The sequence below is a fragment of the Mesobacillus stamsii genome (assembly GCF_030814065.1).
Classification (GTDB): Bacteria; Bacillota; Bacilli; order Bacillales; family Cytobacillaceae; genus Mesobacillus; species Mesobacillus stamsii.
Genome location: NZ_JAUSUN010000002.1, coordinates 115,343 through 173,013 on the forward strand (window position 1 = coordinate 115,343; position 57,671 = coordinate 173,013).

The 57,671-nt window shown below is 43.8% G+C and carries 45 protein-coding genes and 2 pseudogenes (2 of these 47 running past the window's edge); 17 read left to right on the plus strand and 30 right to left on the minus strand.

The window, feature by feature from the left end; translation table 11 throughout:
- A protein-coding gene (gene fdhF / locus J2S25_RS20015) for a formate dehydrogenase subunit alpha (protein WP_336623591.1) crosses the window boundary here: on the plus strand, window positions 1-1,604 show its 3' portion. 304 nt of this gene lie to the left of the window's left edge; 1,604 of the gene's 1,908 nt are visible here — the last part of the coding sequence; the start codon falls outside the window, past its left edge; the stop codon is at window positions 1,602-1,604.
- 99 nt (window positions 1,605-1,703) lie between these two features.
- Here the strand turns inward: fdhF and J2S25_RS02080 are convergent.
- The 4 genes and pseudogenes from J2S25_RS02080 to J2S25_RS02095 all read right to left on the minus strand — a co-directional run bounded on the left by J2S25_RS02080 (window position 1,704) and on the right by J2S25_RS02095 (window position 5,930).
- A pseudogene (locus tag J2S25_RS02080) lies at window positions 1,704-3,183 on the minus strand (sodium:solute symporter family protein).
- Window positions 3,180-3,380, minus strand: a complete 201-nt coding sequence (locus J2S25_RS02085; RefSeq protein WP_307191102.1) for a DUF3311 domain-containing protein — start codon at window positions 3,378-3,380, stop codon at window positions 3,180-3,182. Before J2S25_RS02085 ends, J2S25_RS02080 begins: the two are co-directional and overlap by 4 nt.
- A 97-nt stretch (window positions 3,381-3,477) precedes the next feature.
- Window positions 3,478-4,662 (minus strand): M20 family metallopeptidase, encoded by a 1,185-nt coding sequence (locus J2S25_RS02090; protein WP_307191103.1) that lies wholly within the window; start codon window positions 4,660-4,662, stop codon window positions 3,478-3,480.
- Between the two features lie 17 nt (window positions 4,663-4,679).
- On the minus strand, window positions 4,680-5,930 hold the full coding sequence (locus J2S25_RS02095; RefSeq protein WP_307191104.1) for a Zn-dependent hydrolase: 1,251 nt from the start codon (window positions 5,928-5,930) through the stop codon (window positions 4,680-4,682).
- A gap of 189 nt (window positions 5,931-6,119) precedes the next feature.
- Between J2S25_RS02095 and J2S25_RS02100 the strand changes: the two genes are divergently transcribed.
- Together J2S25_RS02100 and J2S25_RS02105 are read left to right on the plus strand one after the other, a co-directional pair.
- On the plus strand, window positions 6,120-7,505 hold the full coding sequence (locus J2S25_RS02100) for a GAF domain-containing protein (RefSeq protein WP_307191105.1): 1,386 nt from the start codon (window positions 6,120-6,122) through the stop codon (window positions 7,503-7,505).
- A gap of 45 nt (window positions 7,506-7,550) precedes the next feature.
- On the plus strand, window positions 7,551-7,964 hold the full coding sequence (locus tag J2S25_RS02105; protein WP_307191106.1) for a PucR family transcriptional regulator: 414 nt from the start codon (window positions 7,551-7,553) through the stop codon (window positions 7,962-7,964).
- A 29-nt stretch (window positions 7,965-7,993) separates the two neighbouring features.
- Here J2S25_RS02105 and J2S25_RS02110 read toward each other — a convergent pair whose 3' ends face one another.
- A complete protein-coding gene (locus J2S25_RS02110) occupies window positions 7,994-9,280 on the minus strand; it encodes a uracil/xanthine transporter (RefSeq protein ID WP_307191107.1) in 1,287 nt (428 codons plus the stop codon).
- 792 nt (window positions 9,281-10,072) lie between these two features.
- Between J2S25_RS02110 and J2S25_RS02115 the strand changes: the two genes are divergently transcribed.
- The 3 genes from J2S25_RS02115 to J2S25_RS02125 all read left to right on the plus strand — a co-directional run bounded on the left by J2S25_RS02115 (window position 10,073) and on the right by J2S25_RS02125 (window position 12,309).
- Complete coding sequence (locus J2S25_RS02115) at window positions 10,073-10,852, plus strand: transporter substrate-binding domain-containing protein (RefSeq protein WP_307191108.1); 780 nt, start codon at window positions 10,073-10,075, stop codon at window positions 10,850-10,852.
- 87 nt (window positions 10,853-10,939) lie between these two features.
- Window positions 10,940-11,584: an amino acid ABC transporter permease gene (locus J2S25_RS02120; RefSeq protein WP_044392722.1), complete on the plus strand. Its 645-nt coding sequence runs from the start codon at window positions 10,940-10,942 to the stop codon at window positions 11,582-11,584.
- Window positions 11,581-12,309 (plus strand): amino acid ABC transporter ATP-binding protein, encoded by a 729-nt coding sequence (locus J2S25_RS02125; RefSeq protein ID WP_044392724.1) that lies wholly within the window; start codon window positions 11,581-11,583, stop codon window positions 12,307-12,309. Before J2S25_RS02120 ends, J2S25_RS02125 begins: the two co-directional genes overlap by 4 nt.
- 48 nt (window positions 12,310-12,357) lie before the next feature.
- On the opposite strand, the gene J2S25_RS02130 is transcribed toward J2S25_RS02125, so the two are convergent.
- The 6 genes and pseudogenes from J2S25_RS02130 to J2S25_RS02155 all read right to left on the minus strand — a co-directional run bounded on the left by J2S25_RS02130 (window position 12,358) and on the right by J2S25_RS02155 (window position 20,821).
- On the minus strand, window positions 12,358-13,071 hold the full coding sequence (locus J2S25_RS02130; RefSeq protein ID WP_044392725.1) for an N-acetylmannosamine-6-phosphate 2-epimerase: 714 nt from the start codon (window positions 13,069-13,071) through the stop codon (window positions 12,358-12,360).
- A gap of 61 nt (window positions 13,072-13,132) precedes the next feature.
- Window positions 13,133-15,019, minus strand: a pseudogene (locus tag J2S25_RS02135) (fructose-specific PTS transporter subunit EIIC).
- 130 nt (window positions 15,020-15,149) lie between these two features.
- Window positions 15,150-17,093: a BglG family transcription antiterminator gene (locus tag J2S25_RS02140; protein ID WP_307191109.1), complete on the minus strand. Its 1,944-nt coding sequence runs from the start codon at window positions 17,091-17,093 to the stop codon at window positions 15,150-15,152.
- Between the two features lie 674 nt (window positions 17,094-17,767).
- On the minus strand, window positions 17,768-18,691 hold the full coding sequence (locus J2S25_RS02145; RefSeq protein ID WP_307191110.1) for a proline iminopeptidase-family hydrolase: 924 nt from the start codon (window positions 18,689-18,691) through the stop codon (window positions 17,768-17,770).
- Between the two features lie 54 nt (window positions 18,692-18,745).
- Window positions 18,746-20,137: an APC family permease gene (locus J2S25_RS02150; protein WP_307191111.1), complete on the minus strand. Its 1,392-nt coding sequence runs from the start codon at window positions 20,135-20,137 to the stop codon at window positions 18,746-18,748.
- 24 nt (window positions 20,138-20,161) lie between these two features.
- Entirely contained in the window at window positions 20,162-20,821 is a 660-nt protein-coding gene (locus J2S25_RS02155; RefSeq protein WP_307191112.1) for a GntR family transcriptional regulator, read from the minus strand.
- Window positions 20,822-20,991: 170 nt separating this feature from the next.
- Between J2S25_RS02155 and J2S25_RS02160 the strand changes: the two genes are divergently transcribed.
- On the plus strand, window positions 20,992-21,897 hold the full coding sequence (locus tag J2S25_RS02160; protein WP_307191113.1) for an acetamidase/formamidase family protein: 906 nt from the start codon (window positions 20,992-20,994) through the stop codon (window positions 21,895-21,897).
- A gap of 297 nt (window positions 21,898-22,194) precedes the next feature.
- Window positions 22,195-22,731, plus strand: a complete 537-nt coding sequence (locus J2S25_RS02165; RefSeq protein ID WP_307191114.1) for a GNAT family N-acetyltransferase — start codon at window positions 22,195-22,197, stop codon at window positions 22,729-22,731.
- 29 nt (window positions 22,732-22,760) lie between these two features.
- Here J2S25_RS02165 and J2S25_RS02170 read toward each other — a convergent pair whose 3' ends face one another.
- The 11 genes from J2S25_RS02170 to J2S25_RS02220 all read right to left on the minus strand — a co-directional run bounded on the left by J2S25_RS02170 (window position 22,761) and on the right by J2S25_RS02220 (window position 34,357).
- Entirely contained in the window at window positions 22,761-23,291 is a 531-nt protein-coding gene (locus J2S25_RS02170; protein WP_307191115.1) for an NUDIX hydrolase, read from the minus strand.
- An 81-nt stretch (window positions 23,292-23,372) separates the two neighbouring features.
- Window positions 23,373-24,317 carry a mannose-6-phosphate isomerase, class I gene (manA, locus tag J2S25_RS02175; RefSeq protein WP_307191116.1) on the minus strand — a complete coding sequence of 315 codons (945 nt, stop codon included), beginning with the start codon at window positions 24,315-24,317 and terminating at the stop codon, window positions 23,373-23,375.
- 76 nt (window positions 24,318-24,393) lie between these two features.
- A complete protein-coding gene (locus J2S25_RS02180) occupies window positions 24,394-25,254 on the minus strand; it encodes an ROK family protein (protein ID WP_307191117.1) in 861 nt (286 codons plus the stop codon).
- 184 nt (window positions 25,255-25,438) lie between these two features.
- Complete coding sequence (locus J2S25_RS02185) at window positions 25,439-26,392, minus strand: transketolase family protein (RefSeq protein WP_307191118.1); 954 nt, start codon at window positions 26,390-26,392, stop codon at window positions 25,439-25,441.
- The gene (locus tag J2S25_RS02190) at window positions 26,389-27,237 is read right to left on the minus strand and encodes a transketolase (RefSeq protein ID WP_307191119.1); all 849 of its coding nucleotides are present in this window, start codon (window positions 27,235-27,237) and stop codon (window positions 26,389-26,391) included. Before J2S25_RS02190 ends, J2S25_RS02185 begins: the two co-directional genes overlap by 4 nt.
- A gap of 11 nt (window positions 27,238-27,248) precedes the next feature.
- Entirely contained in the window at window positions 27,249-28,622 is a 1,374-nt protein-coding gene (gene ulaA / locus J2S25_RS02195) for a PTS ascorbate transporter subunit IIC (protein ID WP_307191120.1), read from the minus strand.
- A gap of 34 nt (window positions 28,623-28,656) precedes the next feature.
- Entirely contained in the window at window positions 28,657-28,938 is a 282-nt protein-coding gene (locus J2S25_RS02200) for a PTS sugar transporter subunit IIB (protein WP_307191121.1), read from the minus strand.
- A gap of 27 nt (window positions 28,939-28,965) precedes the next feature.
- Window positions 28,966-31,017 (minus strand): BglG family transcription antiterminator, encoded by a 2,052-nt coding sequence (locus tag J2S25_RS02205; RefSeq protein ID WP_307191122.1) that lies wholly within the window; start codon window positions 31,015-31,017, stop codon window positions 28,966-28,968.
- A gap of 211 nt (window positions 31,018-31,228) precedes the next feature.
- The gene (locus J2S25_RS02210; RefSeq protein ID WP_307191123.1) at window positions 31,229-32,089 is read right to left on the minus strand and encodes a carbohydrate ABC transporter permease; all 861 of its coding nucleotides are present in this window, start codon (window positions 32,087-32,089) and stop codon (window positions 31,229-31,231) included.
- Between the two features lie 22 nt (window positions 32,090-32,111).
- Window positions 32,112-32,999: a carbohydrate ABC transporter permease gene (locus tag J2S25_RS02215; RefSeq protein WP_307191124.1), complete on the minus strand. Its 888-nt coding sequence runs from the start codon at window positions 32,997-32,999 to the stop codon at window positions 32,112-32,114.
- An 89-nt stretch (window positions 33,000-33,088) separates the two neighbouring features.
- The gene (locus tag J2S25_RS02220; protein WP_241768495.1) at window positions 33,089-34,357 is read right to left on the minus strand and encodes a sugar ABC transporter substrate-binding protein; all 1,269 of its coding nucleotides are present in this window, start codon (window positions 34,355-34,357) and stop codon (window positions 33,089-33,091) included.
- Window positions 34,358-34,802: 445 nt separating this feature from the next.
- On the opposite strand from J2S25_RS02220, the gene J2S25_RS02225 reads away from it, so the two are divergent.
- The 4 genes from J2S25_RS02225 to J2S25_RS02240 all read left to right on the plus strand — a co-directional run bounded on the left by J2S25_RS02225 (window position 34,803) and on the right by J2S25_RS02240 (window position 43,330).
- Window positions 34,803-36,974 (plus strand): glycoside hydrolase family 3 N-terminal domain-containing protein, encoded by a 2,172-nt coding sequence (locus J2S25_RS02225; RefSeq protein WP_307191125.1) that lies wholly within the window; start codon window positions 34,803-34,805, stop codon window positions 36,972-36,974.
- A gap of 207 nt (window positions 36,975-37,181) precedes the next feature.
- Window positions 37,182-40,508, plus strand: coding sequence for a GH36-type glycosyl hydrolase domain-containing protein (locus tag J2S25_RS02230; protein WP_307191126.1), 3,327 nt, complete (start codon window positions 37,182-37,184; stop codon window positions 40,506-40,508).
- A 175-nt stretch (window positions 40,509-40,683) separates the two neighbouring features.
- On the plus strand, window positions 40,684-42,288 hold the full coding sequence (locus tag J2S25_RS02235) for a glycoside hydrolase family 13 protein (RefSeq protein WP_044394122.1): 1,605 nt from the start codon (window positions 40,684-40,686) through the stop codon (window positions 42,286-42,288).
- Between the two features lie 67 nt (window positions 42,289-42,355).
- Window positions 42,356-43,330, plus strand: coding sequence for a LacI family DNA-binding transcriptional regulator (locus J2S25_RS02240; RefSeq protein WP_044394121.1), 975 nt, complete (start codon window positions 42,356-42,358; stop codon window positions 43,328-43,330).
- Between the two features lie 91 nt (window positions 43,331-43,421).
- On the opposite strand, the gene J2S25_RS02245 is transcribed toward J2S25_RS02240, so the two are convergent.
- From J2S25_RS02245 to J2S25_RS02280, 8 genes are all read right to left on the minus strand, one after another.
- Window positions 43,422-44,339, minus strand: coding sequence for an aldo/keto reductase (locus tag J2S25_RS02245; RefSeq protein WP_044394120.1), 918 nt, complete (start codon window positions 44,337-44,339; stop codon window positions 43,422-43,424).
- Between the two features lie 102 nt (window positions 44,340-44,441).
- Window positions 44,442-45,302, minus strand: a complete 861-nt coding sequence (locus J2S25_RS02250; protein ID WP_044394118.1) for an NAD-dependent epimerase/dehydratase family protein — start codon at window positions 45,300-45,302, stop codon at window positions 44,442-44,444.
- Between the two features lie 276 nt (window positions 45,303-45,578).
- The gene (locus J2S25_RS02255) at window positions 45,579-46,034 is read right to left on the minus strand and encodes an ATPase (protein ID WP_241768494.1); all 456 of its coding nucleotides are present in this window, start codon (window positions 46,032-46,034) and stop codon (window positions 45,579-45,581) included.
- A 105-nt stretch (window positions 46,035-46,139) separates the two neighbouring features.
- Window positions 46,140-46,334, minus strand: a complete 195-nt coding sequence (locus tag J2S25_RS02260) for a hypothetical protein (protein WP_044394117.1) — start codon at window positions 46,332-46,334, stop codon at window positions 46,140-46,142.
- A 362-nt stretch (window positions 46,335-46,696) separates the two neighbouring features.
- On the minus strand, window positions 46,697-48,073 hold the full coding sequence (locus J2S25_RS02265) for an L-cystine transporter (RefSeq protein WP_044394115.1): 1,377 nt from the start codon (window positions 48,071-48,073) through the stop codon (window positions 46,697-46,699).
- Between the two features lie 543 nt (window positions 48,074-48,616).
- Window positions 48,617-49,942, minus strand: coding sequence for a (Fe-S)-binding protein (locus tag J2S25_RS02270; protein ID WP_044394113.1), 1,326 nt, complete (start codon window positions 49,940-49,942; stop codon window positions 48,617-48,619).
- The gene (glcD, locus tag J2S25_RS02275; RefSeq protein WP_044394111.1) at window positions 49,939-51,351 is read right to left on the minus strand and encodes a glycolate oxidase subunit GlcD; all 1,413 of its coding nucleotides are present in this window, start codon (window positions 51,349-51,351) and stop codon (window positions 49,939-49,941) included. The genes J2S25_RS02270 and glcD overlap by 4 nt, the downstream gene beginning before the upstream one ends.
- Before the next feature lie 84 nt (window positions 51,352-51,435).
- Entirely contained in the window at window positions 51,436-53,130 is a 1,695-nt protein-coding gene (locus tag J2S25_RS02280; protein WP_044394109.1) for an L-lactate permease, read from the minus strand.
- Between the two features lie 275 nt (window positions 53,131-53,405).
- Here J2S25_RS02280 and J2S25_RS02285 point away from each other — a divergent pair, with 275 nt between their 5' ends.
- The 5 genes from J2S25_RS02285 to J2S25_RS02305 all read left to right on the plus strand — a co-directional run.
- On the plus strand, window positions 53,406-54,137 hold the full coding sequence (locus tag J2S25_RS02285; protein ID WP_307191127.1) for a FadR/GntR family transcriptional regulator: 732 nt from the start codon (window positions 53,406-53,408) through the stop codon (window positions 54,135-54,137).
- Between the two features lie 182 nt (window positions 54,138-54,319).
- Window positions 54,320-55,036 carry a (Fe-S)-binding protein gene (locus J2S25_RS02290; RefSeq protein ID WP_307191128.1) on the plus strand — a complete coding sequence of 239 codons (717 nt, stop codon included), beginning with the start codon at window positions 54,320-54,322 and terminating at the stop codon, window positions 55,034-55,036.
- Window positions 55,037-55,056: 20 nt separating this feature from the next.
- On the plus strand, window positions 55,057-56,487 hold the full coding sequence (locus tag J2S25_RS02295; protein WP_044394104.1) for a LutB/LldF family L-lactate oxidation iron-sulfur protein: 1,431 nt from the start codon (window positions 55,057-55,059) through the stop codon (window positions 56,485-56,487).
- On the plus strand, window positions 56,484-57,203 hold the full coding sequence (locus J2S25_RS02300; protein WP_307191129.1) for a LutC/YkgG family protein: 720 nt from the start codon (window positions 56,484-56,486) through the stop codon (window positions 57,201-57,203). The genes J2S25_RS02295 and J2S25_RS02300 overlap by 4 nt, the downstream gene beginning before the upstream one ends.
- Window positions 57,204-57,448: 245 nt before the next feature.
- Window positions 57,449-57,671, plus strand: the start of a protein-coding gene (locus J2S25_RS02305; RefSeq protein WP_307191130.1) for a MurR/RpiR family transcriptional regulator. 515 nt of this gene lie beyond the right edge of the window; 223 of the gene's 738 nt are visible here — the first part of the coding sequence; it begins with the start codon at window positions 57,449-57,451; the stop codon falls past the right edge of the window.

A 57,671-nucleotide genomic window follows, 5' to 3' on the forward strand; every position in this document is an offset into this window, starting at 1 on the left:
TATTTGGTACGGGTGCTGCCACCGGTTCTTATGACGAACTGGAGGACACTGATGTGATTCTTGTCTGGGGAAGCAATACGCAAGAATGCCACCCAATTATTTTTAACCATATGCGCCGAGGGATAAAGAATGGCACAAAAATGATCGTCATTGACCCTCGCCAAATTGACCAGACGAAACTTGCCTACAAATGGCTGCCAGTTCGTGTTGGAACGGATATTGCTCTCGCGAATGCAATGGGTCATGTCATTATCGAAGAGGACTTGGTCGATAAGGGATTTATTAAACATGCAACCGAACAGTTTGCGAACTATAAGGAAGAAGTTAAAAACTACACCCCGGAATTTGCCGAGCAAGTTACCGGCATTCCTGCGGAAGATATCCGCGAGATCGCCCGACTTTATGCAACTGCGGATAAAGCAACCATCTGCTGGACGCTCGGGATTACCGAACATCATAATGGTACTGAAAATGTCTTTGCGTTAATAAATTTAGCGTTGTTGACCGGGCAGATCGGCAAATATGGCTCAGGACTGAATCCGCTGAGGGGCCAAAACAACGTCCAAGGCGGCGGTGACATGGGCGCCCTGCCGAACAGGCTCGTTGGCGGCTGGAATTTTGATGACCCTGAAGGAAGAAAACTTCATGAGCAAGTGTGGGGCACCCCGGTTCCTGAAAAACATGGCAAGCATCAAACCTTGATGCTCGAGGCGATGGAGAAAAATGAAATAAAAGCTGTCTATGTGATAGGGGAAAATCCGGTCCAATCGGACGCCAATGGCCACCAGATAGAAAAGATTTTCAAAAACCTCGATTTCCTCGTTGTTCAGGACATTTTATTGACGAGAACAGCGATGCTTGCCGATGTCGTCCTCCCAGCAACAGGCTGGGCGGAAAATGATGGGACAATCGTGAACTCCGAACGCCGGATTCAGCGCGTCCGCCCGGTGTTAAAAGGGCCAGGACTCGCCCGGCATGATCATGACATCATCCAGGACCTCGCCAATAAAATGGGAGCGAACTGGAACTACCAGTCGGCAGAGGAAATTTGGGAGGAAGTCCGCAAGCTCGCCCCTAATTTTGCCGGTGTAACGTACGAACGGATCGACAAAGAAGGCGGCCTGCAATGGCCATGTCCTGATGAAACTCATCCAGGGACCCCGTTTCTCCATAGCCGTCTCTGGTCAGATGAAGTAGGAATGAAGGCGAAGTTCATGCCAACCCACTACCAGCCCCCAGCCGAGGAGCCCGATGAGGACTTTCCATTGACGCTGACGACCGGGCGCAGACTGCAATTTTATAACACAGGCGTGCAAACAAGAGATTATAAAAAAGGGAAAAATGCCGAAGAAACCTTGGAGATCCACGCCGAGGACGCCGCCAAATACGGACTGCAAGACGGCGACCAAGTAAGGATAAGCTCAAGAAGAGGAAGCATCGTGACCAAAATCAGCATCAGCAAAAAACAACCAAAAGGACTCGTTTTTATGTCCTTTCACTTCCCTGACCAGGTAAGCACAAATCTGTTAACCAATTCCGCAACCGACCCCCTCGCAGGAACGGCGGAGTTTAAGGCTTGTGCGGTGAGGATTGAGCGGGTTTAAAAGGGACAGGAAGCATTCAGTTTAATTATGTAGTAGTTGCTTAATGGCTTTCTGCACAATGAAAAACCCGTACAGGAATGGTCTGTACGGGTTTTTCATTTAAGCAATTTCTTCGGATCTATTTTTTCCCGTTACGAGCGCAGTTCTGGTTGCTGCACTTACAATTACAGTAACGATAATATTGAGCACTAGCGCGATAATACCGACATTTAGGTCTTTAATAGCCTGCGGCAAGGATGGGAACATAGTTCCGACCGTTTGGGCTGAAATGGTGATATAGGCTACTGTTAGTACCCCTACAAGAATTCCAGCGAAAGCGCCCTGCTTGGTTACATAATTATTTTTGAACAAGCTGCTGACAAGAGACGGAAAAAGCTGGGTCACAAGGCTATAGCCCATTAAAAGCAAGGTGACGAGTGTATTGCCACCATTGAAGGTGAAAACCAATGCAATTAGGGCAACAACCGGCACCAAATTCTTGGCCAACTTGGAAATCGCTTCATCCGAAGTATTCGGGGCGAAAACTTTATACACGTTTTTAGCAAGCAATGTCGATGCCGCCATTAAAATCATGGAACCTGGGACAATGGCCGTCAGTAAGCCCGCTGCGCCGATGAACCCAACAATCCACGGGTCAAAAGCCTGAATGGACAATTTCAGGAGTGCGAGGTCCCCTTCTGCCCCCTCCAGTCCAGGAACTTGCAAAATTGCGGCGAATCCTACAAAAAATACAAATAGGAGGACAAGCTGGTACAAAGGCATGACGATTGCATTTTTACGGAAAACATTCGAATTCTGTGCTGAATATATGGAACCGAATGTGTGCGGCCACATGTAAAATCCTAGAGCAGTCAGCATGACCGTCGAGATGAACCTGGAAATACTCATCCCAGAATCTTGCAGTATAAGAAATCCTGGATTTGCTTCCTCGATTGATTCAAACATCGGTTGGAAGCCACCGTAGTAGTGAATAGGAAGATAGATCCCCAGGAACAAGACGATGCCAAGAATCATGACATCTTTCACGACGGCTGTCCAGGCAGAACCATGGATACCGGAAATCATGACATAAACTGTTACGGAAATAACACCGATCCAAATTGCGACTGTAGGCGAAATGGAACCGTAGGATGCTTCAGAAACGATGATGCCAAGGCCCTTCAATTGGAGGACAAGATAAGGAATTAGTGCAATAACCCCGACAATCGAAACAAGTACCCCGAGATACGGGCTGTTATACTTGCTGACAAAAAAGTCGGACTGCGACATAAGATTTTTTTTTTTTCGAATACTTCCAGATTGCAGGGAGAAGCCAGTAGCTCATAATATATGCGAGACATCCATAAGCGAGGATGTAAAACGTCGGGCCGCCTTTTCCATAAGCCCATCCGCTTCCACCAAGAAAAGTGAACGTGGTATAGATTTCGCCAGCCATTAAAAGGAAAACGAAAACAGTACCGAAGCCTCTGCCGCCAACTGTCCATTGTTCGAGGTTCATATCCTTTCCTCTCTTAGCTCGAACACCGAGGTAAATGGACAATAGCAGGAATGCAAAAATAATGAATAATGCAGAATTCATTCAGTCTCCTCCTTCCCGGCAGCCGGGTCAAGCTTGTACACTATTGCCATGATTCCTGAGGTAAGAACAACCCATAATACGATCCAAAATAAAATGAATGGCATCCCTAAAACGTAAGGAGTCACTTTGTTGGCGAACGATAAGCCACCGAACAGCCCGATAAACGGAATGAAGGCCAATAAGTGCTGAATTTTCATTGTCTAGTACCTCCTATGATTTTGCGCGGAATTTTCTCGGGTTTTTTTCGAAAAACGTTTCCGTAAGCTGGGCCGGCAAAAAAAGCCGGCCTTCCAGTTATTTTTGAAATTTAAAGGCAGCATGCAAAAATGTTTTTACCCCAATTTCCAATGAATCTTCGTCAATGGTGAAACGCTCATGGTGATGCGGGTATACAATCCCTTTATCTTCATTTCCAGCTCCTACATAGAAGAAGCAACCAGGCGCCTTTTGTTGGAACGCTGAAAAGTCTTCTCCACCCATATTCGGCTTCATCAGGTCAAGAGTTTCGTCACCAAAAACCTCGCGGACTGTTTCTTCAATCACCTTGGTTACTTCCTCATCATTAATGACTGGACGGTAGCCAAATTCGTATTTGAAATCGTAGCTTGCTTCATGGGCATCCGTAATTCCTTTAATGATACGCTCCATTTTTGCTGGCATTGACTCACGAAGTGCCGGATCGAAGCTGCGGACCGTTCCGCACAACTGGACAGAACCCGGGATGACATTGTGAGTGGTCCCGCCTAGGAACTGGGTTACAGAAAGGACGAGATTATCCAGCGGGTCCGTGTTTCTTGAAACAATATGCTGTAGGTTTGTGACAATCTGCGCCGCGACTGCAATGGAGTCAATGGTTTGGTGAGGGAGTGCGGCATGTCCGCCCTTGCCTTTGACAGTGATCCAGAATGTATCAGGAGCAGCCATCATCGGTCCGTAAACAACGCCCACCTTGCCGACAGGAGTTGGGGCCCAGAGGTGTGTGCCAATAATAAGGTCGACTCCGTCCATGACACCTGCAGAAATCATTTCTTCCGCGCCGCCAGGGTACAATTCCTCCGCATGCTGGAATAGGAAACGAACCTCTCCTTTCATTTGGTCTTTTAAGCTGGACAGCACCTTCGCCGTACCCAAAAGCATTGCAGTATGTCCATCATGGCCGCAAGCGTGCATGACACCAGGGTTTTGCGATTTAAATTCAAAATCATTTTCTTCGGTAATCGGCAGGGCGTCCATATCTGCCCGCATCGCCAGTACTTTTCCTGGCTGGGTACCAATCAGCCTTGCCATGACACTCGTTTCTGTTGGACGGGACAATACCAGTCCGTCGAAGCCGGAGAGCGTGTCGAATACGAACTGAGCCGTTTCTTGTTCATGGAAGGATGGCTCTGGATGGCTGTGTAGGTATCTCCTCCATTCGATCACCTGATCTGAAATTTCTTCTGCAAGTCGGTTAAGATTCAATGTTGCACTTGTTTCCATGACGACAACTCCTTTTTTTAATTGGATTTCACTTCAGATGTTGCAACTGCTAGTTTCTTTAGTGTTCCGCAGAGTACTTTCGCCCCATCGGCACAATCTTCCTTCGAACTCCATTCTGCCGGATCATGGCTGATTCCTCCCTTTGAGCGGACAAAAAGCATTCCTATTGGGCAAAAATTCGTAAATTGCATTCCATCGTGTCCTGCCCCGCTTGGAAGGGTTACTGCCCGCATTCCATTTTCTTCAAGTACCTCTGTTGCTGCCTGTTGGATTTCCTTGGAACAAGGAGCCGGTGGAATCCGCTGCAAATCCTCAACTGATAATCTTACTCCATGCTCCTCGGCAATCGCTTTGGATCTTTGCAGAATTGCCTGTTCAGCCTTGTCCCTTGTTTCTTCATTGATATCTCGTAGGTCTAGTGAGAATTCGACCTTGCCTGGGATGATATTAATTCCTCCTGGAAAAATTTGAAGCTGGCCCACCGTTCCGACAGTCGAGCCAATCCTTTTCACTTCCTCTTCGATAGCCACAATCATTTTCGAAGCAGCGACCATAGCATCATGTCTGCCTACCATCGGCGTATTGCCAGCATGCCCAGCCTCGCCGTCCACCGTAAACTTCAGCCAAAGCGGGCCAGCCAAACCGGAAACAACACCAACGGAGAGGCCTTCGCGTTCTAGTACTTTCCCTTGTTCGATGTGAACTTCTATGTACGCTTTGACGTCCCCTCCTTTTTTCCGGGCAGCATCTTTGTATTTTTCAGGATCCATTCCATTTTCAGCCATTGCCTCAGCAATGCTTATCCCTTGCCTATCCCGATTCTCCAGTTCTTCCCGGGTCAAGATACCTGCCAGCCCCCTGCTCCCAATCATTCCAAAACTGAAACGAGCTCCTTCTTCATCCGTAAATACAATCACTTCAATTGGATGCTCAGTTGCAATCCCTTCCTCCTCGAAAGTCTGGACAGCCTCAATTGCGGCAATCACTCCGAGTGGCCCGTCAAAATTCCCGCCGTCATAAACAGAATCAATATGCGACCCCGTTAGAACCGCTGGTGCTCCTGCAGAAATGCCTTCCCTTCTGCCAATCAGATTCCCCACCTCATCTTCCCTGACAGAGAGGCCAGCCTCTTTCATAAATGAAGCAACTAATTTTTTTGCCTCTCGTTCTTCTTTTGTAAAAGAAAGGCGGGTAACTCCTCCATTTTCAGTCGCTCCAATTGCACTAAGCTTCTGCAGCCTTTCCCAAAGCCGGTTTGGATTTACCATGCGAACATCTCCTAAAACAATTTTTGAATTTTTTAATAATTATAAATGTTTGAGTATTCTTTTCTATGTGTTTTTCCACAAAATTTCTTTCAAACAATTAGTGTTTTTCACAAAATCGGGAGAATTTTTTGATATTATAAACAAGAAGATCATATTTTTTGTGTTTTCTAACAAAAGCGGGGTGTATTTATGAAAGAAACGCTGAGCCACAGGCAGCTGCAATTACTCATCCAGGTATCCAATGTGTTGAATTCTTCCCTGCAGATCGATACAATCATTGATTCCATTATGGTTCAGACGGTTTCAGTTATCGATGCTGCAGGCGGAGGCGTTTTGTTTTTATATGACAAAGAAAACGATGTATTGACAGCCAAATCTGATAGCAAATTTAAATCCAATATCCTCGAGGAAGTACGTCTTAAGCCTGGAGAATCGATGACTGGGCTTGCATTCACAGCTAAGCAATGCCTCATTTTCTCCAATCGAACCGAGGTTGAAAGAGCAACAGCAACCCTTTCAGCTAAAAATATGAGGCTTATGATGGAGTCTATTCCAACCCTTCCCTATTCAACCATCTGCGCCCCGATTTTTTTGAAGGGGGAATGCATAGGAGTTATTACCCTCGATTCTTTTGACCCATCGCAACGATTCATTGCTGAAGACATTAATCTCCTTCAGGCCATCACCCATCAGGCTGCTGTGGCGCTCGAAAAAGCAAGCTTATACAGGGAACAGGAAAATGCAGTCAAACAGCTTGAACATCTGAACAACATGATAACCGAGCAGAACCTCGCACTTTCCAGGTCGGTGGAAATACACAACAGTTTGGCCGATCTCGTTCTGAATGGCGAGGGGCTTCCGTCCATTCTTGGTTTTCTTCACAAAAAAATCGGACTGCAATTGCTTCTTTTTGATGAAATTGGAGAGCTGATTGCAGCCTCCCATGACAGTGACTTCCCTGAGGAAGATATTGAAAGGGCAAGATCTACAGCTATATCCCAACTAAAAGGCTCGGGATTCAGCAACTTTCCAACCTATGAGCAAATTCACGACGACAGAACCAGGCTCGCCATTTTACCAGTCGGCACAAAGCCGAGGCTTCTTGGGGCGCTGGCGATTGCAGCCAGAGATGAAATCAGTACGGTTGATATTTCAGCTCTCGAACATGCGTGTACTGTCCTATCTCTGGAACTTGTGAAGAACCAGGCGGTTTTTGACGCTGAAGAGCGAATGCACGGGGAATTGATTGATGGGCTATCAAAGGGGCACCTGGATGAGTCCATTCTACAGAAGGCAAGGCTTTTTGACTTTGATCAAAATGGGTATTTCATGGCAATTATCGTCCATTTGGACAATGTCGATGATTTCCAGAAGAGGACAAGCATTTTAAGACATCTGGCTTCAATGGCAAACAGAGCTTTTCAGCAAAATCATCTTAAAGGCATTGTAGCCAAAAGACAGGACCAAATCGTCGTCATACTCGCTTTTCAGCAGAAAGTATCGACAACCTTCGCTTCACAAAATGTAAAAGAGCTGGTATCTCTGCTTCAAAAAGAAATTGCTCTAAAAAGCTAGGGCACAACCGTTTCGATTGGGATCGGCCGGATCCACTCTGGTCTAATGATGGCTTCCAAATCTCTTCAGGAGGCGGCAAAGTGTATCCAGTTTATCAAGAGCAATGGAGCAAAAAACCAAATCATCAGTTACAGGGATTTAGGAGTACAGCGACTTCTCCTCCAAAATTCAGAAGGAGAACTTACAGATTTTATGGAGGAAGTGCTTGGTCCGCTGATAACATATGATAAATCAAAAAAAGGCGAGCTAATGCCAACCTTGTTTGCCTGGCTTGAACATAACCAAAAAGCAAAGGAAGCGGCAGAATCCCTGCATATCCATACGAATACATTGATGTATCGACTAAAAAGGATTGAAGAAATCCTCGGGGTAAGCCTTTCAGACAGCAGCCAGTTCTTGAACATCCATCTTGCCATAAGCCTTTATCCTGCCTTGAAGAGGAAAGGAAAATCAAATTAAAAAGCAGGACTGTTCTGTACGTTATTCTTTTACCGGTTAAATTTATCCCATCGGACAGTATTTTCCAAGAGAATTGCCAAAAGAATTCCCATCAGCATTCCATTAAACACGAGCGGTCTAATCATCATTGGAATTGTACTGAATGCAGATGCCGGTATATTCATCAAGGCTATTCCGAATAGGACCGGTGCGGCAATACGGTATATTGTTTTATGGCTCAGTTCGATCCCTTCAAGATTCCTGACTGCTCCATTAAATAACTGCAGATAAGCAACAAAGAGGACTGCATTCCCCACACTTGCAGGAAGAGTAGAAAAAAACGAACCGAGCGGAGGCACCAGGCCAAGGATCGCAAACAATCCGCCTCCAATCAAAAGCGGCGCCCTGTTCATGATCCTCGTCGACTGAAGGAATCCAATCGATGAGATGTATGGCGCATAAGGAACTAGGCCAAAGAGTCCTGCAAAAACCGAATTTGCTCCGGTAAGCAGGAACGCCCTGCGGTATGTTCCCTCATCTGGGTTTTTTTTCAAAAGGGACGCGACCCCTTTCACAGAAGCCATCGTATTTGTCGTATTCACCAAACCGGCAAGAACAGCGAATAAGACAATTCCCGAGTTGAAATGCAGTTCCCCCCATGGAAAAAGCATGAACAAATTCCCTGATCCTGCTTCCGCTTGCGGCTCTGTATCGAAAAAGAATGCAAAAAGGATCCATCCAATAACAATCCCGATCAAAATAGAGAAGTTACTGATTAAGCCTGGTCCTTTTATAGTAAGAAATGCGACCAGGATGACAAGAAAAACCGAAAGAGCAGCAACAGGCATATTTATCCCGCCATTTTCGGTAATACCAAACATTCCTTTCACAAAAATAAGGATCAGTTGGCTTGCAAGCAAAAACATCACCTCACTCATCACAACAGGAGTGAACATCCTGTCGAGGATTTTGCCAATTCCTAAAAGTCCAAGGGTGGCAACAAGGATTCCTGAAAGGATGATACCGAGTGATAGAGAACCTCCTACTTCCGTCAGGGTATAGCCGGCTGCCGAAGCTGAGGCAGCAATGCTGAGGATTGCCCCCCACCATAGGCCCGCCTGACCTTCCATAATCGGATACTTATGACCGATCAATACTTGAAGAATGCAGGCTACACCTGTAAAAATAAACGAAAGCTGCAATGCCGAAGCTGTCTCTGCCGCGGAGAGATCAAAAGCATGCCCGATCGTGATCGGAATGACAACCGTATTAGCAAACATAAAAAATAACCATTGGACCCCGGCGAGCCACATGGCTGTTGACTTAAGTGAATTCATTCTCGAAGCCCCCTTATATGAGACTTTTTTTATCATATCATGACTCTATCTTGCAAAGAAACTTATTTCGTGACACTACATAATTTAGGCGGGATATTAGTATCCCTAAGCGGATAATCTTCGAGATGAGCTGGCCGTATAGAAGTGGGAAAATCTAAAATACACCCCTTTTCGGGCTGTATCCATGCATTTTTCCTCTCTTGCCGGAGAAACTCAATCAAACATTACTAAAATTATTATTCTCAGTGCCAATTTGGAAGAAACTCGGACAGCTTTTGTGGGAAAAACCGGAAAGCTGTCCGAACGGGGGTCTACTTCGGACAAATTTTGAGCTCTATTAGAGAACAAAGAAAAAGAAGGGCGTTAACTTTAACTTGCACCTTCTTTCATATGGCTTGCGTACTTTTTGTATTAATTTGTGAAGATCCAAAAGCGTGTGATTTCCCTGATAACTGCACTTTTCTGTAACAAGTGCGATTCCATAAGATTTTGAACAGGTATTTGCTGCTTTCCATGTTAACATCCGCCCTTTCAAATTAATTTCCATAGGAAAAAGAACATCCGTAAACTGCCTTTAAATTAATAGTAGTCTGTCTTAAAGGTGATCTCAATGCTTATCTCAAAAAGGACTGCCTAATCCACTGTGTTTACTCTTTTCGTTACATAAATATACAACAAACCTTCCTTTCCTCCCGCCGCCAAAAGTCCCGAAAGTTTTTTCCATTGCATTAAACTGAATATCTTTGATATCATGACTTATGAACTGAATTAGCAAGAGAGTGGAGGGGTTGGATGATAAGAGTAAAGTTAGTGAGCTTTTTAATGGCAATGATGCTTGTTTTAGCTGCATGCGGATCGAACGATGGAACAACTAGCGGGGGAAGTGGCGACGCTGGCAAAACGTATACTGTTGGGGTCGATACGACTTATCCTCCGTTTGAATTTGAAGAGGGCGGCGAGTATAAGGGAATCGATATTGATGTCATCAATGCGATTGCCGAGGAAGAAGGCTTTAAAATTGAATTGAAGCCGATGGACTTTGGCGGAATTATTCCTGCGATTCTTGCTGATCAATTGGATGTAGCCATCGCTGGTATGAGCATCACCGATGAGCGCAAAGCAAAAGTCGACTTTTCCGATCCATACTTTGATGCCGGGTTAACACTTGTTGTGTCAGAAAATAATAGTGACATTACTAGCATGGATGACTTGAAAGGCAAGGTCGTCGCCGTTAAAAATGGTACAACAGGTGCTCAATATGCCGAGAAGATCAAAGAAGAAGCTGGCATTAAGGAAGTTCGACAGTTCAATGACAGCCCATCGATGTTCCAGGAAGTTGCCAATGGGAATGCAGATGTTTTGATTGAAGACTACCCTGTTATCGCGTATGCGATTAAAACAAGCAAGCTTGACCTGAAGACCGTCGGAGATCGCTTGAACGGCGACCAGTATGGTATCGCTGTAAAAAAAGGCACGAACCAGGACCTGCTTAGCAAAATAAACAGCGGCCTTCAAAAAATTCGTGATAATGGCAAGTATGACGAGATCTTAAAAACGTATCTTGGAGAGTAAAAAATTTTCAGCACAAAGAGTAACAACATTTTCAGCGCGCTCTTGTAAAGCGCGCTGTCTTTTTCGAGAAATGAAAGGAGCTTGAATATGGAGATTTTCCAGGAGGCCCTTCCCGTTTTATGGGCCGGGTTAAAACTGACAGCGTATATCACCGTAATTGGGTTGCTGTTCGGATTCATCATCGGGTTAATTACAGCACTTTTCCGCCTTTCACCGATTTCACCTTTAAGGTGGGTCGCGATTTGGTTCATAAACTTTGTCCGCGGAACACCTTTCCTCGTTCAATTATTCTTTATTTATTTCGGCTTGAATACCCTGCCGTTCATATCGCTTCAGCCAGTCACTGCCGGGATTGTTGGTATCGCCATCAATGCGGGTGCCTATATCGCCGAAATCGTCCGAGCCGGCATCCAGTCTATCGACAAAGGCCAGACGGAAGCAGCACGAACACTCGGTCTGACCGGTGCGCAGACGATGCGTTATGTCATTTTGCCGCAGGCATTAAGAAGGATGCTGCCGACCTTTGTAAACCAGGCGATCATTAGCCTGAAGGACACGTCTCTCTTATCCGTCATCGGCATTGCGGAACTGACACAAAGAGGACAAGTCGTTGTATCAGCAACCTATGAACCTTTTAAAATTTGGGGAATGGTAGCATTAATGTATTTCATTCTAATATACTTACTTACCAAACTCGGCGACTATTTAGAGAGGAGGTATGAACAGCGATGAGCGTGATTCAAGTCGATAATTTAAAAAAATCCTTCGGGCAACTCGAAGTGTTAAAAGATATTAGTACAGAGGTGAAGGAGCAGGAAGTGGTTTGTGTCATCGGTCCTTCCGGTTCTGGAAAAAGTACCTTCCTGCGATGCTTGAATAGGCTTGAAGATATCACAGATGGCCATGTCATTGTCAATGGACATGATATCACCGACCCGAAAATCAACATCAATAAAATTCGCCAGGAAGTAGGAATGGTGTTCCAACACTTCAATCTCTTTCCGCATATGACCGTGATGGAAAACATTACGCTGGCCCCAATCAAAGCGAGGGGTGCGGACAAAGAGGCAGCGAAACAGACAGCCCTTCAACTTCTGAAAAAAGTAGGGCTCGAGGAAAAAGCGAATAGCTATCCGGGAGAGTTATCCGGCGGCCAAAAGCAGCGTGTCGCTATTGCCAGAGCTCTTGCAATGGAACCAAAGGTTATGTTGTTCGATGAACCTACCTCCGCGCTTGATCCCGAAATGATCGGAGAAGTTCTCGAGGTAATGAAAGATCTTGCCCGCGAAGGAATGACAATGGTCGTCGTCACGCATGAAATGGGCTTTGCCCGTGAAGTCGGCGATCGCGTTATCTTCATGGACGGCGGTTTTATCGTGGAAGAAAATGTACCTAGTGAATTATTTGGTAACCCACAACACGAACGTACTAAAGCATTTCTAGGAAAAGTATTGTAATGGATCAATGAAGAAGCATCGGGAACGCAGTCGTTCCCGATGCTTCTTTCATTTACAGATCCATGTCATACTCTGTGGATCCGGCCCCTTCATCGTTTCCGCAAATCTTCTCGTAATAGTCTGCGGCCGCGTGATCGCTCCCCCAACAACAACCGCATGGGCACCTAATTCCAAGCATCTTTTGGCCATCTCTGGCGTAAGAATATTTCCTTCAGCAACTACCGGAATGTTTACGTTAGCAATCATTTCTTTTAAAAGCTGAAAGTCATGATCATATACTTTCTGTCCAGCTGTTTCAACGGTATAGCCGACTAAAGTAGTGGAAACACAATCAAATCCTAATTCCTGCGCAAAAAATGCCTCTCCCACCGTCGCTATGTCTGCCATCAGCAGTTGTTGCGGAAATTTCTGTTTTACTTCTGTAAAAAAGGTTTGCAGATCGTTTTCACCAGGACGTTTTCGCTTTGTTGCGTCGGTGGCAATCATCTCAGCTCCAGCAAAGACTAGCTCCTCCACTTCTTTGATCGTAGGCGTGATGTAGACTTTGGAGTCCGAATAGTCCTGCTTTACAATTCCAATTACCGGGAGTTTTACATTCCTCTTGATTTCATATAAATCCGCCGCTGTATTTGCCCGGATTCCTACAGCTCCTCCGTGCTCTGCCGCAAGCGCCATTCTGCCCATAATAAACGGGCTGTGCAAAGGCTCGTTCTCCAAAGCCTGACACGATACAACCAAGCCTTTATGAATTTTCTCAAGCATGATTACTGTCTCCTTCCATAAAAAAGAGAAGAGATTGATTCATCTCTCCTCTGCATTTTTCCTATTCGATTTCTTCAAGCAGCTTATATGCGTCGTCTGTTGTCTGGACATGGATCAGCGACTCTCTGAACTCTTCATTCATTAATTTACGGGAAAGCATTTGCAGGATTTTCAAGTGCTCGTTCCCAGCGCTTTCTTCGGGAACTGCAATCATGAAGATGAGCTTGGCCAATGAGCCATCGGCACTTTTCCAATCCACTCCTTCCCTTTTAATGCCAAAAGCAACCTGAGGAGATGTTACAGCTTTTGACTTGCCGTGAGGGATGGCAATACCGAAACCGATTCCTGTGCTGCCTTCTTCTTCCCGTTTTTCAATCGCCTTCCTGAATTTACGCTTTGATTTAAGCACACCTACTCCATCAAGCTTTTCGATCATTTCATCGATAATCTCTTTTTGTGTGGAGCCTTTAAGCTCTGTGCTAATTAGCTCGCGGTTCGTCAAATCGGTTAATTTCATCGATAACACTCCTATCAGTTGCTTCGCAAAGTTGATTTAGACGTTCTTTTTTAATAAGTTTACCATAAAGGCTGCGACAAAGACTCCTGCAAGAATGCCAATGAAGTACATAACTGGGTTTGTTATCGCTCCAAGAACAGCTACGACCGGTCCTCCGTGTGGGACGTTATTGCCCACATTGCCAAGCATGGCGATAACGGATGCGAGCATGGATCCAACCATAATACTAGGAATAACGCGCAGCGGATCTTTTGCAGCAAAGGGGATAGCACCTTCCGTGATCCCTACGAGACCCATTGCCAGTGCCGCTTTTCCTGCTTCTTGTTCGGCTTCTTCGTATTTCTTCTTGTTCAATAAAGTTGCGACGCCCATAGCGAGCGGCGGGACACAGATTGCTGCTGCAATTGCCCCCATCACCTCGGTGTTTCCTGCGCCAATCATACTTGCACCAAACAGGAAGGCAACCTTGTTGACAGGACCACCCATATCAAATGAAATCATCGCGCCGAGGAGTAAAGCAAGCACAATGCTGCTTGCGCCCTGCATTCCATTAAGGAAGGCAGTCAATCCATCCATCAAACTTGCAATCGGAGCACCGACTATGAAGATAAACAAAGATGCAACCGCTAATGATGCTAAAAGCGGAATAACCAGAATCGGCATAATTGGCTGAAGCATTTTCGGAATCGGCCAAGTTTTAATCCACTTCGCAACGTAACCAGCTACAAAACCAGCAAGGATTCCTCCAAGGAAACCAGCACCTGCTTCACTGTCGTAAAAACTTCCATTTGCTGCAATATAGCCGCCGATCATACCAGGAGCAAGACCCGGACGGTCCGCAATGCTCATTGCGATAAATCCAGCAAGAATTGGCACCATGAATGTGAAACCTGCTGCACCTACACTAAGAACCTTGTTCCACATCGACCCTTCCGGAATTGCCAGGCCAGTATCTGTCGGTTCCCCTCCTAATGCTAAAGCAAGAGCGATCAATAGTCCGCCAACAACAACGAATGGGATCATATAAGAAACTCCATTCATCAAGTGGCGGTAAACAGGGTTTTGCTTGCTCTTTCTTTCTTCCTTCAATTTATTAATTGTCGATTGGTGATCGCCTTTATACACTGGTACATTCCCAGTTTCAAAGCGCTTAATTAAATCCTCTGCTTTATGAATCCCATCTTGAACCCCAGTTTCAAACAACCTTTTTCCAACAAACCGGCTTTTATCTACCGTTTTATCTGCTGCAATAATAATGCCGTCGGCTGCTTCGATCTCGTCAGCGGTAAATTCATTTTCCACACCGATCGAGCCTTGCGTTTCAACCTTAATGGAAACACCCAGCTTTTCAGCCGTTTTCTGAAGATTTTCTGCTGCCATATACGTATGAGCAATACCATTTGGACAGGATGTAATCGCCAATAACTTCATTTTGTATACCTCCTCGAAGAATAGAGTAACAATAATTACATCCTTATCATACCCGAAACGAACCAATCCAAAAGTACTACTTTTACCGTAAGTTCCGGCAATATGAAATTAAGGAAAAACGCTTTCACTTTTACTGAAAAAACTTCCCCACTTTTTCAGCTGATGATAATTCCCTTAATTTCTGCACGTCTGCTTGATCATCCATCAACCGTGAGATTTCTTTGAACAACTCTTTTAACATGCCTTTATTTTTATGATCAATTGCCAGCAGGAACACTACTGAAACCTTTTCACTCCCCCACGGAATCGGGTTTTGGAACAGAGCGACGGCTAGTTTGGCTTCATTGACAAAATCAGGGTTTCCGTGCGGAATCGCAATGCCGCTACCGATAACGGTAGAGGACTGTTCTTCCCGCAAGTAAACAGATTGCTTATATTCAGGTTTTGCAGCTCCTTTTTCTATCAGAAGGTCTGCGAGTCTGCCAATAATTCCCGGCCTGGTAGTCCGTTCTGAATTTATCACGATCAAGTCTTTCTCCATCAGCCAGCCGATGGTCGGATAGTTTTTTGCTAGTTGTTCAGGAACAGGATTCTCTAAAAAGTCTTTTATCTTCCTTTCTTCTTCTAGCATTAGAAAAGGAGAAACCGTGATTAGTGGTACCGAGCTACTTTCAAATGGTACGGTACTGATGATCAGATCTGGTTTTTTCTCGTTGATTTCTTTTTTGCTATCCTTGACGGAGGAAGTTCCGACTATCTCAAGATGATGGAATTTCCTTTCGAGCTTCGTCTGCATCAGCTGCGACATGCCTACACCCATCGAACATACGAGCAGCACCTTCCTGTTGGTAGAAGTTTGCTTGCCAAGCCTCTCAAATGAAGCCTGAAAATGCAGGGTAATATAGGCGATTTCATCCTCAGGAACAGTGAGCTTTTCCTCTTGCAAAACAGCTGGCATCACATAAAAAATCGTTTCAAATAGCGTAAAATACATTCTTTTTATGTCGTGCAGCAACGGGTTCTTCACTGGAAAAGAGTACTTTAGCCGGTAAAAAGTCGTTTGCATATGCAATGCTAGCCCGATCAACAAATGGTGGTCATTAAAATATGGGTCTCCCGTCACATCAGAAACGGCTGATATCAACTTTTTGGTAAAAGAAACAGCATCCTGATCCAGTTTTGCCAACTCATTTCCCATTTTCGCCACATCAATCGTGGAAGGATAATAAATCCTCGAACCAAGGATTCGAACAGTGATATACATTATTTCTTCCTTAGGAAGGTTGATTGCCATAGCTTTTTCAAGATCCTTGGCAAACTGACGGATTATCCCATATTCAGCCTTTCTTTCTATCTGGGCTATCTCCTCATTCGAAAGCTCAATCCTGCTGCCTTGCTTCACCCTTTTAATCGATATTAAAATATGGGTCACTAGATTTTCAAGCGCCTCATCTGTAAAAGAAAACCCAAGTTCGCCTTCCAATTTCCTTAACCTGCTTCTCGTAAAATCAATTTCCCCTTGTTCAAATATACTACCAACCGATCTCCGTTCCTCCGCAGCCGCTTGAATGATCAAATGGGTAACCTGGGAAAGTGCACTTCGCCAACTCTTTTCTACGCCAATCACTTCAATCCCATGCCCCTGCTTCTTTAATAATCGCAACTCAAACCTTGCGAGCCACTCTTCTATTTCTTCAAGGTCACTCCGAATCACAGTCTTGCTGACATAAAAATGCTCAGCAAAGTCTTGTAATGTGGAGGGCCCATCTTTTAACAACAGCATTTTGATAATGTTCAGCTTCCTTAAAGTATCCGAAACCTCATCGCCGTTCATTTTCTTCACTCTTTGGAAAATCGTTGCTTTTTCTTGCTGGTTCCCGTCGATAAAAATCCCCAGACCTGGCTTCCTAACCATTCGCAAGTTCGTCTCCGCATCGAGCCAATCGTCTATTATTTTAAAATCATTCCTGATCGTTTTCTCCGAGCACCCCGCGATATCAGCCAACTCTTTTACAGAAAAGGTTTGGTCCCTTTCGAGCAAGACCTTCAATACCTCATAGTGTCGATTATTCATATAATCCCTCTTACTCTCGTTTTGATAATTTTACCCACAAATCAGACTTTTGTCAGCGAAAAAAATTGCATTGCCAACTCTCGTCGACATTTTTTCCTCCTAATCACCCGGTTTGCTGGTGGCGGTTCAACCATAACATAAGAAGGGAAACTTTTGTATGGTAGGCGCTTTTTTAGACGGTTCCTATTGGCCCTTCTTCTTCGAACTACTTTTCGCTTTTTCTGCCGAAATCTGTCCGAACTTGGCTCTTATTCGGACTACTTTTCACCTTTTCCTGCAAAACCTGTCCGAACTTGGCTCCAGTTCGGACTACTTTCCGTCTTTTCCTGCCAAACCTGTCCGAACTCGGCTCTTGTTCGGACTACTTTCCGCCTTTTCCCACAAAACCTGTCCGAAGTTGACTCTAGTTCGGACTACTTTTCGCTTTTTCCGCCGAAACCTGTCCGAAGTTGGCCCCTGTTCGGACTACTTTTCCTCTTTTCCTGCGAAACCTGTCCGAAGTTACCCTTGTTCGACCGTATTAGCAGGACGATTAAGAAATTTGAGGAAGACTATCTGAAAAAAGAGTAAAATGTGTTCCTGCCGCTCGGAAAAACGCTTATTCTTTGAGATTTTTCCCTGCTCTCCGCCATTAAATAAAAAAGGGACGAGAGCTGTTGCCCTCGTCGCTGTTTTTATGCTTTTGCTGAATGATTTGCTGGTCCAATTTGCTTCCCAGCTTCCACATCCTTAATGAAGTTTTTAATGAAAGCAAAGTAGGTTTCGGAATCATCCCACATCGATAGATGGCTGCCATTTTCGCAAATGCCTACGCGTGAGTTGGGGATACGTCTGCCCATTTCTTTTTTGTCTTCCGGATCCATCGAGTCATATTTTCCGCCCAGAATCAGTGTCGGCACTTTGATTTCATGGATATCGTCCCAGCGATCCCAATCCTTGAACGTTCCGTTAACCAAAAATTCATTAGGTCCTTGCATCGTGTTATACACTTGAGGATTCATTCGCGAAAATCCTCTGACCACGGACTCTGGCCATGGAACAAGGCGGCATATATGTTTTTCATTCAAATGGATCTGAATCAGCTCCTGGTATTCAGGATTTTCATAGTCTTCTGCTGCTTCATATGCTTTCATCGTCGTGACGATGTCGGCAGGAAGCTGGTCACGCAGGTGGTTGATATGCTCCACATAGGATGCAATACTGGCTGTCATATTGGATATGATCAATCCCTTTAGATTCTCTTGGTATTTCAATGCGTATTCCATACCGAGCAATCCGCCCCAGGAAGAACCGAACAGATAAAACTGATCCAAGCCCAAGTATTTACGAACCTCTTCTACTTCTTCTCTAAATCGTTCTACATTCCAAAGCGAAGGATCATTCGGCTGATCTGAATGATACGATCCTAGCTGGTCATAAAAATATATTTCTATTCCTTCGGGCGGCAATTCATTTTCAAAACAAGACAGGTATTCATGAGTACTTCCCGGTCCCCCATGTAGCAGCAAAACCTTGATTGGGCTTTCCCCTACTCTTCTTGTCCATACATGGAAGCCTCCGCTAATGGGTACAATTTTTGTTTGTGCACTGGTCATCATTTTTTCCTCCCATTCAAATGATTGAATCCTTCCCTATAGAAATATTCGCAGGCATTATAGGTCCTTCAAAGCAGCAGGTACTTCTTTGTATCCCTTAGATTTAATCGCACCGATTACGACTCCAATTGCCAGCCAGCTAAAGCCGACAATGAAGGTCATTTTGTCAAAACCAGACCAAACATAAGCGATCACACCAAATCCGATTAGTGGAAACACTACATACTGAAAAAATCCTCTCGTACCGCGTTCTTTCTTTTTAAGATAGAAGTACACGAACACGGTCAAGTTCAACAACATAAACGATGTTAAAGCACCGAAATTGACAAACTTGATAATCGTTTCAATCGATAGCACATTTGCAGCTATTACAGACAAAGCTCCTACAAAAACGGTCGCATTAAATGGTGTTTTGTAATTAGGGTGAATCTTTCCTAAAAAGCTTGATCCTGGTAAAAGTTTGTCCCGGCTCATCGAGTACAAGATTCTTGAAATAGCCGATTGAGCCGCAAGTGCATTGGCAACACCAACAGCAAGTACATTCACAATGATTAAAGTATAGTAAAGGAAACTACCGCCTGCTTCTTTTGCAATATCGAAAAAGCCCATGTCCGGATCAAGATTGGTGTACTGTGGGTGAACCAATGCAGCCAAATAAGTTTGTGCCATAAAGATCAAACCAAGGATCACAAGTGCAGCAATTGTTGCACGCCCAACTGTTTTCTGAGGATCTTGCGTCTCTTCTGACAATGTACTGATTCCATCGAATCCTAGGAAGCTTAACACAGCAATCGAGGTTGCCGTAGCGATAAAACCCAAGTTGACATGTTCAGCCTGGAAAAGAGGAGCCATCGAGAATCCACCTGCGCCCAATCCATCCATGAAGACAAATTTGACAGCGAACCCGATGAATATGAATAACGCCAGAACCTCAATTCCCAGTAAAATGAAGTTCGTTTTAGCAGCCAGCTGAACGCCACGTCCGTTGATAATGGTGTTGAGGATAATAAATAATAATACCCAGACAAAAGCAGGCACCGACGGGACAAGACTATTCAGCCATAATCCAGAAAATGCATATAACAACGAAGGTGCCAAGATGTAATCCACAAGGATCATCCAGCCTGCCAAAAATCCAATATGCGGATTGAGACCTCGCTGTACATAGGAATAAACAGATCCTGCAATTGGAAACTCTCGACTCATCCTGCTGTAGCTAAAAGCCGTAAAGACCATGGCGATGATTCCAACCAGATAAACGAGAGGGACCATTCCAAAGCTTTGCTGCGAAACAATTCCATACACCCCCATTGGGGCGATTGGAACCATAAAAACCATTCCATAAATTAATAGATCCTTAAAGGTAAGAACCCTTCGGAGTTCTTGATTATAATTGGCAGCAGCAGCCGTTGCGGCTCCTACTCCCGTACTTGCCTTAACTTGTGTCATCGTGTAGACCTCCCTAAATGTAATTTAATCGATTCTGCTATCCCAGGCTGATAGCAGCTTCTCCTTCCCCTTTGCATAATGGTCCTTCAGTTCAGCAATAAAGTGATCCTTTTTTCCCAACTTAAGAGCATCTGCTAACATTCGGTGAGTATGAGGAATATCCTCTACCTTCTCACTGCTGAGACGAAATACTTCCGCAAAAATCAGATCAATTAACGCAGTATACGAGTCCCAGCTATCTTTTAATCTTTTATAGCCAGATAATGCAATGATTTGCTTGTGGAATTCATAGTCTAGTTCAACCAGCAAATCCTTTCGATTGTTCTTTGAAGCTTCCTCCATTCTTGAGATTATTTCCTCTAATTTTTTTACCATTTTAGAAGAAACATTATGAAAGCCTAATTCGACCGCATTCTTCTCGAGGTAAAAGCGGATATCATAGATCTCTTGGATATCACTTTTTTCTAATGGAGTGACAAACATCCCTTTTCTGGGGACATACGTTACCAATCCTTCCTGGCTTAAAATCCTTAAGCTCTCTCGAATTGGCCCTCTGCTTACATTCAACAAATTAGCAACTTCTACCTCATTCACTCTCTCACCCAACTTTAAGTCGCCATCAATAATCAGTTTTCTTATAGTATGAATCGCTTCTTGCTGCAGGGTGTTTACAATAATCGTCATGTTGGTTGCATCCCTCCCTTGGAAAAACTGTTAACTGTACATTGTTAACAGTTTATTGTTTATTTTTCAAATAGTCAATTATAATTCTAGTTTTCTTTTTCAATTCTAAATAATTTGACACTTTATCAAACTGACGTATAATAAAACCAAAAACTTTAGGAGGATCACAAATGGGAGAGGCACTTGCATGCAAGGATGCTATTTACGCTTTTAGCAAGGAAAATAAACCCGTGAAATCAGTCGCTTCTGGTTCTACAATTAAAATCGAAACCTATGATTGCTTTCAAAATCAGATTCGTTCGAATGATACAGAGATCAACTCGATTAATTGGGATAAAATCAATCCAGCTACAGGGCCAATCTATGTAGAGACTGCTCAGCCAGGGGATATTCTTTCGGTTAAAATTGAGAAAATGGAACTGAAGAATGAAGGAGTCATGGCAACTGGGCCCGATTTAGGAGTTATGGGACACCGCCTCGAGAAATTCGAAGCAAAGATGATTCCCATTCGAGACGGAAAAGCTATTTTTAACGAAAGACTCCAAATTCCTCTAAATCCAATGATTGGAGTAATTGGCGTTGCTCCAGCTGGAGAACCCGTCTCCTGTGGAACTCCAGGTGAGCATGGAGGAAATATGGATACAAAGCTTATTACCGAAGGCGCTACTCTCTACTTCCCTGTTTTTGCCGAAGGAGCGTTATTCGCATTAGGCGACCTGCATGCAGCGATGGGAGATGGCGAAGTCGGTGTCTCTGGAATTGAAATCGCGGGTGAGGTAACAGTGACTCTGACAGTGATCAAGGGACAGTCTTTAAAGCATCCAGTGCTGATATCAGAAGAAGGAGTCGCAACTATTGTATCGGCAGCAACGTTAGACGAGGCTGCCAAAACTTCTGTCGAAGAAATGATCGACCTGCTCCTCCCCAAAACCGATTTGCCATTGAGCCAACTAACAATGCTGATGAGTGCAGTTGGACAGACCCAAATATCGCAAATTGTCGATCCGCTTGTAACCGCCCGATTTTTCGTACCAAAATATGTATTAGACGCTTATGATATAAAATTGTTCGACTAAGACTTTTTTTCTGATTTTGATTAAAATCATTTTTGGAGTCTTCCTTGGTTACTAAATTAGGGGTCATTTCTTTGGATTTGACACCCTGCGCCATACCAAGGAGCTCCTTTTTTTCATGTACTTTTAACTTTAAAAATAGGAATGTACGAGAAAGGAATGACATGTGAAAGCAAGAGATATCTACTAAAAATCAAATGAAATTGTGTTGATAGTATCCAAATAGATCAAAGGTCAGTGTTACACAGGGTAAAGCTCAGGACCTTGAGATATTAGAAAACTTTTTTTGGAGGATTTCCTATGCAAAGACTGCCGCTCATCATGGTACACTCCCTATCCAATATTCCCACCTATCCTGTTCCAGAAGCTTATCATATTAGAAGTTTTGAAAATGATGAAAAAGATTGGGCTGCCATTTTAACAAATGCCGGAGAGTTTGATTCGGTGAATGCAGGGCTGGATCGCTTCAAGCAAGAATTCGCTCCTTATCCAGCCGAAGTCAGAAAAAGGATGTTTTTTCTCGAAAATGAAGCTGGACAAGCGATAGGTACCGCAAGCGCCTGGTATGGGGAGCTGAACGGCGAGGAAATGGGGCGGATCCACTGGGTGGGAATTGTGCCGGAATACCAGGGGAAAAAACTAGCAAAACCATTGCTCGCCTTCTTGCTCCATCAATTGGCCAGCACACACCAAAAAGCCTATCTGAAAACCCAGACAACCAACCTTAAAGCCATTAACGCTTACTTGAAGTTAGGATTTACACCGTATATACAAGACGACACAGCAGGAGCGATTTGGGAGCAAGTATATACAGAATTAAATACAATGAGACAATAAAGATATAAATTTGTTAACTGGATATCACCCTAATTATCCGTCTTGAAGTGATATCTAAGAATAGCCGCCAGTCCGGCGCCATGCTTAAAGGTCCCTTCGGCCACCAGATTCTTTAACTCTTCCATCGACATCGTATGCAGTTCAATTTGCTCGCTGTTTTCAAGCTTTTGTTCTGTCTTCGTCAAGCCAGCGGCGGCAAACAGGAAGATTTCCTCTGTTGTTGATCCTGGAGAAGGATAAAAGCTGCCGAGATCAAGCCAATGCTCAGCAACGAAGCCTGTTTCTTCCTCCAGCTCTTTTTTGGCGATCTCAAGCGGAGAGCTTCCCTCAGGTTCTATCATTCCTGCTGGCAGTTCCCATTGCCAGCCTTTCATCGCATGGCGATATTGCTTAAGACAAACGACCTCATTGTTTTCCGTTACCGGAAGGATGCAGACTCCTTTTGCAAACTCCAAATACGAAAAGGTCTTCTCTTCCTCATTTGGGAGAATAACCCGATCAACGGTAACCATGAACCTGTCCACTTTTTTCGTGGTTGATTGCGTAATTTTCCAAACCATTTTCTTCGCCTCGCTTTCTGGGTTACTTTTAAGAAAAAAGCAGCAAATATCTATTTTTACTAGACATTCGCTGCTGACATTTTACAAGTGCGAAACAATCATTTTCGCTACTCCATCCAGTTCAAATTCTCCCATCCCAGATGGGAGCATGAAATGGTCCCCCTTCTTGAACTGATACTTCTCGCCGCTAAAAATGAGTGATCCTGTACCCTCAATGACACTGACCAGTTGGAAGGAAAGGTCCTGATTCCATTTAGCTAAGCCTGCTAATTCCCATTTATGAACAGTGAAATAGTCACTTTTCACAAAGGTAGTGATTTTCATATCGCCTGATGTGTTGACAACGGGCTTGATTTCCGGCTTTGCCGCAGGAACAGTCGTTACCGCAATCGATTGCTCGATATGCAGCTCGCGCAGATTGCCTTCCTTATCCTTGCGGTCATAATCATAAACCCTGTAAGTTGTATCCGAATTTTGCTGGGTTTCCAGAATGACAATTCCTGCTCCGATTGCATGAATTGTCCCACTTGGAACAAAGTAAAAGTCTCCTGGCTTTACAGGCACCCTTGTCAGGAGTTCTTCCCATTTGCCGTCATGAATCATCGCCGCAAGCTCTTCCCTTGATTTTGCGGTATGGCCGTAAATGATTTCCGCACCTTCCACGCAATCGATGATATACCAGCATTCCGTCTTACCCAAGTCCCCTTCATGCTTAAGACCATACTCATCATCCGGATGCACCTGAACCGATAAATCTTGAGCAGCATCAAGAATTTTCGTCAACAACGGAAAACGGTCCCCCTCAATATTTCCGAACAACTGACGCTGATTTTCCCACAACTCGCCTAATGTTACCCCCTTATGCTCCCCGTTCTTCACAATACTCTGGCCATTGCTGTGAGCAGCAAACGCCCAGCACTCGCCAGTCTGGTTAGAAGGAAGCTCATAACCAAAAGATTCAAGCTCCAACCCTCCCCAAATCCGCTCCTTAAAAACCGGTTCAAAAAATAGTGGTTGTTTTGACATGTTCATAAACCTCCATAGTAACGATTCCATAACTACCATATTAAAAGACATTTTCGCGAAGGGCAATGTTTCCTTCCTATTCTTGTATTGCGTTTCTGGCAAGTAAGAGAGAACCTATAATTCCTGCGTTATCACCAAGACCTGGGCTTACGATATAATCGGACAACCTCGGCAAGGCAACATAGTCATTCAGTAACTCTTGTAAGTATTTTTGGATATACGAGAATACTTGCTTCTGATTCATCACTCCCCCGCCAAGGATGATTTTTTTCGGTGATAAAATCAAAATATATTGCATAAGAGCTTGGGCGATATAATATCCTTCCAAATCCCAGACTTCTTCTCGACTAACCAGTTCAATCCCTTTCGCTCCCCAACGCTCCTCAATAGCAGGACCTGCGGCAAGACCTTCGAGGCAATCCGAGTGGTAAGGACACTTTCCTTTATAGTGATCCTCCGGATGCCGTCTTACAAGGATATGCCCCATTTCCGGATGGGAAAGTCCCTGAAGCAGTTTTCCTTGAACAACTGCGCCAGCCCCAATGCCAGTTCCAACGGTTATGTATAAGCAACTATCCAATCCTTTCGCTGCACCAAATGTGGCTTCACCCAATGCCGCTGCATTCACATCTGTATTAAAGCCAACAGGAACCCCTAACGCCTTTCTTATTTCCTGGACAAAAGGATATCCACGCCAACCGGGCTTCGGAGTCGAAGTAATCGAACCATAGGTTTCACTATCCAAGTTTACGTCAATAGGCCCGAACGAACCAATCCCAATCGCTTCGACCCCATGCTTAGAAAAAAAGCCTATCACTCTAGGTATTGTTTCCTCTGGAATAGTAGTTGGAATCTGAATTCGTTCCCCTATTCCCCCTGATTCATCTCCCACCGCACAAACAAACTTCGTACCCCCTGCTTCAATAGCTCCAAGCATTTTGCTAACCTCCTCATTTTCGAAGAACCCTCTTAACATTAATATTAAAGCCAATCAAAATAAAAGAAAAGCGCTACCCTCAAACTATCGATTATAGTCAATTCCGTCAACGTCTCTGACAATGTCATCCTGTTGTTTAAAAAAACAGGCAGATCCTATAATCATAAGATCTGCCCAAATTCTCCTATAAAAATGCTCTTACTTCCTTCACTATATGTTCAGAGGTTAATTGATAGTAGTCTTTAAGGTAATCAGTCAATCCCACTTGGCCGAACTGTTCGCGGATACCCATCCTCTTGATTGGGACAGGATAATTTTCACCCAGTGTTTCAGCTACTGCACTGCCGAGGCCGCCGATTACATTATGGTTTTCTATTGTGATCACTTTACCTGTCTGTTTGGCTGCTTCGACAAGTAATTCCGAATCTATTGGTTTAATAGAGTACATATCAATAACCATTGCCTCTATGCCTTGTTTCTTTAGCTCGACCGCGGCCTTCAGTGCCTCAGCTGTCATTATTCCAGATGCTATAAGGGCGACATCGGAACCCTCTCGGAGGACTTTGCCTTTTCCTTTCGGGAAGGTTTCACCTTCTGAATAGAGTTTTACCGCTTTCTTTCTGATCGTCCGGATGTAATGGACGCCATATTCTTCATATGACTGTTTTAAGAGGGCTTTCAACATTGTACTGTCGCTTGCTTCATAAACAGTTGCATTAGGAATGAGCCGCATGAGACCAATGTCCTCGAATGCCATATGAGTACCGCCATTATGCTCTGCGGTGACCCCTGCATCAGATCCAAGGATTTTCACATTCAATTTGGCATAGCCAAGGGAGACAAACAACTGATCAAATGCCCGTCTGGTAGCGAACTGGGCGAATGTATGCACAAAAGGAATCCTGCCTGTTAGCGAAAGTCCTGCAGCAACGCCCATCATGTTTGCTTCCATGATGCCCACATTGATGAGTTGGTCAGGTATTTTTGATTTCATTTTATTAGTGGAAATCGCACTCATTAAATCAGCTTCTAGGGCAATTACTTGAGAATCCTTTGTTGCCAGCTCTAAAAGGGTCTCTGCGTATACTTGCCGCATTTCCTTCAGTTCATTTTCCTGAATTAATTCCTGTTGGATCATTTGACCGCCTCCTTTGTAGCGCGTTTTTCCAGCAGGGCGATCGCCTCTTCAATTGCGGCTTGATCCTGTTTGCTTGGGCGAAGATGGTGATTATCCGCCTTCTCCTCCAGATACGGTACTCCCTGTCCTTTTAAGGTATCGAGAATAATCGCAACCGGTTTTTCCGTTTGTTTTTTACCGGTTAAAATTGCCTGGCGAATCTCTCTCATATTTGACCCATCAACCCGAACAGCTTCAAATCCGAACGCGCGGAACTTTTCAACAAAGTCAAAAGGATTACAGATGTCCACTGTCAGCCCATCCAGTTGCTTTTTATTGTCGTCGACAAGGACGAACAAGTGTGAAAGTTTGTGATGTGCAGCAAACTGGATCGCTTCCCAGCACTGTCCCTCATTTAGCTCCCCATCACCTACAATGGTGTACGTATAGCTACCCCGGCCTGCTAGTTTGTGAGACAATGCAACTCCTGCAGCAACCGATATCCCTTGACCGAGGGAACCTGTTGTCATTTCTACACCAGGAGTTAGATTCCGGTCCGGATGTGACGGCAGCTTTGTTCCATTCTGATTCAGGGTGTAGAGCCACTCATAATCGATAAACCCTTTTACTGCCAGAGTAGCGTATAGTGCAGGACCACCATGGCCTTTCGAGAGGATGAAAAAATCGCGGTCAGGGTCCTCTTTTTGATCAGGTCTGACATTCATCACATCACCATAAAGGACAGCAAGAGCCTCCACAATCGAAAGGCTGCCGCCGTAGTGCCCAAATCCCAAATGGTCTAGTTCTTTTAGAGTCCATAGCCTAATTTCGTCTCTTATTTGTTCTAGTTCTTCTAAAAGATCCATTTCCCCGCTCCTTATGCAGATATTTTGGTGCGATCCACAGGTTTATTTTTGCGGATGACGTTCCATGCTACTGCTACAATTAGAGAAACAAGGACCGTTATGATCACTCCTGTTGAACCAAAGGAATTCGCTACATTTCCTAACAGAATACCCGTAGCACCAAAGTCAGCGTCAGAGAAGGTCGTGTTTGCGAAGCCTAAGTCACCTAGAACTGGCATCAAAAACACAGGCAGGAAGGTAATTAATAGGCCATTAAAAAACGAGCCAATTGTTGCTCCCTTGATTCCACCAGTCGAATTTCCAAAGACACCTGCAGTTGCTCCTGTGAAGAAATGCGGCACAACTCCCGGCAAAATAATAATACCGCCTACCATACCGAGGAATGCCATCCCAACAATACCGCCAAGGAAACTGCTGAAGAATCCAATCAATACTGCGTTCGGTGCGTATGGGAATACAATCGGGCAGTCAAGCGCAGGTTTTGCGTTTGGAACGAGCTTATTGGAAATCCCTTTAAATGCCGGAACAATTTCAGCCAATACAAGACGGACACCAGCAAGGATAACAAATACACCTGCCGCAAAAGTCACTGCCTGAATGACAGAGTATACTAGATAATGTGTTCCTCCACTCAATTCAGCCTCGATAAAAGTAGGACCAGTAAACAAAGCAACAATCACATATAAGATTGTCATTGTAAGCGCTATGCTTACGGAACTATCACGAAGGAAAGCCAATCCTTTTGGGAAATTGATTTCTTCTGTCGATTTTGACTTCTTTCCAACTAGCTTTCCGATATATCCGGATAGAATGTAACCTAAAGTGCTGAAGTGGCCAAAACCTACCTGGTCAGTGCCAGTGATTTTCTTCATGAATGGCTGGGCAAGGGCTGGAAAGAACGCCATGATCAAGCCTAAGGCAATGGATCCAATAATTACAAGCATTGCCCCTTCCATTCCTGCCACTGCCAGAATGACGGCAATCATACATGCCATATACAATGTATGGTGACCGGTTAGGAAGATGTATTTTAAGCTAGTAAAGCGAGCGATCAATATGTTAGCCAGCATTCCAAAAAACATGATAAGTGCTGTATTCGAACCAAATTTAGATAATGCCATTGCGACAATTGCTTCGTTATTAGGAACTACGCCGTTAACGTTAAAAGCTTCTTCAAACATCTTGCCAAACGGCTCCAGGGAACCAACAAGGATTCCCGCACCTGCGGAAATAACGATAAAACCTAAGAATGATTTCGTTGTGCCTTTAACCACTTCGCTCACCGGTTTCTTTTGAATCATAAGACCAATAAGTGAAATGAGCGCAACTAATACTGCAGGCTGGCTTAAAATATCCATTAACAGTCTTAATGTTTCTTTTAACATATACCTGTACCCCCCTATAAGTGGTTTTTCCGTCTTACAGCTTTCCCATTTCCGACAGCTTCTGCTGCAGCTTGTCTTTAAGCTCATTTTTATCAATAATGCTATTAAGGACAATCATATCTTTTAATCCAAATGATCCTTCTGCTATATCCCTTGCCATTACAAATAAATCGGCCGCATCGGGTGTAGCGGAGCTCAAGTCCGAATGTTCGACTGTAATTCCACTGACGCCCATTTCTCCTAGTACATCCTGGATATTCATTTCCAACATGAAACTACTGCCTAATCCTGAACCGCACACTGCAAGAATTTTCATCTTCATACCCTCCATCTCATCTCGTATTTATCGAACAGAATACTCGGAAACTAAATCAATGATTTCCTGCTTTGTTTGTGCAGCCTTTAGTTCGCCAAGCTTTGCAGGATCACTTAACAGTTTTGTTAACTGTGCCAAAGCCTTAAGATGGGTCTGATTGTCGATTGCCGCTAAACAAATGAAGATTTTTACGCTGTTTTTTTCTTCATTTAACAAGTACGTTGGCTCAGCTAATTTTAAAAGGCTCATCCCTACCTTATTAACACCATTTTCAGGACGCGAGTGCGGGATGGCTACTTCTTGACCAACAATTACGTACGGCCCAAGATTTTCGATGTTTTGAATCATCGAGTCAATATAATTACTGGTAATTGAACCCTTCAATAAAAGCGGTTCGGCAACTTTAGCAATTGCTTCCTTCCAGTTATCGTATTTTTCTTCAAATTGGATGGTATCAATTGTTAATAAGTCGTTTAACACAGGCTGCTTCCTCCCAGTGATAGTCTCATTGCTTTGATATAAGGTGTTTTGCAGTGCCTCCCTTAACAATTCTGGATGCTTGATAGTCGCATACTGGCGAATCACTTTCATTAACTCATCTGTTGTTGGGAATCTAACTGACTGCTGATCGATTATTTGTTTCACAGTTTGAACCAGCTCTGTTTTTTCCGTTTCATTCATGACTGGTTTCATGATAAAAATTGGCTTTTCAGTTTTCAAAAATACTGTAGAAAAAACAAGGTCATAGGCTTCAGCATCCATTCTATTAAAATCATAGGTTGACAGAGAGGAAATCCAATGGAGCTGAGGGAAAAGGGACTTCAATTGAGTTTCGAGCATGAGACTAGAACTTATCCCATTCGGACAAACAATTATGGCCCTTTTCACAACCTGCCTTTTTTCACTGCTCTGCTCAAGTAGCCCTCCGAAATGCAAGGTCAAAAAGCCAAGCTCATCTTCGGGTATTTTCAGATTTAGCACTTCCTCAATTGGCTTCATTACTTCTTTTACAACAGTAAAGAGATGATCATGCTCTTTTTTGATTTCCGAAAGCAGGGGATTTGTAATTGGAATCTTAAACAGCATTCGGTAATACGCTGGCTTCAAATGATGGTACAATGTTTCAATAGCCTTCTCCCTGTTTGCAAGTTTAATAGAGGCATACCGTTCAAATCCATTTAGGATTTGCTCTGTTATGTTCAGCAGTGCATCATCTGAGGAGGGGGAAATTTGACCCTGGCAAATTCCAAGTAGCTGGATTGCTAAAAATGCCAGTTCCTCTTTTTCAGGCAATTGGCCTAATTCCTGTTGAACACGTTCAGCAACCTTAAAGATTTCCTGATTCTCCAAGAAACTTATCGTATCTGTAAAGATCCGAACCCATTTGTTCTGCCTCTGACGAATATGAATCATTTGAAGCAAATAAATAAAATCAAACAATCTCTCTTCAATGAAACTTAGCGAGAATTGCTTTTCCAAATTTCTTAACACGCGTTGATATGCTTCAAATTGATCAGGAAGTTGATGTTCTTGAAAAATGGACCTGAACTTTCCTCGGGCATTAGGACTAATGGATAAAAGCGAAATAGCTTTCAACATTAAATGTCGTTTATCCTCTTCCACCCCCTTTAAATGATAGCCATTCTCCCTCGTATAAGTGATTTTGACCCGGAAATCCTGGCAAAATTCATTCGCCTTCTTCATGTCCGCACTGACAGTATTCTTGCTAATTCCTAGGAAGTCCTGATAATGAAAGCTTGAAAGAGCTTCCTGTCTAATAAATGTGGATAAAAGAATCATAATGACACGCTCTAAAGGATCAGTAGCCGGCAAATCGATTTCCATGACACTCGTCCCATGCTTTTGCCAAAATGAAATCGTTTCTTTAGGTATAATGATTTTGTCATGCACAACTTCAATCGCTGGAAGTCCCTTTTGCATTAAAAAATAATTGATTTTCTTTAAATCATAATGAAACTGCCTTCTTGTAAAGTGGATATTTTCCAGGAATAAAGTCAAATGTACTGGCTGCAATGACACCAATCGATAAAAAGTATTGAGACTCCTGCTCTCTAACATGCACCCTTTCCCCCTTAATCAAAGTATATAAGAAAACGCTTACAACTAGCACAATATTCTGTCACAACTCTTGTTCATAAAATTTGATGTGATTGGGATGGTTTATTTTTTAACAAAGCACATAGGGGATGAATGGATAAGATTTTTCACACAAAAAAACCCCAGTCACCTGAGGTTCTTTCCTTGATCAAACGTTTGATTAAAAATCACTTTACTTCATTCCTGAAATGGTATATCCATCTATTATATATTTCTGGAAGAGGATGAAGATGATGACGATTGGAACGACCATGAAGGTTGACCCGGCCATTTGCAAAGCGAAGTTCCCTCCATATTGACCTTTTAGCAGCTGCAGCCCTACTGATAATGTGTAAAGACTTTCATCGTTGGCAATGATCAGCGGCCACAAGAAGCTGTTCCAACCTGCAATGAACGTCAAAATTCCTTGTACTGCAAGAATTGGCTTTGTCATCGGCAGGACAATCTGCCAGAAAACTCGTAATTCGCCGGCGCCATCGAGTCTTGCTGCTTCGAGCAGTTCGTCTGGGATGGTGGTCATGAACTGGCGGAACAGGAAGATACCGAATGCCCCCACTAAACCCGGAAGCACAATCCCTGCCATTGTATTTATTAAGTGCATTTGGTTCAAAATCAAATATACGGGAATCATCGTTACCTGTCCTGGAATCATCATTGTCGCCAGAACCATGAAAAACAATTGTTTACTGCCTTTAAATTCAAATTTAGCAAAAGCATAACCGGCCATCGCATTTAAGAACAAGCCAACAAAAGACCAAAGAACCACGACGACTGTATTTTTCAAATAGAGGCCGAAATTCATATTCACAAAAAGGTTTTTAAAATTCTCGATTGTCCATTTTTCAGGGAACAGCGTCGGTGTTAATGCCATAACTTCACTTTCTGGCTTGAAGGCAGAAAGGATCATCCACACAAATGGAAGGGACACCAAAATACCGCCAAGCGCCAGGATGATACCCACAACCCATTGCTGTCTTCTTTCCTGCTTTATACTCTTGCTTAATGACTGATTGGAAACTGCACTGAATTTCATTTGTCTCCCACCTCTGCTTTCCTCAATAGTCCTGCTGTTTATTTTGGATCTTGAATTGAATCATCGTAATGATAATGATCGCAATGAATAATAGGAAAGATCCTGCTGCTGCATAGCCAAAGTTTGAGAACTGAAAGCCGTTTCGGTAGATGAACAGTGCAACAGAAGTCGTACTATCAAGCGGCCCTCCATTGGTCATGACAAATGGTTCTTCGAAGAACTGCAGCCAGCCTATCATTGTTGTAATCGATACAAAGAAAATGGCATATCGAAGCAACGGAATTGTGATCTTTGTAAGCTGTTTCCAATTGTTTGCACCGTCAAGCTGCGCAGCTTCATAATAAGTTTTTGGAATCCCTTGCAAAGCTGCCAGGAAAATGATCATATTAAGACCGATTGCTCTCCATAGCGCCAGCAAGATCAATGAAATTTTTGCTATGGTCGGGTCCTGAAGCCATGGTACATCCGGCAGGTGAAACAGGTTTAATATATAGTTGAATAAACCTAGATGAGGGTTGTACAGATAGCTCCAGACAACGGCAACCGCTACAACGTTTGTAATCGAAGGCATGTAGAAGACAACCCGGAAGGCCTTGAAAATACGCGCTTTGCCAAAATTGATCATTAAGGCTATAGCAAGAGAAAGAACAATAACGAGCGGTACACCAATCACAACATAAAACAAGGTATTCAAAATAGATGTGACGAATATCGGGTCACTTACCACTTCTTTATAATTTTCCAGGCCAACAAAGCTAACCAATGACCAATCGGCAATCCCGACTAAATCAAGATCCGTAAAGCTGATAAACAGCGCTACAAAGATAGGTAGTATCGAAAATAATGATAGAAGGATAATGGCAGGAGCTATAAAAAAGTAAGGAGTCTTGTTTGCCAAAAAGCTTTTCATTGTTAGTCCCTTCTTTCCAATTCCAGATTATACTGGACTAAAGTAGGTAACCGGCAGGCAAATACCTGCCAGTCCACTTGTTCTTAACATTATTTGGCGAGGAGTTCCTCGGCTTCTTTATCGAATGCATCCATTTCTTCCTGAATGTCAGCACCGCCGCGATAGATCTTTTCGAATCTCGTCAAGAAATCTTGGGCGATTTTCTCGAAAGGCTTAATTACAGGCATTGGCTGTGCATTTTCCAATTGATCCCCAAACACTTTGTAATATTGGTTTTCTTGAAGCTGCTTGTCATTCCATGCTTCTTTGTTAGCTGGCAATGTATTAGTCAATTCAAGCCATTTGATCTGAGTTTCAGGCTTGCTCATATAAGCAAGGAATTTAAGAGCTTCTTCTTTGTTTTTAGTGTATTGAAATACAGAAAGGTCAGATCCGCCTAAAATAGATGTGTTCGTATCCTTAGCTGGAAGGACCGCAGTCGCCCACTTGCCTTCTATCTCAGGTGCCTGGTCGTTAATCAGCTTCACCATCCAAGGGCCGGAGATGAACATTGGCAAAATCCCCTCACCTTTAAACGCCTGGATAATATCAAGTCCGAGGTCAACTGGAGCTGAACCATCCTTGAAAAAGCTATTCATGTATTCCACTGCTTCGACAAATTCTGGTTCGTTGAAATAAGCCTTATTTCCTTCGATTAGCTTAGATCCATTCTGCCGCGCAAGCATGAAGGATAGGCTCTGCTCATTTGTATCGATGCTAATGCCATATTTGTCATCGCCGCGGTCATTTAGCTTTTTGGCTGCGTCACGAAGCTCGTCCCAAGTCTTTGGAGCTTCTTTATAACCAACTTCCTCCAATAAATCTGTACGGTAGTATAGTACGCGAGTATCCACATACCAAGGGACACCTACTACTTTATCATCATATTTCGTTGTTTCAACAGAACCTTCGAAAAAATTATCTGCGGCTAATTCTGGATATTGATTTGTATACTCTGTCAAATCCATTAAAGCATTGGCAGATGCAAATTCAGGAATCCAAGAAGTACCCATTTGAACAACATCTGGTCCTTGCTTGGATGCAACTGCTGTTAAAAGTTTGTCATGTGCCTGATCCCATGGTATTGCCTGTACTTTTACATCGATATCAGGATTCTCTTTTTCGAATTCCTCTGCCATTTTTGGCAGCGTCTTAGCTTCTTCCCCCATGCCCCATACGTTGACTACTTTTTTTCCATCTTTTTCAGAACCTGTATCGGAAGAGGAACATCCTGCTAGTGCTCCAGATACTACCAATGTACCGACCATCGCTGCTGCAGCAAATTTCTTGCTGAATACATTTAGCATTTTTCTATTCATTCGTAAAACCCCCAAATAATATTTTATACGTTCTTGCAATTAAATTTCCCGCTACTACCAATAATACTTACAAAACTATGCGTACGTTTACGAAAACCTCCTTAGTGAAACGTTTCGAAAACAAATAAAAAAATATACAGATGAATCTAGCGAAACGATTCAAGCATTTCACCTTTTTATTCGAAAGTTAAGGTCAAACACAGTAGAAACGTTTCGATAGAGCTATTATATTTCATGATGAAATCGTTTTCAAGAGAAATTTTTATTAAATCACTACTTTTTTTCAAAAAATATTTGAAGTTCGAGATCATTCTAATAAAATTTGCGAAACGTTTCGATTTTCCGTTGACTCAAAAAAAGAAAGCGCTTATAATGCAGTTGTAACTTTATTCGAAACGTTTCTATACAAAGAAATAATTCAATAGATAATCGGAGGTTCACCCCTATGGCTAGCAAAAAACTTACATCATTATTAACGAAAATGACACTTGAAGAAAAAATTGGACAACTAATTCAATTAGCCACACCCTTTTTCGAGGGATCTAAGAATGAAGGACAAATAACCGGTCCGCTTGCCTCTATGAATATATCTGATGAAGATGTGCGCAACACTGGCTCCGTGCTTGGAGCTTCCGGAGGAGCAGCGGAATCTATTAAGATTCAGAAGGCTCATTTGAAAAAAAACAGACTCGGCATTCCTCTCTTATTCATGGCGGATGTCATTCATGGATATAAGACGATTTTCCCCATACCACTTGCAATCGGCTGTTCTTGGGATTTGGATAAAGCACAAAAGAGTGCGGAAATTGCCGCAACAGAGGCAGCGGTTGCAGGTGTCCATGTTACCTTTTCGCCAATGGTTGATTTGGTCCGTGACCCTCGCTGGGGACGCGTCATGGAATCCACTGGGGAGGACCCGTTCTTAAATGGAGAATTTGCTAAGGCGTTTGTCCGTGGCTTCCAAGGTTTAGACTTGAAAAACAATCCTAAGTCGGTTGCTGCATGCGTGAAACACTTCGCAGCATATGGTGCTGCTGAAGGAGGCCGTGATTACAATACCGTCAATATGTCAGAACGCCAACTCAGGGAGTCCTATCTGCCTGCCTACAAGGCAGCACTTGATGAAGGATGTGAAATGGTGATGACTGCCTTTAACACAGTCGACGGCATCCCGGCTTCTGGAAATACACAACTGATGCGCAATATTCTTCGCGAAGAATGGGGCTTCGAAGGCGTCCTCATTTCTGACTGGGGCGCAGTGAAGGAGATGATTCCTCACGGCGTCGCAGAAGATGAAGCAGAAGCCGCCTACAAAGCTATTCAGGCTGGCATTGATATTGAAATGATGACTTCCTGTTATGTCGACCATTTGAAAAAACTGATTGAAAGCGGAAAAGTGGATGAGAAGCTTATAGACGAATCTGTTTTGCGCATTCTTACATTGAAAGAGAAACTAGGACTTTTTGAAAATCCTTACCGCGGGGCGGACGAAGAACTAGAGAAGGAATTGGTCATGAGTAACGAGCATCGCCAGGCAGCGAAAGAGCTGGCAATTTCGTCTTCCGTTCTATTGAAAAATGATGGAGTTCTTCCTATTAAAACAAACAAGAAGATTGCCTTGATTGGTCCTTTTGCAAAAAGCAGCGATATTCTTGGGCCTTGGTCCTTCCTTGGTTCAAAAGAAAAAGCCGTCCAGCTATACGATGGTTTACAGGAGAAGCTTGATTCCTCCCTTCTAGTAACTGCAAAAGGCTGTAGCATTGAAACAGGTTCTGACGAACAATTCGCTGAAGCAGTGAAAGTGGCGAAAGAAGCAGACGTGATTGTCCTTGCTTTAGGCGAGGCATCAGAAATGAGCGGTGAAGCTGGTTCCCGTGCGGATATCCTTCTGCCGAAAGTGCAGCTCGAACTTGTCGCTAAGCTGGAAAAACTTGGCAAGCCAATTGTTGCCGTATTATTCAATGGACGTCCGCTTGATCTCCACGGAATATGGGACGAAGCCGACGCCATCCTGGAAGCATGGTATCCTGGAACAGAAGGAGGTAACGCAGTCGCTGACATCCTATTCGGCGATGCAAATCCATCCGCGAAACTGACCATGTCTTTCCCATACTCCGTTGGACAGGTGCCGGTTTACTACAACCATTTCAACACAGGTCGGCCACAGGGAGCACCTGACGCACAGGAACGATATGTATCACAGTATTTAGATATTCCGAACGAGCCATTGCTACCTTTTGGTTATGGCTTAAGTTATACACGCTTTGAATATAGCGAGGTAAAGTTGAGCGCTACCACGTTATCAACTACCAAACCTGTGACAGTTTCGGTGACGGTCGAGAATACCGGTGAATGTGCCGGAGAGGAAATTGTCCAGCTTTATGTACGAGACGTGGCTGGTGAAGTCGTTAGACCGATGAAGGAACTAAAAGGCTTCAAGAAAATCGCATTAGAGCCTGGTGAAAAAGTAACAGTTGAATTTGAAATTCACGAAGAACAACTGCGCTACCATCATCCAGATCTCACTTTCAAGAGCGACCCAGGAAAATTCATTGCTTTTGTAGGACCGAACAGCAGGGAAACGGTGGAAATGGCGTTTGAACTTGTAAAAGAGTAATTTAAACTTAAATAGCCCAATTACTAACAATAAAAAGTCAGCTAAAAAGAAAAAATAACAATTTATCGACGGTTACAGGAAATTTATCGACGGTTGCAGGCAATATATCGACGGTTGAGCACAATTTATCAACGGTTGGAGCCATTTTATAAACGGTTAGTAACAAGTACTACGAATGACAAACCTAGAAAGAAAGAAGGGACACCGATGACACAGTCAAAGTTCACCATACAGGCAAATGATCTAAGCTTTACGTTTTTGAATAGCGGCGATGTCTATGAGATCGCACATAAATCAACGATGATCAACCAGTGGCTATCGAACCCGATCGATGGCTCGATGAACAACTTATATTTGCGAATTCATGAAGAAAATGTAATCCAGTTCTATCCCCTGCTTGGCTCGAAATCAGAAAGTAAAATCAGCCACTCCGATAATCAAGTTTTCTATCAGGGCGAAGCAGGCAATCTTCTATACCAGGTGACTTTTACCCTGTCTGATAATGGAGTCTGGTTCTGGGATGTGAAAGTGAAGGGAAGCAATGCAGTAATCGATATTATCTACGCTCAGGACATGGGCCTTGCTGACAAGGGCGCTGTTCGTTCGAACGAAGCGTATATGTCTCAGTATATTGACCACAATACTTTCAATGACTCTGAAAAAGGCTATGTCGTCTGCTCCCGCCAGAACCAGCCGATGAACGGCGGTAGATTTCCGTATCTCCAGCAAGGTTCGCTGAAGAATGCAACAGGATTCTCGACTGACGGATTCCAGTTTTTCGGATTATCATATAAAGAAACAGACATTCCTGAAATTTTAATGAAAGAAAATCTCGCAAATGAAATCTATCAATATGAATTTGCTTACACGGCCTTACAGTCTGAAAAAGTAACGCTTGATGGCAATGCGCAATTCGTATTCTATGCAATTTTTAAAGAGGACCATCCAGGAGCAATAACCGAGTTGGAATTTATCGACGAAGTGGGTGTAGCCTGGGAAAGTGTAAAATCACTTAAAGCTGATAAGACTGCTGAATTGGCAGAAGTACAGCTCTCTCCTTCTATCGGAAAGCCTTTAGCAACACTATCCATGACAAAAGAAGAAATCGATGAGCTGTTCCCTAACCGCCATCAGGAAGAAACATTCGGCGAAGAATTGCTCTCTTTCTTCACGGAAAAGCATGAGCATGTCGTTTTAAAGGAAAAAGAATTGCTTGTTGAGCGTCCACACGGGCATATCCTGATGACAGGCGGAAATGTTGATAACATCAAAAATGTCCTGACAACTACTTTATATATGTACGGGATTTTCAACTCGCATATCGTTGTTGGAAACACATCTTTCAACAAGATGCTGACAAATGCACGCAACTCGCTGAATGTCATGAAGACTTCTGGTCAGAGAGTTTATATTGAAATCGAAGACGAATTCCGCCTGCTAACCATGCCTTCGATGTTTGAGATGGGTTTTAATTATGGTCGATGGTACTACAAGATACACGATGACATGATTATCATTACGACGTATACTGCTGTGAATTCACCGCAATTGCAGCTCCATGTCCAATCGGCAAACGGCAAAGGATACCGCTATCTTGTGACAAACCAGGTTTCAATGAACAACATTGAATATGCACAGCCCTTTCACCTGAAGCAGGACGGAAATGTGTTAACTTATACCGCGGCTGAAGGGTCTGATAGTTCAAAAGTGTTCCCTTCCCTAAGCTATCGTATGAAAATCGATGGCAAATTTGAAGTGAAGGATTCAAGCGCATTTGGCGAAAGGATCGAAGCCGAAGCAGCATCTTTGACGATCGTTGAGCTGGAACAAACAAACGAGTGGAAGATCACTGTCCAAGGCTTACTTGACGGGACAGAAATTCCGTTTCCGGATGCAGATGCGCAAACAGAAATTGAAAATTACCGCAAATTTTTTGCCGAAACAATGAATGGCTTCAAACTGACACAAAATGGAGCGGCAACGGAAGAGCTCAAGAAAATGAACGCACTTGCATGGTGGTACACCCATAATATGCTCGTTCACTACTCTGTGCCGCATGGCCTAGAGCAGTACGGCGGCGCAGCTTGGGGAACGCGTGATGTATGCCAAGGACCGACTGAGTACTTCCTTGCAACGCAAAAATACGAAAATCTCAAAACCGTCATCCGTACCGTCTACTCCCATCAGTATCGTGATGACGGAAACTGGCCGCAATGGTTCATGTTCGACAAATACTACCGCTTTCAGCAGGATGATAGCCACGGCGACATCATCGTCTGGCCTTTGAAAGTCATCGTTGAATACTTGCGTGCAACAAATGATTACACGATTTTAAATGAAATGCTTCCCTATACGGAAACACGCAGTTTTGAATTTACAGCGGAAAAAGCAACCCTGCTGCATCATGTGAAAAAGCAGCTTCAGTATATTAAGGATCATTTTTTACATGATACGTATTTGTCTTCCTACGGGGATGGAGATTGGGATGACACACTTCAGCCAGCGAATGCACAGCTGAAGCAGTATATGGCAAGCAGCTGGACAGTTGCGCTAACCTACCAGGTAGTAAGCCAGCTCGCATCCCTTTTACAAAAGGAAGATACAAATCTCGCAGAAGAACTTGGACACATGGCAACAGGAATCAAAGAAGATTTCAATAAATATATGCTGTCTACGAAAACAATCCCGGGCTTCGTGTTCATGGAGCAGGCGAATAAGCCTGAACTGATGGTCCATCCTACAGATACCAAAACAGGCATTCAGTATCGCCTGCTGCCAATGACACGGAGCATGATCGGGGAGCTTTTGACACCCGAACAGGCGGAATCTCACTACCAAATCATCAAAGAATTCCTATACCATCCGGATGGCGTGCGCTTGATGGATCGCCCTGCAATCTATAAAGGTGGAGTAAGCACGAACTTCAAGCGGGCCGAACAAGCAGCAAACTTTGGACGGGAAATCGGGCTTCAATATGTTCATGCCCACATTCGTTTCGTTGAAGCAATGGCGAAACTAGGCAAGGTCGATGAGGTATGGCATGGACTGCAGAAAATTAATCCAATTGGGATACAGAAGGTTGTTCCAAACGCTGAACTGCGCCAGAGCAATGCCTACTTTAGCAGCTCTGACGGAAAATTCAAAACCCGTTATGAGGCAGCGGAGAATTTCGATCAGCTCCGCGATGGCTCAGCACCAGTAAAAGGCGGATGGAGAATTTACTCAAGCGGACCTGGAATCTATATGAACCAGTTGATTTCTAATGCGCTAGGCATCCGCCGCGAAGCACAGGATCTCGTGATTGATCCTGTTCTGCCAAAGGAAAAAGACGGGCTTGAATTCACATTCAACATTGATGGCAAGCCAGTTACATTCGCCTACCATTTCGGTAAAAATGAAGGTGTCCTTATCAACGGTCAGAAAATTGCAACAGACCAGATATCCAACCGATATCGAAACGGCGGCTACCGCATAAACCTTGCTGAACTTAAAAAGCTTAATGCTGAGGACAATATAATTGATATTTACATGTAAGAAAAGCGCAAGCGCCTTGTTCAGCCCCGACAAGCGCTGGAGGGCCGACCGAAGTGACTCGAGGGGCTAGGCGCTGAAGCTGGACAATTTTCAAAGAAATTTATTTTTTCTTAAATTTTTAAAAAAAGAGCGGCTCACAAGGCCGCTTCCTTTTTCATAGTATGGGGGTTGGAAAATGGAGGAAAAATGGTGGCATAATAGTGTGGTTTACCAAGTGTACCCTCGCAGTTTCAAGGATTCAAACGGGGACGGAATTGGCGATATACCGGGAATCATCTCAAAGTTGGATTATATTAAGGAACTTGGAGTTGACATCATTTGGCTATGTCCAGTCTATGCGTCGCCAAATGATGATAATGGATATGATATCTCCAATTATTTTCAGATTCATCCCGAGTTTGGCACATTAGAAGATATGGACCAGCTCATAGCAGAAGCAGCAAAACGCAAAATCGCCATTATGATGGATATCGTCGCAAATCATACGTCTGATGAGCATCCATGGTTTCTTGAATCAAAAAGCAGCAAGGATAATCCGTATAGGGAGTATTATGTCTGGCGGAATGGGATCAACGATGGCCCTCCGAGTGATCTCAAGTCAATCTTTAGTGGCAGTGCATGGGAGTTTGACAAGGAAACGAACCAGTATTATCTGCATATGTTCAGCAAAAAGCAGCCCGATCTTAACTGGCACCACCCTCCTGTCCGCGAGACAATGTATGAGGTAATGCGCTTCTGGATCAACAAGGGGATCAAAGGCTTCCGCTTTGACGTCATCGATTTGATTGCGAAAGAACTGGAGGAGGGAATTATTGTAAATGGCCCCCTTCTTCACACGTATTTGCAGGAGATGCACCATGAAGTCCTTGAGGAAGCTGATATCGTAACGGTCGGTGAAACTGGCGGTGCTGATCTGGAACAAGCTCTTCTTTTTACAAGCCCTGAACGGAAGGAACTCGATATGGTGTTCTCATTCGAGCATATTGCTCTTGATGAACAAGCAGGCAAACAAAAATGGGATTGGAAGACGCTTGATTTAGCCGATTTGAAGAGAGTCCTTTCTGACTGGCAGACAGGTCTGGCTGGGAGGGGTTGGAATAGTTTATTCTGGAGCAACCACGATCAGCCACGCATCGTGTCACGCTGGGGGAATGACCAGGAATATCGTTATGAAAGCGCGACAATGCTCGGAACCATACTCCATTTAATGCGTGGTACTCCATACATTTATCAGGGAGAGGAAATCGGTATGACGAATGTACAGTTCCATGAGCTTGAGTCTTATCGTGATATAGAAACTATCAATATGTATAGAGAACGCAAGGAGCAAGGTTTTACCCATGAAGACATCATGAAATCGATTTACGTAAAAGGCCGCGATAATGCGCGAACGCCTATGCAGTGGAATGCTGAAGAAAACGCCGGTTTTACAGAAGCAACTCCTTGGATTGGGATTAACACTAATTATTCAGCCATCAACGTGGAGAATGATATAAATGGTGAGAAGTCCATCTATCAATTTTACAAGAAACTGATCATGCTACGTAAAAACAATAAGCTGGTTGTTTATGGAGACTACCATCTTCTAGACAGCGAACCGGAAGTATTTGCCTATACACGATCCTACCAAAATGAAGAATGGCGCATCGTGTGCAATTTTACTGGAAGAAAAGTGGAAAGTTCTTTATTGTGTGACAATACAATCATTGTTCATAACTATGCTACCTCTGCTGATGTATTGCGTCCATACGAGGCTATTGTTTATAAAATTGAAAAATAACTATAGATGAAAACGATCACACGTTATAATAAAAAGAGTGTTAGCAGAACAGACAGGAGAGAGTATCGTGGCAAGTATTAAAGATATTGCGAAACAAGCAGGCGTATCCATATCGACAGTTTCCTATGCTCTGAACGGGAGCACTAAGGTGACGGAAGAAACGGCGGCGAAGATCGTTGCCATAGCGAAGGAACTGAATTACGTTCCGAACGCTGCGGCACGCTCCTTGAAAAAGCGGGAAACAAACATCATCGGTGTCTTTCTTACCAATTATGGGGGCGCATTTTATGGGCAGCTGCTTCAGGGCATTCAGGATACCCTCAGCAGCAAGGGGTACGAGATGATTGTATGCAGCGGAAAGGAGTCCCATCGGTTTATTCCTGAACGGATGATTGATGGCGCAATTGTCTTAGATTATTATTTCTCCAGCGCAGAGTTAATCAGGCATGCAGACGCCGGACATAAAATCGTCGTTATGGATAGAGAGCTTACCCATCCTAATATAAATCAAGTACTACTGCACAATACTTCTGGAGCAACATTAGCGATTGACTATTTAATTGAGAAGGGTCATCGTAAGATTTATGCGATTACTGGCCCCGAAGGATCGTACGACGCTACACAGCGAATCGAAGCAGTACGTCAATCGGTTGCACGTTATAGTGACATTGAGTATCAAGAACTTCCGGGTGATTTTAATAAACCTGCTGGAGAGAAGGCTGCCGAACAAATCACTAAAAATTTTACTACACCTGTTGCTGTGTTCTGTCTGAACGATGAAATGGCCATCGGAATGTATAATTACCTTGCCAAAACAAAGTACGAAGTCGGAAAAGATATTCACATCATCGGATTTGACAACATCGAACTCACTCATTATACTCAGCCAAGACTAGCGACCATCGACTATTCCGAACGAAAGTGGGGAGCTGTCTCAGCTGAACACCTCTTGAAGTTGATCGCCAACGAAAAGGCAGAAAACGAACGAATTTATGTAACGCTAATTCCTGGGGAATCAGTCGGCAATATATCAAGCAACTAAAAGCAAGTTGCTTCCGTCGATGGAAATTATGCAGATATAATAGAAAAACCAGCTGCCGGATAAAAGGCAGCTGGTTTTTCATCTTTTCAATTTAAGGAAGGATATTTCCTGCGGCGCGGTAGATGCTGTACCATTCTTCGCGTGTCAGGTTGATGTCACTTGCTTTGATGCAGTCTTTTAGCCTGCCGATGTTCATTGTGCCAATCACCGGCTGCATGTTTGCTGGATGGCGGAGTAGCCATGCTGTGGCAATTGTTGTGTTGCTAACGCCATAGTTTTCTGCTACTTCATTGATTTGCTTGTTCAATTCTGGGAATTTGTCGTTATCTAGGAATACGCCTTCAAAGAAACCGTACTGAAAAGGCGACCAAGGTTGAATGGTGATGTCGTTCAGTCTGCAGAAATCCAGCACGCTTCCATCTCGATCGATGGCTGACTCATTCTCCATGTTTACATTCATTCCATTGGAAATCATGTTTGCATTGGTGATGCTAAGCTGCAGTTGGTTGGCGACGATGGGCTGCTTGACATATTTTTGCAGAAGCTGGATTTGCATTGGTTTTTGGTTGGACACACCGAAATGGCGCACCTTTCCGGACTCCTCTAATTTTGTAAAGGCCTCGGCAACTTCTTCAGGCTCGACTAGCGTGTCTGGTCTATGTAAAAGAAGGACATCCAGGTAGTCTGTATTCAGTCTTTTTAAAATCCCATCCACTGACTCAAGGATATGTTCTTTTGAAAAATCAAACATTCCTTTACGAATTCCGACCTTTGATTGAAGAATCATCTTCTCACGGATGTCATCATTCATTTGAACCGCATCTGCAAAAATCTCCTCGCATTCGCCGCTTCCATAAATATCCGCATGGTCAAAGAAGTTTGCCCCTTCTTCCATCGCAGTCCGGACAAACTTCTCTGCTCCTGGCTTGTCTAGAGAATTAATCCGCATGCAACCCACAGCAACAACAGGCACTTCAAGTGAGCTTGTTCCTAATTTTATCGTCCTCATAGGTTGATCGTCCTCCCGTTCTTGATTTATTTTGTATGCACTTTCACTGTATATGCTTGTTGGTTGCAAAGTCAACTAAACGACCCTGTCGCCCTAAGTTTTTCAGAGAATGGAGGGAGCGTTTACATATTTTCGCCATGAATGAATCGGCTGCCAGTTTAATAGTTTTTTAGCCTTTTCATTGCTTAACAATGTTTCATAACCATTTAGTGGTTGTTTGAATTCCTTTACTCCTGGATAACACTGCTCCATTAATTCGCGACTTTTCAAATCCATACTTGTATCATCAGCAGCTATATTTAAGGCAACTACACCGAGCCCATCCGTTTCAATTGCTAGACGGTAAACACAGGCTGCATCTCTTGTGTCAATATAACTCCAAAGGATCGATTTCCGTTGGTCCGCATCATGGATGAATTGTGGAAATCGTTCATACATATCAGGGGCAATCACGTTTCCTAATCTTAATGATACAATCTGCATTCCGGTTTTATGATGAAACATTTGAGCAGTCTGCTCGTTGACTACCTTAGATAGGCCGTAACTATCTTGCGGCAGCTGAGGATGTTCTTCGTCGATCGGAACATATTTAGGATCTAACTGATTGACTGCAAAAACTAGACCATAAGAAGACTCGCTGGAAGTAATAACCACTTTTTTTATTCCTAGATTGGCAGATGCTTCTAAAATATTGTAAGTAGACATCACATTGTTATGAAAAGTAACCTCGTTAGGGTGTGAATAAGCGACTGGAATTGCTGCTGTGTGTACCACGGCATCCGCACCTGCTAAGACGCCATACACCTCACCCAAATTGGTTAAATCAGCAATAACCGTTTTGCAGAGATTCTCTTTTGGTTGTTTCGTGTCTACGTTCACTACATTATACCCATGTTCCAGGAACTCCTTAATTACCCAAGGTCCAAGAAGCCCGCTACCACCAGTTACAACGATTTTTTTCATCATAAGCCTCCAATAACTTAATTTTTGAATATTTAGTTGTTTGTATGCACTTTCACTGTATATGCTTGGTTGTTGCAAAGTCAACTGAACAAACTTGGAGGTTTCCTTTTTCCCATAGTCAAGGTGAATATAATAGAGTAAGAGACTGTTTTCTTCGAAGTAGTCTTCCTAGCATCCCTTTTGACTTTTTTCATTGTATATTAGTTAAACTGTTCCAACTATTTGAGTTGATTACTTCCATAGAAAGCATCGTTGCTTTCAATTAATACACTGTAGCTATAATTTCTTGAAATGTTCCACAACAGGTAGCGCCCATTTTGGAAGGTTACATATTTCAAAGGTGATAATGCCATTATTTATCTCTAAAACAATTTCTCCATTCTCTTCACTATTATCAATCAAAATTAGGTTATCAATCATATAAGCATATTCGTAAAGATGTTTGAAAGAAGTAGTATTTCTTCTGATAATATCTTCAGTCGGAATGCCATGACCACCATTTTTGACTCTCATTGCAACTCTTTCAATGTTTTGTTTTACATTACTGAGAGCAACGTAAAACATAGTCACATCATATCCCAAATTCTTTGCTTTTTGCATTTGTCTAATTGCATTTTTTCCAGCAAGGGTTGTCTCAATAGAGAAATCCTTACCTTCTTCAATGTATCTCTTAACTGATTTTACTTTCTGGGATTTCCGAATCCATTCTTCGAGCGATTGCATCTGGATCAATATTTATCTCAACACCTATTTTATCTATTATTAAGTTACGGAAGGTGCTTTTTCCACTTCCGTTATTACCTGCAAACACAAAAAATATTGGTTGGTGTGTATGCATTAAGATTCACCGTCTTTATTAAATGGAACGATTTCTCCGTTTGGAAATTCCTTTACCAATTTTCCGCTTTTTTCATATATGATATATGTGTTGTTAACCTTTGCATCAATTCTAGCTCGATCACCAGTCATCTTTGCCCATTTGCCGACCCAAGCATATTTCCTTTTGGGTTCACTGTTTTGTTCTTCCGGCATATTGAACACCGCCTTTACTAAAAGGATTTTATACATGTTTTGTTGATTAAATTCCACATTGCCATGTCTAAATTATATAATATTTTTCCCGAAAATCCCTAATTACTTGAAAAAGACTATAAGACTTCCTACATGGAAAGGTAAAGAGATGTTTAGCACTTAAATGCTAATTGAAAGAAGAACTTGTTCTATTTCTTTAAACTGAGAGAGAAAAGAGACTTGAGGTAGTTTACTCAATATTCCTCATCTTAACATTCTAGTATCACAAAAAACCCCAGTCACCTGAGGTTCTTCATTCATCAAACGTTTGATGAACTTTTTATTCTATCCGGTTCAAAATATTCCAACTGCCGCGACTTATCTTATTTGTCTTCGCTCGTGTTGTAGGTGTCGATGTCTAGTTGGTTCATGATTTTGCCGGTTATTAGTCCTGTTGTCATGCTTCCACTTACATTCAGAGCTGTTCTTGCCATGTCAATCAGTGGTTCGATGGAAATCAGCAGCCCAACAATGGCAACTGGCAAATTCAGTGTGGATAATACAATCAGGCCTGCGAATATGCCTCCGCCTCCAACGCCCGCAACTCCGAAGGACCCGATGATAACTGCTGCAAGTAATGTGAAAATAAAGGATGGTGTGAATGGATCAATTCCAACTGTTGGGGCAACAATTACCGCAAGCATGGCTGGATAGATTCCAGCACAGCCATTCTGTCCGATAGTCAGCCCAAAAGCGCCTGATAAATCAGCTATCCCTTCTGATACTCCAAGCTTTTCTTTCTGTGTGCTCACATTAAGCGGCAAGGTTCCGGCGCTTGATCTCGATGAAAAGGCGAACGTAAGAACAGGCAGAACCTTTTTCATATAAGTGATAGGATTTAAGCCTACTATTCTAATTAAAAGCATATGGACTAAGAACATGACGAAAATCGCTACATAGGAAGCAACGATAAATTTACCTAAGTTCCAGAAGGCGATTAAATCACTGGTTGCAGCTTTGTTTGCCATTAAGGCAAGGATTCCATATGGTGTTAAGCGCAAAATTAAGGTGACAACCCTCATCACTACGGTAAATACAGCATCAACAATGGAGGCAAATAGTTTCGCTTGTTCCGGTTGTTTTCGACGCACTCCCATGTATGCGATTCCTAATATAGACGAAAAAACAACAATCGAAATAACAGATGTAGGACGCGCACCGGTAAGATCAAAAAATACATTACTCGGTATCATCGACACGATTTTGTCCTGTGTTGACATGCCCTCCAGTGTGCTGATTCTCTCTTCATTTGTTGCTAACGCAGACGATTCTGCCTCCCCTTGCGTAAACTCCATTCCTTCCAGTTGAAATACGCCAGCAGATAAGATCCCTACCAATCCTGAAATCGCTACGGTGAATGCCAGCATACCAATAACTATTCCACCAATTTTCCCGAAGTTTTCGGTAAGCTTAGATTTAGTGAAGGCGGATAAGATCGCAAAGAACACTAATGGCATAACAAGCATTTGCAGGAGGGAAACGAACCCTCGGCCAACCACATTAATCCAATTTGCAGATTCTTTGACAATAGTAGAGGTAGGGCCGTAAGCAAATTGCAGGATCAGTCCAAATACAATACCAACAATTAAAGCAAGAAAAACCCGTTTGTTAAAGGACACATGCTTTTTTTGCATGTAAAATAAGGCGGAAATAATCAACAGAAAGATGGCGATAATAAAAATAATGTGAAACGTCTCCATTTTGATTGCTCCTTCCTTGCTCTAATTATGAATTTTCTTAACGCTGTTCACCCAATTTTCTCAGCCCTTTTATTGTTATAAAAATAGGTATTCTCGAGTTGGATTTGGTTGATCTGTTTCTAAAAAGGAGTGAAAGTATCGTGTATAGGGGCTGAGAGGTGAGCATCAAACAGACTCTGGAGTGCGTTCATTTCGAATTTGAGGATATTCCCCTTTACTGCAAATTGGCTACAAATCCCCTCCAAATCATTTGATTCCCATTGTGAAAAACGTAAAAATATGAATCCAAAATTTGTTTATAGTTAATAATATTTCCTTTTTTCAGAATTGTCAATAATACCAACTCGCGGAAACGTTTCCCATAAACAACCAAAAACCAGGTCAAAATCTTTCTGACCTGGTTTTTGGTATATATAAGCGCCCTTATCCCCTGCATAAGGGTATCTTTCAACCGGAATGGTGCCCTTATGTGAATCGTTTCCCCTGCATAAGGGTATCTTTCAACCGGAATGGTGCCATGCTGCTTCTCTTTCTTTCATCCTTCTATTCCTTAACAGCTTCCAGCAGTATGTCTACGATATGCACGCCTTTCATTTTGCTGGATAAGCCTTCGCGTTCGATTCCGAGCTTCATTTGGAGCAGGCAGCCTGGGTTTGCTGTGACGATTGTTGTTGCTTGAGTGGCTTTGGCGTTTACCATTTTGGAATCAAGCAGCTGCATGGACATTTCGCTTTCCACAATATTGTAGATTCCGGCGGAGCCACAGCAGCGGTCGGCGTTTTGCATTTCTTGGTATTGAGTTCCTTTTATTGCCTGCAGCAGCGTTCGTGGAGCAGATGCCGTTTTCATTACGTTGCGCAGATGGCAGGAGTCCTGATACGTTAAAATCTGGTTAGGCAGCTCTAGCTTGACCTTTTCATGGAAGCCGACCTCCACGAGGATTTGCGAGATATCCTTAATTTTGTCAGCAAAAGCTTGAGCGCGGTCTTTCCATTCCGGATCGTCCTTGAGTAGGTGGTCATAATCGATCAGGAACGCGCCGCAGCCGCCTGCATTTGTGATAATAAAATCGACCCCTGTATCCTCAAATGCTTTAATATTGCGGCGGGCCAATTCCTTGGCACCGTCTTTCTCCCCGCTGTGGCCGTGAAGTGCACCGCAGCACGCCTGTTCCTTCGGGATGACAATTTCACAGCCGGCAAGCTGCAAAAGCTTCATTGTTGCATTGTTTGTTTCAAGAAACATCGTGTCCATCAGGCAGCCGCTGAAGAAGCCGACTTTTTGTTTTTTCACACCAATCGCTTCGAGGTGCTCTGGTCGATTTTTCATTTCCTTCATTGTTGGCATATTTGGCAGAACTTTTTCCATCGTCGCCAGCGAGTCCGGGAAGAGCTTCATGATGCCGGTACCGCGGGCAAGCTTTTGCAGTCCTGACCGCTGATAAAAGCCAAGCAGCCCGGTCAGGCCGCGCATTCTATTCTGATGAGGGAACAGCTCTTTGAATACTGCTTTTCGGACAACCCTGACAGGCATCGAGAATTGCTTGTTCTGGTTCACGATATCCCTTGCTTCTTCCAGTAAATGCCCGTAATTTACTCCGGATGGGCAGACCGGTTCACATGCCCGGCAGCCGAGGCAAAGATCGAGTGACCTTTCAAAATCCTCATCCGGCTCAATCAAGCCATCAACCACTGCCTTCATTAAAGCAATACGACCGCGCGGCGAATGGGATTCCTGATAGCCAGACTCGATATAGGTTGGGCAGGTTGGCAGGCAAAACCCGCAGCGCATGCAGTTCAACAGCTCATCCTGATTCATCTTTTCCTGGAATTTTGTCTGTATTCTCTGCTGTTCTTCAACTGTTGTCATTTTGACACCACCACTCGTTTCCTGCTGTCCTTCGCAAAAATCTTTCCAGGATTCATTATATTGTTCGGGTCAAGCGCATCCTTGACTGCTTTCATGGCAGCGACCCCTTCCTTGCCGAGCTTTAATTCGAGGTATGGGGCTTTCATGACTCCGACCCCGTGTTCCCCTGTAATCGTCCCGCCAAATTCAATGGCTTTTTCAAAAATTTCCTCGAACGCTTTTTCGACTCTTGCCATTTCATCAAGGTTACGGGAGTCGGTCGGGCAGGTAGGATGCAAGTTCCCGTCGCCCGCATGGCCAAATGTACAAATGTTCAAATCGTATTTGGCGGCGATTTCATTAATGGCAGCGACCATTCTCGCAATCTCGGATCTTGGGACCGTCGCATCTTCAAGAATCGTCGTCGGCTTCAATCGAGCCAGTGCAGACAAGGCGCTTCGACGTGCTGTCATCAAGGCTTCCGCCTCTGCGTCCGACTGGGCAATCTGAACGGAAACAGCTTTTTGATCCTTACAAACCTCGGCAATCCGGGCCATATCCCTTTGGACAACTTCCAATGGTCCATCTTGCTCAATCAGCAGGACCGCTTTTACGTCGGTTGGAAGACCGATTTTTGCAAAATCCTCCACTACTCTTAATGTTGGCTGGTCAAGGAATTCCAGCGTTGCCGGGATGATTTTGCTGGCAATGATTTTTGAAACAGATTTTGCAGCGGCCTCCAGATCCTGATAGAGTGCAAGCATTGTCTGCTTCGTTTCAGGAATCGGGATCAGCTTAAGAATGGCCTCGGTAACGATGCACAGCGTCCCTTCTGACCCAACAAACAATCTGGTAAAATCGTACCCTGCCACATCCTTGGCTAGCTTGCCTCCAGTACGGATTATCGCTCCATTAGGCAGAACCGCTTCCAGCCCGATGACATAATCCCTTGTCACTCCGTATTTCAGGCCGCGCAGCCCGCCAGAGTTTTCATTAATATTGCCGCCAATCGTGGAAATTTTCATCGAACCTGGGTCTGGCGGAAAAAACAGCCCCTTCGCTTCCACCGCATTGATCAAATCAAGTGTCACAACACCTGGCTGGACGGTTGCTGTCAGATTTTCTTCATCAATCTCCAGAATCTTATTCAGATGTTTAAAAAGAAGGACAATTCCTCCCTCCGTCGGGCAGGTGCCTGCGGACAAATTGGTGCCTGAACCTCGGGGAACGATCGGAATTTTATGTTCATTGCATAGTTTCACAATCTCCGATATTTCTTGTTTATTCCTCGGACTTACTACGGCATCAGGCATGGACTGAAAGTTTGGTGTTGCATCATAGGAATAAACGAGTCGCCCCGTTTTCGTGTCATCAAAATTTGATGCAGACACAATCGAAATGATTTGAGCTTTTACCGTACTTGAAAGCATGATTTTTCCCCCTTTAATTGTCTCTGGTGAAAGAAATCCAGGCTTCCTATCAATATGACAGAAGCCTGGAAGTATGGATCTATTTTATGGAATCATCCATGATAGAACGCTATTTTGCAAGAATGTGAGAATTCCGACCAGGGTGACCAGGAATAAGCTGTGCTTAATCGTAAAGCGGAACAGCTCCGATTCTTTCCCGGCCAATCCTACTGCAGCACAGGCTACTGCAATCGACTGCGGTGAAATCATTTTGCCCGCCACACCGCCTGACGAGTTAGCCGCAACGGCCAGGACTGGATCCATGCCAATCGAGGTGGCAGTGATTTTTTGCAGATTGCCAAATAGCAGGTTGGCAGATGTATCTGACCCCGTGATGAAAACCCCAAGCCAGCCAAGGAAGGGCGAGAAGAACGGGAAGAAAACGGCTCCTGTTTTTGCCAAGGTCATACCGAGCGTCGTGCTCATTCCGGATGCGTTCGTTACGTATGCGAATCCGACGACAGAAGCGATCGTCAAGACAGGAAATTTCAACTCACTAAGCGTTTCGCCAAACGTCTCTATCCAGTCTCTCCAAGAAATGCCGACGATGAATTTCGAAATGAATGCAGCAATCAGGATTGCCGTACCAGCTGCGCCTAAAATCTCGAGTTTATAGACGGCTGCAATCGGGTCACCAGCTACATTAAAGATTTTGTTATTCAAAAAAGGTACTTCAGGAACAAATGTAAGCGCATGACCAATTGAGTTAATTGCTTTTAAAAGCGCATTACTGCCTTCATAATGTCCTGTTAATGCCAGCTTGATTGCCGGGATACCCCAAACAGAAATAACTGCTGTCAATACTAGGAAGGGAGACCATGCCTTAAAAACCTGTGCTCCCGTGTTCTGTTCCTGCTTTTTCGGACGCATATTTACTGCGGCTGTTGCTGCCAGCTCCTCTTCAGCAGCAAATTTGAAGATGGTTTTTGGCTTCCAGAACTTTAGGAAAACGGCAAGAGCAAATAAGGAAACTAGAGCGGATAAAATATCCGGAAGCTCCGGACCAACGAAGTTTGAAGTCAGATATTGAGTAAGTGCAAAGGAAACGCCGGATACAAGAATCGCTGGCAAGACTTCCAATGCCCGCTTAAATCCAGCCATAATGACAATTAAATAAAACGGAATGAATACGGATAAAAACGGCAGCTGGCGTCCAACCATTTTTGAGATTTCCATTGCTGGAATCCCAGTAGGACCTTCAAGAGCAATGATCGGAATCCCAATCGCACCGAAAGCAACCGGAGCGGTATTCGCAATCAAGCAAAGACCTGCTGCATACAGTGGATTAAATCCCAATCCTACCAACAATGCAGCCGAAATGGCTACTGGAGCGCCAAAGCCGGCAGCACCTTCAAGGAAGGCACCAAATGAGAACGCTACCAAAAGTGCCTGCAAGCGGCGGTCTTCTGTGATCGAAAGGACAGAATTTCTGATAATGTCAAATTGGCCTGTTTTTACTGTCAGCTTATACAAGAACACGGAAGTAATAATGATCCAACCTATTGGCAAAATCCCATAAACCGCTCCCTGTGATGCTGACATCAATGCCATTCCGGCAGGCATTTTATAGGCAACCACTGCCACGACTAAAGCGACGGCAAGAGTTGACAGTCCTGCAACATGCCCCTTCATGCGTTTGACTGCGAGCGCCCAGAAAAAATACAAAATAGGAATCAGTGCGACGATAGCGGATAATGCAAGATTATCTCCTACCGCTGTGAAGTTTTGTGTGAAAGACATACTTTCCCCCCTAACTAATGTTTGTGTTCCCTCAACTGCTTGTCATCCCTTATCGAGTAATCGCTTACATTATGTGATAAGGTCATCTGATGACTAGGTCATTCTGTCATCTAAATTATAAAGTGGAAGTTACAAAGTTTTCAATATCTTTTTTGTAAATTTCGAAAAATATATTTTGCCCCTTGGTGATTTTCGTTTTGCAAGTCGAACAACCTTCCCCTCTCCGCGAAAAATTGTATAATGAGTGGTAAGAGAACAGACATGGGGGCTTTATTTTGCAATATAAAAAAATTAAACCGAAAAAAATATACGAAGAAGTGGCTGAAACGATCCATAACATGATTCGCTTAGGTCAATTGCAGCCAGGCGACAAACTGGATTCCGTACAGCAGCTGGCAGCAAACTTCCAGGTCGGCCGTTCTGCCATTAGGGAAGCACTTACAGCCTTGAGGGCGATGGGGCTGATTGAAATCAGGCAGGGCGAAGGCACCTATGTTAAGGCATTTGAATCGGAGCAAATCAGCTTCCCTTTATCGACTGCGATTCTGATGAATCCAGAGGACACCGCTCATTTGTTGGAAGTTCGCAAAATTCTTGAAGCAGGAACCGTCTTTTCCGCTGCAAAAAAGCGAACCGACATCCAGCTGCAAGCGATGGAAGCTGCGCTGGAAGAAATGAGAATGGCAAACGGAGATGAAGAGCTTGGCGAAAAAGCGGATTTGGAGTTCCACCTCGCAATTGCGGAAAGCTCGCAAAATCCCTTATTGATCAGCCTGATGAATCATGTTTCCGGCTTGATGGGCGAAACGATGAAGGAAACCCGCCGGCTGTGGCTTTATTCCAAACAAACAACTACGGACCGTTTACATGATGAGCACTACGCAATCTACGAGGCCATAAAAGCACAGGACCCAGAAGCTGCCAGACATTTAATGCTCGCCCATATTGAAAATGTCGAGGACATACTTTATAAATACATCAGGCAATCGAAAACAAATTCCCTTTAACATTAGTGCCCCACCGTTCTGGTGAGGCATTTTTTTATTTTTTGAAAAAAATTACTGAAACCCCTTTCATAAAAATATAGATTTATAGTAGTATTAAATTTAATAAGGGGACGTAGATTTTAGGTCATCAGATGACCTGCTGATCAATGCGTCTATCACTCGTCTAGGAAAGAGGTTGAACAATGAAGGTAACTCTTTTTGCAACTTGTTTAGTTGATCTGTTCCAAAGCAGCGCGGGAAAAGCGACAGTGGAGCTGCTCGAACGGCTCGGATGCGAGGTTGATTTTCCAGAATCGCAGGTTTGCTGCGGACAACCGGCGTACAACAGTGGTTACGTGAAGGAAGCCAAAGTGGCGATGAAATCGATGATTGATACTTTTCTAAATGCGGAATATGTAGTGTCGCCTTCAGGCTCGTGCATCACAATGTTCCGCGAATATCCCCATCTTTTTAAGGGGGATCCTGTTTGGGAGCCGAAAGCGAAAAAGCTTGCCGAGAAATCCTATGAGCTTACTCAGTTCATTGTAGATGTTTTAAAAATAGAGGATGTCGGCGCTCGTTTTGAAGGGAAGGTTACCTACCATACCTCCTGCCATATGACCAGGCTTCTTGGGGTAAAAAAAGCGCCTATGATTCTATTAAGCAATGTAAAAGGGCTGGAATTCACTGAGCTTCCTGGCAAGGAACAGTGCTGCGGTTTCGGTGGTACCTTTGCGGTAAAAATGGCGCAAATTTCAGAGCAGATGGTCGATGAAAAAGTCCAGCATGTGGAAGAAACAGGTGCAGAGTATTTAATCGGAGCCGATGCTGCCTGTCTGATGAATATCGGCGGCAGAATCGAGAGACTGGGAAAACCGATCAAAGTGCTGCATATCGCGGAAGTATTGAACAGCCGTTAATTACAAGGAGGGGATTTCTCATGGCAATGAAAATTGGGACGGATCATTTCAAAGAACGTGTGGAACATGGCATTAACGATTCCTTCATGCGCGGTGCCGTTGCCGGTGCCCAAAACAGCATGGGGGTGCGCAGGCAGACGGCTACTGAAGAACTAGGAAACTGGGAAGAGTGGCGTAGTCATGGGGAGGAAATCAGGCAGCATGTTCTTGCAAACCTCGATTATTACCTGGAGCAGCTCAGTGAAAATGTCGCGAAACGCGGAGGGCATGTTTTCTTTGCGCAAACGGCTGAACAGGCAAATGACTATATTAAAGGCGTTGTCACCAAAAAAAATGCGAAAAAAGTCGTGAAGGCAAAGTCCATGGTGACGGAGGAAATCAGCCTTAATAAGACGCTGGAAGAGGCGGGCTGCTCGGTTGTCGAAACCGATCTAGGCGAATACATCCTCCAGGTGGATGACCATGATCCGCCTTCGCATATTGTTGTTCCTGCTTTGCATAAAAACAAGGAGCAGATCAGGGACGTTTTTACCAAAAAGCTTGGTTATCAAAAGACCGAGAAGCCGGAAGAACTTGCATGGCACGCACGCGAAATGCTGCGCCAGGAATACTTGACCGCCGACATCGGCATCACAGGCTGCAATTTCGCGGTTGCAGAAACTGGCTCCTTCAGTCTGGTCACGAATGAAGGGAACGCCGATTTGGTCACTTCCCTGCCGAAAACGCAAATCACAGTAATGGGGATGGAGCGCCTTGTGCCGACCTTCGAAGAGATGGAGGTGCTCGTGAGCCTGCTGACAAGAAGTGCCGTCGGCCAAAAACTAACAAGCTATATCACTGTCCTGACTGGTCCTCGTGAAGAGCATGATGTCGACGGGCCGGAGGAATTTCATCTCGTCATCGTCGATAATGGCCGCTCCAAAATTTTAGGCGGCGAATTTCAATCTGTCCTGCAGTGCATTCGCTGTGCTGCATGCATCAATGTCTGTCCTGTATACCGCCACGTCGGAGGGCATTCTTACGGATCGATCTACTCAGGACCGATCGGCGCGGTCTTGTCGCCGCTGCTTGGCGGATATGATGAGTACAAGGAGCTGCCGTACGCCTCGACTCTTTGCGGAGCATGTACCGATGTATGCCCGGTAAAAATCCCGCTGCATCAGCTTTTGCATAAGCATCGCCAAGTCATTGTCGAACAGGAGGGCAAAGCCCCAATCTCCGAAAAACTTGTCATGAAAGCATACGGACTCGGTGCTGCATCGCCAATGCTGTATAAACTCGGTACAAAAATAGCTCCCGCAGCCATGAACCCTTTTACAGTCGGTGACAGAATCTCGAAGGGGCCAGGCCCACTGAAAGCATGGACCGAAATCAGAGAATTCCCTGCGCCTAATAAAGAAAGATTCAGAGACTGGTTCAAAAACCGGGAAAAAGGAGGCAAAGAATCATGACAGGCACCATCCATAACAGGGAAACATTTTTAAGCCAAATTGCCAGTTCCCTTGGAAGAAGCCGTTTATCGAGCGGCGTCACCGTTCCTGAGTGGAAGCACCGCCCCCAGGACCAGGTTTTACAAGACGCAACTCCAGATGAACTGGTTGACATCCTGAAAACCCAATGCCTCACAATCCATACAAGCCTTGTTATCACTGATGCAAAAAAACTTCCAGAAACGCTTCATGAAGTGGTGGCAAACTACGGAGGCGGTCCTATCGTCACTTGGAAAGACGAACGTTTTTCCAAATGGGGACTCGAACCACTCATGAAAAAGGAATGGCCTTCACAAAAGCTGGAAGTATACGAGTGGGATCACACAAAAGGAGCAGAAAACATCCGCCAAGCGGAAAAAGTAAATGTCGGGATCACCATCAGCGAAATGACCCTTGCCGAATCCGGCACTGTCGTCCTCTTTTCTGATAAAGACAAAGGGCGGACAGTCAGCTTCCTGCCAGCAACCTATATTGCGCTAGTCCCAAAGAGCACCATCGTACCGAGAATCACCCAGGCAGCCCGCAAACTGCGAGAACTGCATCACTCAGGCAAACAAGTCGCCTCATGCGTCAACTTCATCACCGGCCCAAGCAACTCAGCCGATATCGAACTCAACCTCGTCGTCGGCGTCCACGGCCCAGTCAAAGCAACCTATATCGTTATAGACGATCTTTAAAAACCCACCGGGCGGTTTGCCCGGTGGGTTTTTTTGCTTACGTAAAAAACCTAGAAATCCCTCATCACCTTGGAAATTCAACAAAAAAGGGAAGGTGGGTCCCAATGCTTCCACTGAGCTTCTAGTTACCATCTAACGTGAAACAGAAATCAACTGTAAACGAAGTGTATAGTATAGTATAGTATAGTATATGTATAGATCGAGTATCATAACGTAAACTACTATAGTTACTAAGGTGATTGGTTATGCAATTTTTTGAAAGTGTAAAATTGAATCGAAATCGTTTAAGTCAGAATGAAGAAGACTTATTGACTTTCATTTTTGAGCATAAACATGAACTAAATTCACTTACTGTCCGCAAAATTTCGGAGGCTAATTATACTGTTCCAAACTCGGTTATTCGATTATGTAAAAAACTTGGGTTCTCGGGTTTTACTGAATTCAAAGATGCGTACCGTCATGCATTGT

What these genes read in the sequence shown, in the direction of transcription:
- J2S25_RS02155 (WP_307191112.1), bottom strand. Translation starts at nt 20,821, where the DNA reads ATGACGATTATTGTAAACACCCTGCAGCAAGAAGCGATTCATACTATA.
- J2S25_RS02245 (WP_044394120.1), bottom strand. Translation starts at nt 44,339, where the DNA reads ATGAGGACGATAAAATTAGGAACAAGCTCACTTGAAGTGCCTGTTGTT.
- J2S25_RS02230 (WP_307191126.1), top strand. Translation starts at nt 37,182, where the DNA reads ATGACACAGTCAAAGTTCACCATACAGGCAAATGATCTAAGCTTTACG.
- J2S25_RS02085 (WP_307191102.1), bottom strand. Translation starts at nt 3,380, where the DNA reads ATGAAAATTCAGCACTTATTGGCCTTCATTCCGTTTATCGGGCTGTTC.
- J2S25_RS02300 (WP_307191129.1), top strand. Translation starts at nt 56,484, where the DNA reads ATGACAGGCACCATCCATAACAGGGAAACATTTTTAAGCCAAATTGCC.
- J2S25_RS02120 (WP_044392722.1), top strand. Translation starts at nt 10,940, where the DNA reads ATGGAGATTTTCCAGGAGGCCCTTCCCGTTTTATGGGCCGGGTTAAAA.
- J2S25_RS02215 (WP_307191124.1), bottom strand. Translation starts at nt 32,999, where the DNA reads ATGAAAAGCTTTTTGGCAAACAAGACTCCTTACTTTTTTATAGCTCCT.
- J2S25_RS02180 (WP_307191117.1), bottom strand. Translation starts at nt 25,254, where the DNA reads ATGCTTGGAGCTATTGAAGCAGGGGGTACGAAGTTTGTTTGTGCGGTG.
- manA (WP_307191116.1), bottom strand. Translation starts at nt 24,317, where the DNA reads ATGTCAAAACAACCACTATTTTTTGAACCGGTTTTTAAGGAGCGGATT.
- J2S25_RS02185 (WP_307191118.1), bottom strand. Translation starts at nt 26,392, where the DNA reads ATGATCCAACAGGAATTAATTCAGGAAAATGAACTGAAGGAAATGCGG.
- J2S25_RS02210 (WP_307191123.1), bottom strand. Translation starts at nt 32,089, where the DNA reads ATGAAATTCAGTGCAGTTTCCAATCAGTCATTAAGCAAGAGTATAAAG.
- J2S25_RS02165 (WP_307191114.1), top strand. Translation starts at nt 22,195, where the DNA reads ATGCAAAGACTGCCGCTCATCATGGTACACTCCCTATCCAATATTCCC.
- J2S25_RS02235 (WP_044394122.1), top strand. Translation starts at nt 40,684, where the DNA reads ATGGAGGAAAAATGGTGGCATAATAGTGTGGTTTACCAAGTGTACCCT.
- J2S25_RS02110 (WP_307191107.1), bottom strand. Translation starts at nt 9,280, where the DNA reads ATGAATTCACTTAAGTCAACAGCCATGTGGCTCGCCGGGGTCCAATGG.
- J2S25_RS02200 (WP_307191121.1), bottom strand. Translation starts at nt 28,938, where the DNA reads ATGAAAATTCTTGCAGTGTGCGGTTCAGGATTAGGCAGTAGTTTCATG.
- J2S25_RS02295 (WP_044394104.1), top strand. Translation starts at nt 55,057, where the DNA reads ATGGCAATGAAAATTGGGACGGATCATTTCAAAGAACGTGTGGAACAT.
- J2S25_RS02190 (WP_307191119.1), bottom strand. Translation starts at nt 27,237, where the DNA reads ATGGATCTTTTAGAAGAACTAGAACAAATAAGAGACGAAATTAGGCTA.
- J2S25_RS02115 (WP_307191108.1), top strand. Translation starts at nt 10,073, where the DNA reads ATGATAAGAGTAAAGTTAGTGAGCTTTTTAATGGCAATGATGCTTGTT.
- J2S25_RS02290 (WP_307191128.1), top strand. Translation starts at nt 54,320, where the DNA reads ATGAAGGTAACTCTTTTTGCAACTTGTTTAGTTGATCTGTTCCAAAGC.
- J2S25_RS02090 (WP_307191103.1), bottom strand. Translation starts at nt 4,662, where the DNA reads ATGGAAACAAGTGCAACATTGAATCTTAACCGACTTGCAGAAGAAATT.
- J2S25_RS02250 (WP_044394118.1), bottom strand. Translation starts at nt 45,302, where the DNA reads ATGAAAAAAATCGTTGTAACTGGTGGTAGCGGGCTTCTTGGACCTTGG.
- J2S25_RS02270 (WP_044394113.1), bottom strand. Translation starts at nt 49,942, where the DNA reads ATGACAACAGTTGAAGAACAGCAGAGAATACAGACAAAATTCCAGGAA.
- J2S25_RS02170 (WP_307191115.1), bottom strand. Translation starts at nt 23,291, where the DNA reads ATGGTTTGGAAAATTACGCAATCAACCACGAAAAAAGTGGACAGGTTC.
- J2S25_RS02105 (WP_307191106.1), top strand. Translation starts at nt 7,551, where the DNA reads ATGATGGCTTCCAAATCTCTTCAGGAGGCGGCAAAGTGTATCCAGTTT.
- J2S25_RS02150 (WP_307191111.1), bottom strand. Translation starts at nt 20,137, where the DNA reads ATGACACAAGTTAAGGCAAGTACGGGAGTAGGAGCCGCAACGGCTGCT.
- J2S25_RS02160 (WP_307191113.1), top strand. Translation starts at nt 20,992, where the DNA reads ATGGGAGAGGCACTTGCATGCAAGGATGCTATTTACGCTTTTAGCAAG.
- J2S25_RS02130 (WP_044392725.1), bottom strand. Translation starts at nt 13,071, where the DNA reads ATGCTTGAGAAAATTCATAAAGGCTTGGTTGTATCGTGTCAGGCTTTG.
- J2S25_RS02280 (WP_044394109.1), bottom strand. Translation starts at nt 53,130, where the DNA reads ATGTCTTTCACACAAAACTTCACAGCGGTAGGAGATAATCTTGCATTA.
- J2S25_RS02220 (WP_241768495.1), bottom strand. Translation starts at nt 34,357, where the DNA reads ATGAATAGAAAAATGCTAAATGTATTCAGCAAGAAATTTGCTGCAGCA.
- J2S25_RS02145 (WP_307191110.1), bottom strand. Translation starts at nt 18,691, where the DNA reads ATGATGACCAGTGCACAAACAAAAATTGTACCCATTAGCGGAGGCTTC.
- J2S25_RS02095 (WP_307191104.1), bottom strand. Translation starts at nt 5,930, where the DNA reads ATGGTAAATCCAAACCGGCTTTGGGAAAGGCTGCAGAAGCTTAGTGCA.
- J2S25_RS02205 (WP_307191122.1), bottom strand. Translation starts at nt 31,017, where the DNA reads ATGTTAGAGAGCAGGAGTCTCAATACTTTTTATCGATTGGTGTCATTG.
- J2S25_RS02265 (WP_044394115.1), bottom strand. Translation starts at nt 48,073, where the DNA reads ATGGAGACGTTTCACATTATTTTTATTATCGCCATCTTTCTGTTGATT.
- J2S25_RS02100 (WP_307191105.1), top strand. Translation starts at nt 6,120, where the DNA reads ATGAAAGAAACGCTGAGCCACAGGCAGCTGCAATTACTCATCCAGGTA.
- J2S25_RS02225 (WP_307191125.1), top strand. Translation starts at nt 34,803, where the DNA reads ATGGCTAGCAAAAAACTTACATCATTATTAACGAAAATGACACTTGAA.
- glcD (WP_044394111.1), bottom strand. Translation starts at nt 51,351, where the DNA reads ATGCTTTCAAGTACGGTAAAAGCTCAAATCATTTCGATTGTGTCTGCA.
- ulaA (WP_307191120.1), bottom strand. Translation starts at nt 28,622, where the DNA reads ATGTTAAAAGAAACATTAAGACTGTTAATGGATATTTTAAGCCAGCCT.
- J2S25_RS02140 (WP_307191109.1), bottom strand. Translation starts at nt 17,093, where the DNA reads ATGAATAATCGACACTATGAGGTATTGAAGGTCTTGCTCGAAAGGGAC.
- J2S25_RS02125 (WP_044392724.1), top strand. Translation starts at nt 11,581, where the DNA reads ATGAGCGTGATTCAAGTCGATAATTTAAAAAAATCCTTCGGGCAACTC.
- J2S25_RS02260 (WP_044394117.1), bottom strand. Translation starts at nt 46,334, where the DNA reads ATGCCGGAAGAACAAAACAGTGAACCCAAAAGGAAATATGCTTGGGTC.